The sequence below is a fragment of the Brotaphodocola sp. genome, from assembly GCF_050873365.1.
Taxonomy (GTDB): domain Bacteria; phylum Bacillota; class Clostridia; order Lachnospirales; family Lachnospiraceae; genus Brotaphodocola.
Genome location: NZ_JBNMIQ010000021.1, coordinates 1 through 54070, shown reverse-complemented (window position 1 = coordinate 54070; position 54070 = coordinate 1). Strand labels below are relative to the sequence as shown.

The 54070-nt window shown below is 48.4% G+C and carries 45 protein-coding genes, 2 tRNA genes, 2 pseudogenes and 1 riboswitch; of the genes and pseudogenes, 42 read left to right on the top strand and 7 right to left on the bottom strand.

Annotated elements, in window-relative coordinates; genetic code table 11:
* Nucleotides 1-332 precede the first annotated feature (332 nt).
* The 4 genes from ACR0QT_RS10455 (at nucleotide 333) to ACR0QT_RS10440 (ending at nucleotide 5366) form a co-directional block, all read left to right on the top strand.
* A complete protein-coding gene (locus ACR0QT_RS10455) occupies nucleotides 333-1538 on the top strand; it encodes an LCP family protein (protein WP_432630725.1) in 1206 nt (401 codons plus the stop codon).
* 210 nt (nucleotides 1539-1748) lie between these two features.
* Nucleotides 1749-2543 carry a hypothetical protein gene (locus tag ACR0QT_RS10450; protein ID WP_432630724.1) on the top strand — a complete coding sequence of 265 codons (795 nt, stop codon included), beginning with the start codon at nucleotides 1749-1751 and terminating at the stop codon, nucleotides 2541-2543.
* Between the two features lie 281 nt (nucleotides 2544-2824).
* Nucleotides 2825-4138: an N-acetylmuramoyl-L-alanine amidase family protein gene (locus tag ACR0QT_RS10445; RefSeq protein ID WP_432630723.1), complete on the top strand. Its 1314-nt coding sequence runs from the start codon at nucleotides 2825-2827 to the stop codon at nucleotides 4136-4138.
* A 292-nt stretch (nucleotides 4139-4430) separates the two neighbouring features.
* Entirely contained in the window at nucleotides 4431-5366 is a 936-nt protein-coding gene (locus ACR0QT_RS10440) for an N-acetylmuramoyl-L-alanine amidase family protein (protein WP_432630722.1), read from the top strand.
* A 131-nt stretch (nucleotides 5367-5497) separates the two neighbouring features.
* On the opposite strand, the gene hydF is transcribed toward ACR0QT_RS10440, so the two are convergent.
* The 4 genes from hydF to ACR0QT_RS10420 all read right to left on the bottom strand — a co-directional run bounded on the left by hydF (nucleotide 5498) and on the right by ACR0QT_RS10420 (nucleotide 9924).
* Nucleotides 5498-6820 (bottom strand): [FeFe] hydrogenase H-cluster maturation GTPase HydF, encoded by a 1323-nt coding sequence (gene hydF, locus ACR0QT_RS10435; protein WP_432630721.1) that lies wholly within the window; start codon nucleotides 6818-6820, stop codon nucleotides 5498-5500.
* A 110-nt stretch (nucleotides 6821-6930) separates the two neighbouring features.
* The gene (gene hydG, locus ACR0QT_RS10430; RefSeq protein WP_432630720.1) at nucleotides 6931-8352 is read right to left on the bottom strand and encodes a [FeFe] hydrogenase H-cluster radical SAM maturase HydG; all 1422 of its coding nucleotides are present in this window, start codon (nucleotides 8350-8352) and stop codon (nucleotides 6931-6933) included.
* A 157-nt stretch (nucleotides 8353-8509) separates the two neighbouring features.
* Complete coding sequence (gene hydE / locus ACR0QT_RS10425) at nucleotides 8510-9562, bottom strand: [FeFe] hydrogenase H-cluster radical SAM maturase HydE (protein ID WP_432630726.1); 1053 nt, start codon at nucleotides 9560-9562, stop codon at nucleotides 8510-8512.
* A 59-nt stretch (nucleotides 9563-9621) separates the two neighbouring features.
* On the bottom strand, nucleotides 9622-9924 hold the full coding sequence (locus ACR0QT_RS10420) for a TM1266 family iron-only hydrogenase system putative regulator (protein ID WP_432630719.1): 303 nt from the start codon (nucleotides 9922-9924) through the stop codon (nucleotides 9622-9624).
* A 759-nt stretch (nucleotides 9925-10683) separates the two neighbouring features.
* Between ACR0QT_RS10420 and ACR0QT_RS10415 the strand changes: the two genes are divergently transcribed.
* The 10 genes from ACR0QT_RS10415 (at nucleotide 10684) to ACR0QT_RS10370 (ending at nucleotide 22332) form a co-directional block, all read left to right on the top strand.
* Nucleotides 10684-11457 carry a hypothetical protein gene (locus ACR0QT_RS10415; RefSeq protein ID WP_432630718.1) on the top strand — a complete coding sequence of 258 codons (774 nt, stop codon included), beginning with the start codon at nucleotides 10684-10686 and terminating at the stop codon, nucleotides 11455-11457.
* A 306-nt stretch (nucleotides 11458-11763) separates the two neighbouring features.
* Nucleotides 11764-12369 (top strand): imidazole glycerol phosphate synthase subunit HisH, encoded by a 606-nt coding sequence (gene hisH, locus ACR0QT_RS10410; RefSeq protein ID WP_432630717.1) that lies wholly within the window; start codon nucleotides 11764-11766, stop codon nucleotides 12367-12369.
* A 29-nt stretch (nucleotides 12370-12398) separates the two neighbouring features.
* Nucleotides 12399-13160, top strand: a complete 762-nt coding sequence (gene hisF, locus ACR0QT_RS10405; RefSeq protein WP_432630716.1) for an imidazole glycerol phosphate synthase subunit HisF — start codon at nucleotides 12399-12401, stop codon at nucleotides 13158-13160.
* Between the two features lie 160 nt (nucleotides 13161-13320).
* The gene (locus tag ACR0QT_RS10400) at nucleotides 13321-13995 is read left to right on the top strand and encodes a uracil-DNA glycosylase (protein ID WP_432630715.1); all 675 of its coding nucleotides are present in this window, start codon (nucleotides 13321-13323) and stop codon (nucleotides 13993-13995) included.
* A gap of 83 nt (nucleotides 13996-14078) precedes the next feature.
* Entirely contained in the window at nucleotides 14079-14915 is an 837-nt protein-coding gene (locus ACR0QT_RS10395; protein WP_432630714.1) for an undecaprenyl-diphosphate phosphatase, read from the top strand.
* A 157-nt stretch (nucleotides 14916-15072) separates the two neighbouring features.
* Nucleotides 15073-16353, top strand: a complete 1281-nt coding sequence (locus ACR0QT_RS10390; protein ID WP_432630713.1) for a DUF1576 domain-containing protein — start codon at nucleotides 15073-15075, stop codon at nucleotides 16351-16353.
* Nucleotides 16354-16635: 282 nt separating this feature from the next.
* A complete protein-coding gene (gene galT / locus ACR0QT_RS10385; RefSeq protein ID WP_432630712.1) occupies nucleotides 16636-18141 on the top strand; it encodes a UDP-glucose--hexose-1-phosphate uridylyltransferase in 1506 nt (501 codons plus the stop codon).
* Between the two features lie 265 nt (nucleotides 18142-18406).
* Nucleotides 18407-20062 (top strand): acetolactate synthase large subunit, encoded by a 1656-nt coding sequence (locus tag ACR0QT_RS10380; protein ID WP_432630711.1) that lies wholly within the window; start codon nucleotides 18407-18409, stop codon nucleotides 20060-20062.
* Nucleotides 20063-20291: 229 nt separating this feature from the next.
* Nucleotides 20292-21209 carry a DMT family transporter gene (locus tag ACR0QT_RS10375; RefSeq protein WP_432630710.1) on the top strand — a complete coding sequence of 306 codons (918 nt, stop codon included), beginning with the start codon at nucleotides 20292-20294 and terminating at the stop codon, nucleotides 21207-21209.
* A gap of 94 nt (nucleotides 21210-21303) precedes the next feature.
* Nucleotides 21304-22332 carry a C40 family peptidase gene (locus ACR0QT_RS10370; RefSeq protein WP_432630709.1) on the top strand — a complete coding sequence of 343 codons (1029 nt, stop codon included), beginning with the start codon at nucleotides 21304-21306 and terminating at the stop codon, nucleotides 22330-22332.
* A gap of 403 nt (nucleotides 22333-22735) precedes the next feature.
* Here the strand turns inward: ACR0QT_RS10370 and ACR0QT_RS10365 are convergent, their stop codons facing one another.
* Nucleotides 22736-23965, bottom strand: a complete 1230-nt coding sequence (locus ACR0QT_RS10365) for an argininosuccinate synthase (RefSeq protein WP_432630708.1) — start codon at nucleotides 23963-23965, stop codon at nucleotides 22736-22738.
* A 428-nt stretch (nucleotides 23966-24393) separates the two neighbouring features.
* On the opposite strand from ACR0QT_RS10365, the gene argC reads away from it, so the two are divergent.
* The 5 genes and pseudogenes from argC (at nucleotide 24394) to ACR0QT_RS10340 (ending at nucleotide 29547) form a co-directional block, all read left to right on the top strand.
* Entirely contained in the window at nucleotides 24394-25434 is a 1041-nt protein-coding gene (gene argC, locus ACR0QT_RS10360) for an N-acetyl-gamma-glutamyl-phosphate reductase (RefSeq protein ID WP_432630707.1), read from the top strand.
* 149 nt (nucleotides 25435-25583) lie between these two features.
* Nucleotides 25584-26048 carry a GNAT family N-acetyltransferase gene (locus tag ACR0QT_RS10355; RefSeq protein WP_432630706.1) on the top strand — a complete coding sequence of 155 codons (465 nt, stop codon included), beginning with the start codon at nucleotides 25584-25586 and terminating at the stop codon, nucleotides 26046-26048.
* 83 nt (nucleotides 26049-26131) lie between these two features.
* Complete coding sequence (gene argJ / locus ACR0QT_RS10350; RefSeq protein WP_432630705.1) at nucleotides 26132-27355, top strand: bifunctional glutamate N-acetyltransferase/amino-acid acetyltransferase ArgJ; 1224 nt, start codon at nucleotides 26132-26134, stop codon at nucleotides 27353-27355.
* Nucleotides 27356-27382: 27 nt separating this feature from the next.
* A pseudogene (argB, locus tag ACR0QT_RS10345) lies at nucleotides 27383-28273 on the top strand (acetylglutamate kinase); the annotation flags it as partial.
* A gap of 74 nt (nucleotides 28274-28347) precedes the next feature.
* Entirely contained in the window at nucleotides 28348-29547 is a 1200-nt protein-coding gene (locus tag ACR0QT_RS10340) for an aspartate aminotransferase family protein (RefSeq protein WP_432630704.1), read from the top strand.
* A gap of 100 nt (nucleotides 29548-29647) precedes the next feature.
* Here the strand turns inward: ACR0QT_RS10340 and mscL are convergent.
* Nucleotides 29648-30130 (bottom strand): annotated as a pseudogene (gene mscL, locus ACR0QT_RS10335) (large conductance mechanosensitive channel protein MscL).
* Nucleotides 30131-30307: 177 nt separating this feature from the next.
* Here mscL and ACR0QT_RS10330 point away from each other — a divergent pair.
* From ACR0QT_RS10330 to ACR0QT_RS10315, 4 genes are all read left to right on the top strand, one after another.
* On the top strand, nucleotides 30308-30934 hold the full coding sequence (locus tag ACR0QT_RS10330; RefSeq protein ID WP_432630703.1) for a cyclodeaminase/cyclohydrolase family protein: 627 nt from the start codon (nucleotides 30308-30310) through the stop codon (nucleotides 30932-30934).
* Nucleotides 30935-31049: 115 nt separating this feature from the next.
* Nucleotides 31050-31892: a bifunctional 5,10-methylenetetrahydrofolate dehydrogenase/5,10-methenyltetrahydrofolate cyclohydrolase gene (locus tag ACR0QT_RS10325; RefSeq protein ID WP_432630702.1), complete on the top strand. Its 843-nt coding sequence runs from the start codon at nucleotides 31050-31052 to the stop codon at nucleotides 31890-31892.
* Nucleotides 31893-32135: 243 nt separating this feature from the next.
* Nucleotides 32136-32765, top strand: a complete 630-nt coding sequence (locus ACR0QT_RS10320) for a flavodoxin family protein (RefSeq protein ID WP_432630701.1) — start codon at nucleotides 32136-32138, stop codon at nucleotides 32763-32765.
* A 91-nt stretch (nucleotides 32766-32856) separates the two neighbouring features.
* Nucleotides 32857-33450, top strand: a complete 594-nt coding sequence (locus ACR0QT_RS10315; protein ID WP_432630700.1) for an AAA family ATPase — start codon at nucleotides 32857-32859, stop codon at nucleotides 33448-33450.
* Nucleotides 33451-33626: 176 nt separating this feature from the next.
* Here the strand turns inward: ACR0QT_RS10315 and ACR0QT_RS10310 are convergent, their stop codons facing one another.
* A complete protein-coding gene (locus ACR0QT_RS10310; RefSeq protein WP_432630699.1) occupies nucleotides 33627-34460 on the bottom strand; it encodes a deoxyribonuclease IV in 834 nt (277 codons plus the stop codon).
* A 243-nt stretch (nucleotides 34461-34703) separates the two neighbouring features.
* Between ACR0QT_RS10310 and ACR0QT_RS10305 the strand changes: the two genes are divergently transcribed.
* From ACR0QT_RS10305 to ACR0QT_RS10215, 19 genes are all read left to right on the top strand, one after another.
* Nucleotides 34704-35873 carry an aminotransferase class I/II-fold pyridoxal phosphate-dependent enzyme gene (locus tag ACR0QT_RS10305; protein ID WP_432630698.1) on the top strand — a complete coding sequence of 390 codons (1170 nt, stop codon included), beginning with the start codon at nucleotides 34704-34706 and terminating at the stop codon, nucleotides 35871-35873.
* 42 nt (nucleotides 35874-35915) lie between these two features.
* Nucleotides 35916-36749 (top strand): tRNA pseudouridine(38-40) synthase TruA, encoded by an 834-nt coding sequence (gene truA, locus ACR0QT_RS10300; protein WP_432630697.1) that lies wholly within the window; start codon nucleotides 35916-35918, stop codon nucleotides 36747-36749.
* A 94-nt stretch (nucleotides 36750-36843) separates the two neighbouring features.
* Entirely contained in the window at nucleotides 36844-38046 is a 1203-nt protein-coding gene (locus ACR0QT_RS10295; protein ID WP_432630696.1) for a cation diffusion facilitator family transporter, read from the top strand.
* 106 nt (nucleotides 38047-38152) lie between these two features.
* Nucleotides 38153-38701: an RNA polymerase sigma factor gene (locus ACR0QT_RS10290; RefSeq protein ID WP_432630695.1), complete on the top strand. Its 549-nt coding sequence runs from the start codon at nucleotides 38153-38155 to the stop codon at nucleotides 38699-38701.
* A gap of 5 nt (nucleotides 38702-38706) precedes the next feature.
* Nucleotides 38707-40461, top strand: a complete 1755-nt coding sequence (locus ACR0QT_RS10285) for an anti-sigma-I factor RsgI family protein (RefSeq protein ID WP_432630694.1) — start codon at nucleotides 38707-38709, stop codon at nucleotides 40459-40461.
* Nucleotides 40462-40839: 378 nt separating this feature from the next.
* A tRNA-Gln gene (locus ACR0QT_RS10280) sits at nucleotides 40840-40912 on the top strand.
* A gap of 33 nt (nucleotides 40913-40945) precedes the next feature.
* Nucleotides 40946-41018: transfer RNA gene (locus ACR0QT_RS10275), tRNA-Gln, on the top strand.
* A gap of 575 nt (nucleotides 41019-41593) precedes the next feature.
* Nucleotides 41594-42436: a 5-dehydro-4-deoxy-D-glucuronate isomerase gene (kduI, locus tag ACR0QT_RS10270; RefSeq protein ID WP_432630693.1), complete on the top strand. Its 843-nt coding sequence runs from the start codon at nucleotides 41594-41596 to the stop codon at nucleotides 42434-42436.
* Nucleotides 42437-42495: 59 nt separating this feature from the next.
* Nucleotides 42496-42960, top strand: coding sequence for a YhcH/YjgK/YiaL family protein (locus tag ACR0QT_RS10265; RefSeq protein WP_177976614.1), 465 nt, complete (start codon nucleotides 42496-42498; stop codon nucleotides 42958-42960).
* Nucleotides 42961-43276: 316 nt separating this feature from the next.
* Nucleotides 43277-43996, top strand: a complete 720-nt coding sequence (locus ACR0QT_RS10260) for an acyl-[acyl-carrier-protein] thioesterase (protein WP_432630692.1) — start codon at nucleotides 43277-43279, stop codon at nucleotides 43994-43996.
* A 140-nt stretch (nucleotides 43997-44136) separates the two neighbouring features.
* On the top strand, nucleotides 44137-44970 hold the full coding sequence (locus tag ACR0QT_RS10255) for a CvfB family protein (RefSeq protein WP_432630691.1): 834 nt from the start codon (nucleotides 44137-44139) through the stop codon (nucleotides 44968-44970).
* A 49-nt stretch (nucleotides 44971-45019) separates the two neighbouring features.
* Entirely contained in the window at nucleotides 45020-45604 is a 585-nt protein-coding gene (locus ACR0QT_RS10250) for a class I SAM-dependent methyltransferase (RefSeq protein WP_432630690.1), read from the top strand.
* A gap of 488 nt (nucleotides 45605-46092) precedes the next feature.
* Nucleotides 46093-47205, top strand: coding sequence for an ABC transporter ATP-binding protein (locus tag ACR0QT_RS10245; protein WP_432630689.1), 1113 nt, complete (start codon nucleotides 46093-46095; stop codon nucleotides 47203-47205).
* Between the two features lie 245 nt (nucleotides 47206-47450).
* The gene (locus ACR0QT_RS10240) at nucleotides 47451-48539 is read left to right on the top strand and encodes a PucR family transcriptional regulator (RefSeq protein WP_177976619.1); all 1089 of its coding nucleotides are present in this window, start codon (nucleotides 47451-47453) and stop codon (nucleotides 48537-48539) included.
* A 2-nt stretch (nucleotides 48540-48541) separates the two neighbouring features.
* Nucleotides 48542-49225: a cell division ATP-binding protein FtsE gene (gene ftsE, locus ACR0QT_RS10235; protein ID WP_432630688.1), complete on the top strand. Its 684-nt coding sequence runs from the start codon at nucleotides 48542-48544 to the stop codon at nucleotides 49223-49225.
* The gene (ftsX, locus tag ACR0QT_RS10230) at nucleotides 49222-50130 is read left to right on the top strand and encodes a permease-like cell division protein FtsX (protein ID WP_432630687.1); all 909 of its coding nucleotides are present in this window, start codon (nucleotides 49222-49224) and stop codon (nucleotides 50128-50130) included. Before ftsE ends, ftsX begins: the two co-directional genes overlap by 4 nt.
* A gap of 105 nt (nucleotides 50131-50235) precedes the next feature.
* Nucleotides 50236-51849, top strand: a complete 1614-nt coding sequence (locus ACR0QT_RS10225; protein WP_432630686.1) for a peptidoglycan DD-metalloendopeptidase family protein — start codon at nucleotides 50236-50238, stop codon at nucleotides 51847-51849.
* A gap of 179 nt (nucleotides 51850-52028) precedes the next feature.
* A complete protein-coding gene (locus ACR0QT_RS10220) occupies nucleotides 52029-53432 on the top strand; it encodes a S41 family peptidase (RefSeq protein WP_432630685.1) in 1404 nt (467 codons plus the stop codon).
* A 218-nt stretch (nucleotides 53433-53650) separates the two neighbouring features.
* A riboswitch (cyclic di-GMP riboswitch) is annotated at nucleotides 53651-53735 on the top strand.
* A gap of 146 nt (nucleotides 53736-53881) precedes the next feature.
* A complete protein-coding gene (locus tag ACR0QT_RS10215) occupies nucleotides 53882-54046 on the top strand; it encodes a hypothetical protein (RefSeq protein ID WP_432630684.1) in 165 nt (54 codons plus the stop codon).
* Nucleotides 54047-54070 lie beyond the last annotated feature (24 nt).

The following is a 54070-nucleotide window of genomic DNA, read 5'->3' as shown; positions in this document are numbered from 1 at the left end:
ATCTATAAGGGGTCACCTCCGTAGCATTAAACTTTGGTCGGTAAAATGATTTGGGAGGCTTCTTATAGATGTATTTTATTACAACAAAAAGAATGTTGGAAGTATGTTTTTCAACACACCCCAACATTCAGTATAGAACCTTTCTTCCAAAATAGAAGAAAAAAGGAAAAATAGTATTGGATTTTGTCGAGAAAAGTGATAGACTAATGCTAACCTTTGCCTTGTTTTTCTTGCATTGCAGATCGAGGATGTATCTTTATCCTGGTTGCTAATATGTGCAGAAACAATGGAGATACAGGGGATGAAAACCGGCATTTACGGAAGGGAAAATCATGGATTGGTTAAAGAAAAACAGAGAGGCATTGAGAAACGCGCTGATCGGAATCTGCATGGTGGGAATTACCGTATTTGTCTGGTATAGCGTTGGACTGTATCGGCAGAGGCGGGCAACTGAGGAGATGATCGCGATGAATCGCGCCAATCAGACTCAGATGAGTCAACAGCAGGGCAGTGATGGAAATTCCACTTCCGGTTCTCTGAATTCATCGAATGATGGAAATACGGGAAATCTGGAAAATGGAGCAAGTTCATCGACAGACGCTTCGGGAGTTCCGGGTACTGATTCTGGTTCTGCGAATTCTGAGGAGGCAGAGATGGGAGACTATCTCGTTGATCTCAGTCAGGACACGGTGACCTGGAATGGAAAGACCTACCGCAGAAATACCTACATTCACACGATTCTCTGTCTCGGTATCGACCGTACCGACGATATGGTCGGAACACGAGAGCCGGGAGAAGCAGGACAGAGTGATGGTATTTACCTGATCGCTCAGGATACGGTTCGCAATCAGATCAAGATTTTGATGATTCCGCGAGACACGATGACAAGGATTGTGATCACGGACAAGAACAATCAGGAACTTGGAACGAGAGTGGACCATCTGAATACTGCATATGGATATGGCGATGGTGAGAAACTCAGCTGTGATCTTGCAAAGCGAGCTGTGACGAATCTTCTTCAGGGGATTCCGATTGACCGCTATATGGCGGTGGATATCGTGGTGCTTTCCAAGCTGAATGACGCAGTCGGCGGTGTCACCGTCACGATTCCGACAGATGGCATGGAGAAACGCGATCCGGCATTTGTCAAGGGAGCTCAGGTCACGCTTCACGGAGATCAGGCAGAAGCCTTTATCCGTTATCGTGATATCGAGCGAGACAATTCCGCACTGTTTCGTATGAACCAGCACAAGGAATATATGGAGCAGTTTTTCAAGGCAGTCAAGCAGAAGTCAAAAGAGGACAGTCAGATTGTGACGAACATGTTTGATATGATTCAGGACTATATGCAGACGGATATGCCGAAGGATGAGTACATGAAGATTGCGATCGATGTGCTTGGCAGTGGAAGTCTTGGAGATGACAATTTCCGAATGATTCCGGGTGTCGGCACAGCGACAGATACTTACGATGAATTCCATGCAAACATCCAGCAGATGATTCCGATTCTTTTGCAGATGTTTTACAGGGAAGTATAACTCAGAGTGGATGACCCACTCTGAGTTATACGCTCCGCGAGAATGCGCAGTGATTCTGATTGGAAGATGTCAGCAGAGCTGACCAGAATCACGCGCCAAGTCTCCGTGAGCGTCGACTTGAATAAAACTAGACAAGCAATAATCAGTCCGCTTGCGGTCTGTTATTGAAAATAAATATCCCATTTGTTTATGGGAAGGAAGGTGGAGACAATGAAAAAGAGAGGTCTGAAATTAGCAGCAGTTGTGATGGCTCTGGCAATGGTACCGGCAGTTGCATTTGCAGCAGGTTCTATAGTTACGGACAGAGATAACAGTGACACTACTTCTACCACGGATAATACGTTTTCCGGCGGTACAAGCAGTACTGGTAGTGTAACTCAGGGTAATGGTACTGTAACAAATACCACAACCACAACTACTACAACCACAACCGATAGCACGGTATCTCAGGGTTCCAATGTTATCACAGCTGGAAATGGAGAGACTGTAAGTGCTACGGCAACAAGCACCCAGACAACTGCAACAGGAGAGAGCGTAACCACAGGTTCTGTTTCTGATGTAACGACTGAGAGCGGTTCCAAGATTACCTATGCAGGAAATGCAACCGTAACCGTAGAGGATACAACTGGTGTTGCAACGAACGTTAAGGTTCTGAGCGGTTCTGAGGTTAATACTGCAGATGTTAGTGCTGAGCTGAGCACTCTGCGTCAGGCAGTAACGGCTGGTACTTCTACCGATGCTGCAACTGCTACGGTAAAGGCACAGGGATTCCAGTCCACTGGTATTACTGAGAGCGTATTTATGACCGATGCTACCAGCAATGTAGAGGTTCAGAGAAACACCGAGTACGGATATGTATGTGCTGGTCTGAGAGCTGATGCTCAGGTAAGCGTTGTATTCGTAAACAACAACGGTACTACTCAGGTTCTGAGTGTACGTCGTGTTGGTGATATCCTGTACTTCGTACTGCCGGCATCTGGCCAGATCACCATTTACACCAAATAAGAAATCCCTAGGGATTTTCTGATCCGAAAGGAAGAAGTTCGATGAGAGCTTCTTCCTTTTTTTGTTTTATGACAGGTTCTCGTCGGAAAAGGGTAAGGATATCGTAAGTTGACTATACAATTTTCTTCCACTATAATAAAAGTACAATCAAAAGACTCTTATGAAAGAAAAAAAGAGCTTAAGGGATTGCAAAGAAATTTTGATGATTTCGGGAATTTCATAAAAATTTGTGAGGGAAATGAGAGAATTTCATTTTGATAACAGGAAAGTGGGGGTTGACAATGAGAAAGAATAATTTGCGAGCGTTGTGCATGAGTGCGATGATCGGTGTGGCGGGAGTCACTGGAACCGTCGGAGCAGTGGCGAATGTCGGAATGACGGTTGCATATGCGGCGGATAAGGCAGTGACGAAGGTGACGCTGAGGGTGGATTCCAAGCTGAAGCCGGGAGATACTCTGCCATCGATTTCTTACAACAATTCTGGAGAAAGCACAAGTGCAGGAGACGGAGAGATTGTAGTCAGCAATACATCGGATACCTATTCGATCGTGGATGCTGAGTGGACGACATCGACGAGCAAGGTGATGGAAGTTGGACAACAGCCTCAGATGAAGTTGACATTGAGACCGAATTCTGTTGGCGGAGATCAGTACCAGTTTAAGGGTACTTACCGTTCTAGCAATGTCAGCATCCGCAAAGCAGATTTTGTGAGTGCAAGCAAGAGCGGAGGCGATCTGATTGTCAAGGTCAAGGTTCGTGCGGTGGAGGGAACGTTCTCCGCACCGGACAATGCTTACTGGAAGGACAACAGCAAGGGAACTGCGCGCTGGGATGAGCCGGAGGACGGCGGAACCGGACGCTATGAGGTGGAGCTTCGCAGAGGTTCCTCCAAGGTGTATTCGACGGAGACGAATAATCGCTCCTTCAACTTCTACCCGTATATGACGAAGAAGGGAACCTACACCTTCCGTGTTCGCACGATCGCAAAGACGACAAAGGAAAAAGATTACGGAGACAAGAGTGACTGGGTAGAGTCCGATGAGCTCTATCTCGCAGAGGAAGATGTATCGGATGGAAGCGGTCAGGAGAGCAGTAGCTCCACGATCACCGCTGGAGGTCCGGGAACTTCGAATACTCCGGGTGGAAATACGAATGTCGGCTGGAGACAGTCTGGCGGAAGCTGGTATTTCTACTATCCGGACGGAAGCTACCAGAAGAATGGCTGGAGCGCGATTGGCGGAAGCTGGTATCTGTTCAATAGCAGTGGACAGATGCTCACGGGATGGCAGACGATCAATGGTCAGACCTACTACCTGTCGGACAGCGGAGCAATGCTGACAGGATGGATTCAGTGGGGCGGACGTTGGTATTACTTGAATACGACACCGGATCAGTACCAGGGGGCCCTGGTGAAGGGACGCTGGTGGACTGTGAATGGCAAGGCTTGCTACCTAGGTGCGGACGGTGCGAGAGCGACTGGCTGGACGCAGGTGGATGGAAACTGGTACTACTTCTATCCGGACAGCGGTGCAAGAGCAGAGAACACCTATGTGGATAGCTTTTATGTAGATCAGAATGGTGTCTGGGTACACTAGATACCAGATTGACCAAGGCAGAATCAGAGAATAGAATCGTTGACTGAATGACTGAATGACTGAATGACTGAATGACTGAATGACTGAATGACTGAATGACTGAATGACTGAATGACCGGGAGGGGCTTGTTGAATTTCCTCCCGGTTACTTTTTTCTGAGATTTCCTGATGGGATACCGGGTGGATTCACAGGATTTTCAAATTTTTCTGTTATATTAAATATATTGGATAACTCATGGAATGTATTTACGCTTTAAACGCGAAAAGTCCATTTGATCAGAAAGGAAACGGAATGAAGCGAAGAGCGAACAGTCGGGGAGAGAATAGTCAGAGACAAGATGGAAATCATTCGGGAGCATGGAGGGCAGTGAGACGAACGCTTGCGAGAGTGTGCCTGTGCGGAATCGTGCTTGCGGGGACGGCAGGGGCGAGCATCCTGCCGGTTATGCATGCATATGCGTCGGATAAGGCAGTTGAGACCGTTTATCTCTCCACATCCAAGCATGCGTGGTGGGAGACCGATACGGTTGGAAGATGGAATTCTGTCAGCAAGGCGCACGAGTATCAGGTTAAGCTCTATATTGCAGATGATTTTGATCTGGATACGGATGATGAGGATAGCGGAGTGATTACACTGACTGATTCCAAACTCAATGAGCTGACTCAGGACGCGGAGTGCGTGATGATGAAGCGAACGACGGAGACCAGTTATGATTTCTCCCCTTATATGAAGGATCTTCACACCTATATCTTTGTTGTCAGGGCGGTTCCGAAACTCAGTGAACAGCAGTATGTGAAAGCCGGAGACTGGGTTGCCTCTCCGACCGCAGACTTCAAGGAAAATCAGGTTCAGGGAATCACAGGCGGAAAGTGGCGCAACTATCTTGAGGGAACAAAGTATGAGACCGAAGATGGAGAGTTTCTTACCGAAGGTTGGCAGAGGATTCAGGGTGTCTGGTATCTGTTTGACGAAAATGGATATCGCCTGAGTGGCTGGCAGACCGTAGATGGAGTTCGCTATTATCTCGATGAAGACAAGGGAATGCTTGCGACGGGTTGGTTTGTCTGGGAGGACAACTGGTATTATGCAGATAAGACAGGTGCGATGCAGACGGGATGGATCATGGATCAGCCGGGAAAATATTATTACCTGAATGAAGATGGCACGATGGCGCATGATACAGTCGTGGATGGCTATACGCTTGACAGTAAGGGGCTTCGTCAGTAACAAACAGAAAGAAAAGCGGGTTATTAGGCATATGCGCGTGAACAGGAACAAAAGCGACAGTCTGACGGAAAAAAGTTCGTCGGGCTGTCGCTTTCTTGTATGAGTGGAGAATCGTACCGTATCGTATTATGTTACGGCACGAGTTTTGCAAGCTCCGGGAAGAGTCCGAGACTGCGTTTTAAGATTCCTTTCATAAACGCAATCGTGATGCCATAATTCGTAAATGGAATTCCGGCATCGAGCGCGGATTTTTGCCGGTAGAGAACCTCACGCTCATTGAGCATACAACCACCGCAGTGAATTACCAGTTTAAAGTTTGACAGGTCTTCCGGGAAACCAAGACCGGAGCTTGTCTCGATCTCAAGCGATTTTCCGGTGCAAGCTCGGAGCCAACCGGGAATCTTGACGGTTCCGATGTCCCCGCACTGACGGTGATGGGTGCATCCCTCGGAGATCAGAATCCGATCGCCGTCCTTCAAGGTGGAGATTGCGGAGACTCCGCGAACCGCTGTCTCTAAAAATCCCTTGTAGCGCGCCATAAGAATCGAGTAAGAGGTCAGCGGAATCTCGTTTGGAACAAGCCGACTCACAAGACCGAAAGCCTGACTGTCCGTGATGACCATAGAGGGTTTGATTTCACTTGTCTGAAAGCGGGTAAGCGTCTCCTCAAGCTCGGTTTCCCGACAGACAATAGAGATTGCGCCGGCCTCTAAGACCTCGCGGATCATCATCTGCTGGGGCAGAATCAGGCGTCCCTTTGGCGCAGACTCATCGATCGGAATGACCTGAATCACGAGATCACCGGGATGCAACAGATCGCGGACAAGTGCACGGGCGGGCTTCCCGGTTTGAATCAGCGAGGCGATGCGCTCTTTTAACTCCTGAATGCCGATGTTTTTCTGCGCACTGACACAAAGCATGTTGGCATTAGAAAGGTTGCTACCGGAACGTGTAGTGTCAGAAATCGCGGTGCGAGAAATTGCAGTGCCGGAAATCCCGTTCCCTGAAAGATTCGTAATAGTTGCAGAGAAATCGAGGCTCTGAGGTTCCTGAAATGCAGGAAGATCACATTTATTAAAAACAATGAGAAATGGAATCTCTTTCTCTTTAAACAGATTGAGAAGTTCCAGATCGGCAGTGCCAAGTCCTTCCGTGCCGTCCACGATGAGAACCGCACAGTCGGCGCGGTTTAAGATCTGCCGGGTGCGTTTGATGCGCTGTTCTCCCAGACTTCCCTCATCGTCGAATCCGGGTGTGTCAATAATCACAACCGGACCGAGTGGGAGGAGTTCCATAGATTTCGTTACCGGGTCGGTTGTCGTTCCCTTTGTATCGGAGACGACAGACATTTGCTGACCGGTGATCGCGTTGACAATACTGGATTTTCCGGCATTTCGTCGCCCGAAAAATCCGATATGAATCCGCTCAGCGGATGGAGTTGCATTCAATCCCATAATAGATTCCTCTCATAAATCGAATCATAAATCGAAATGATAAAATGACGAAAGCGGATATCCCCACCGGTATAGCTATTTTGCGGTGGGGATGTTTGCGCGTTGTGCATTTAGAAACGGAAATCGCGGATTCCCTCTTCGATCTTCTTTAAGTGGTCAGCACAGATCTCGCGAACCTTCTCCTTTGGAATATTTGAAAGTTCTGCCTGAATCAGTGCCTCACCGATCTTTTTCGTGTCCTCGGATGCATAGTCCATCAGATACTCTTTCAGCGTCATCAGTGCGTTCGGGTGACAGCAGTTCTGGATCTGTCCGCTCTTACACAGACTCATGAAGCGGTCGCCGGTGCGTCCCTCGCGGTAGCAGGCAGTACAGAACGACGGAATATAGCCAAGCTCCATCAGCCATTTCACAACCTCATCGAGTGTTCTCTGATCGGATACATCGAACTGTTCGGTGTCGGTTGGGCGAACTTCCTCCTGATAACCGCCGACAGAGGTGCGGGAACCACCACTGATCTGAGAGACGCCGAGGCGGATAACTTTCTCGCGGACTTTCTGGCTCTCTCTCGTGGAGATGATCATGCCTGTATAAGGAACGGCAACGCGGATCAGAGCACAGAGCTTTGCGAAGATCTCATCACTGATTCCATTGTCAAATGCGTTCGGATCGATGTCATCGGCATGCTTGATTCGCGGAACACTGATTGTGTGTGGACCGACACCGTGAACGGCCTCGAGGTGTTCTGCGTGCATCAGAAGACCGGCAAACTCATACTTGTACAGTTCCAGACCGAAGAGAACACCGAGACCGACATCATCGATGCCACCTTCCATCGCACGATCCATCGCCTCTGTGTGGTAGCAGTAGTCGTGTTTCGGACCAGTCGGGTGAAGTGCCTCATAGCTCTCTTTGTGATAGGTCTCCTGGAACAGAATGTAAGTGCCGATTCCTGCTTCCTTGAGTTTTCTGTAATTCTCCACGGTTGTAGCTGCAATGTTGACGTTGACTCTGCGGATTGCGCCGTTCTTGTGCTTGATGGAGTAGATTGTGTTGATGCACTCAAGAATGTACTCGATCGGGTTGTGGAGCGGATCTTCGCCGGCCTCGATTGCGAGACGCTTATGTCCCATATCCTGAAGCGCAGTGACCTCAGCGGCAACCTCCTCCTGTGTCAGTTTCTTGCGCGCGATATGGCGGTTCTTGCTGTGGTAAGGGCAGTAAACACAGCCGTTGACGCAGTAGTTGGAGAGGTAGAGCGGGGCGAACATGACAATGCGGTTGCCGTAGAATTTCTTTTTCAGCTCTTCTGCGAGCGTGTAGAGTTCCTCAATTTTTTCCTGATTTTCGCAGGCGAGAAGAACGGAAGCCTCGCGGTGAGTCAGACCCTTGCAGAGCTTTGCCTTCTCGATGATCTGGTCAATCAGCTCGAGATTGTCCTTGTTGGCTTCTGCGTATGCGAGCGTGTCAAGAATTTCCTGATGGTTGATGAATTCCTCTGCTTTCAGAGATTTTGGGTTGTATGCGTACATAATGTTTTCCTTTCTTGCAGGTCAGCGAGATCTCTACTTTTCCCTGATCGAACACGATATTTTTCAGCGTTTTTTGGGGGCTAAAAATTTTCAAAGTCAGAAATCCGGCTTTCCTGTCAGAGCATTTTCGTAATTTTATTTTTTTGATAGGAATCTTTTACTCGACTCCGATTAGACTGTCTCCGCGTGAGGACACAATGTGAAATCCCGCACTTGTGACACGGCGCTCGAGACAGCCACGACATTCGGCAGCCTCCTCACCGGTGCAGATCTTGTTGTCGTAGAGCGCATATTTTTTGCGAACTCCGACTGGTGAGAGATTCGGCATGATGACGTTTGCGCCGGAGCGAAGACCTTCCTCGCGTCCATCTGACTGTGCAGTTCCGAGTGCTGTCGTCGCAGGGAGAAGCACTTTCGGAAGCAGGAGACGGATCACGGAGAGGAGAAACAGCGTCAGCTCAACGCTTCCGGCGGACATCTCTCCGAACGGCGTATCTTTCTGTGGAAGAAACGGACCGATGCCGACCATATGGGGCTGAAACGTCTTGAGAAAGCGCAGATCCTTCACGAGATCCGCGGTTGTCTGATACGGAGATCCGACCATGAAGCCACAGCCGGTCTGGTAACCGATCCGGCGGAGCGTCTCGAGACATTTCATGCGGTTGTCAAAACTCATCTGCTCAGGATGGAGCTTCTCGTAGTGAGACTTCGAGGCAGTTTCATGGCGGAGCAGGTAGCGGTCAGCGCCGGCATCAAACAGTCGCTGATAGCTCTCCTCGCTTCGCTCTCCGAGAGACAGTGTGATCGCACAGTCCGGGTATTCGGCATGGATTGTGGAGACGATTTTCTCCATTCGCTCGTCTGTGAAATAGGGATCTTCTCCGCCCTGAAGTACAAAGGTGCGGAAACCGAGATCATATCCCTGACGGCAACAGGAGAGAATCTCGTCGAAACTCAGGCGGTAGCGGTCAGCATGTGGATTGCTACGGCGAATTCCGCAGTAGAAGCAGTCATTTTTGCAGTAGTTGGTAAACTCAATCAGTCCGCGCAGAAAGACTTCCTCATGATAGTAACGGGCACAGCACTCGGATGCCTCCTTCTTTAAAAATGCGCGGATGCGCCCATCGTCCTCGTTTCGTCCGTCAATCAGGAGACGGAGATCCTCATCGGGAAGATCGTGTTGCTGGACGAGTGTCTCGGCGAGAAGCATTAAATTTTTGGTATTCGAGGTTTTTAAATCCTTTGAGATGTTCATGTTCAATGAGTTCTTCATGATTTGACCCCCGAATAGGCCGTCTTAGAGCTAACTCCGGGCAGTTTTCCGATTTTTCCCGACAGTGCGGAGATCACCGGTTGGGGGGCATCGATCGCGATACTGATGATGCTCAACTGCTTTTGACGATAGGGAATTCCCATGCGTCCGATGATGAAAGCACGATACTCATGCAGAATGTCGTTGAGCGCTTCAACGGAATCTGAATTTTCCACAACGATTCCAATGACGGCGATCCGTGTTTCCTCAGCAGGAGACGGAGCATGTTCTGTGTGCAGTTTTGATTCTGGTGTTTTCATGTGCGACAGAGTCCTCCTGGCATATAAAGATGTTTTTAGGCTACTGTTCACACTACGGGGCATGTGCGCGTGAACAGAAACAATTTTAGAATCCAGGACGCAAAAAAGACTGTAACGATTTGTGGATTGGTAGTGTGAATCCAGATTCGCAGAATTCAAGTCAAAGTTATTTGCTGATATTCGTTGAATGGAAGCACAAAAATATCAAAGATCATAGTTACAGAATGTGAATTTTGAATAGAAAATAAAATAGGTGAACCTTTCTCCTCAAAATAGTTTCATAGTTTTTTGGCGTCAGGATACAAGGACATCGTATCATAGTGAGAAAAAGTTTGCAATAGGGAGTGCGTGAAAGTGGGGGTTAGAGCGATAGGATGTGTGCAGAGATGTTCATTGCTTTTGGGCTTTGATGTTCTTTGATGTTTTCTCTAATGATTTTTTTGTGCTTTTTCGGCTCCTCCAGCGAGAAAAGTCCCGCAAACACGCTTGCGCTCCGAGTTCCAACGCAACGGTGCGTAAGACCGCAAAATACGCGGTCTAAGCACCGGCGTTTCCAACGGGTTTGCGAGGATCTTTCTCGCCGTCGGAGCCTGTCTCCCCTTTTGCGTTGTAAACGTCTTAATGTTTGTTCTCAGTTTGCAAGAGAGAAAAGCCTGTGATAAAATAAGACTCGGACATAAGGAAGGACAACACGATAAGATGGCAGAGAACATAGAATCAATAAAAAATAACATAAATGAAAGTGGAGAGAAAAGCACAATGAAGATAGATGAAATTCAGGAACAGCTTGCGGGGGCAGAAAAAGTGTTAGTCGGACTTGGCGAGGAGTGGAAGTGGAATCGTCAGGGCGAGGATGCAAAAGAACGCCGGGAAGAGCTGGTGAGAGCATACGAGAAGCTGTATCAGATGCTTAAAAATAAAGACTATTTTATTGTGACGCTTGCAACGGATGCGCTGATCTATGAGACTTCGCTTGGAAGCAAGGCAGAGAAAGTGATTTCAACGGATAAAGAGGAAGAGGCAGTTTCCTGTCCGTCGGAGAATGCAGAGACACTTGCGGTGATGGAACGTCTGTTTCCATCCAAGAAGCGTCCGGAAGATACCAGATGGCAGAGGATTGTAGCTCCTTGTGGAAATGAGACGTGGAGACAGTGTTCCGCCGGTTGTACGAAGGACATCTGGGAGCCGGGCGAGGTCCCGAATGATATCTGTCCACACTGCGGAGCACCGCTGACCGGAAATACAGTCGAGGCAAATCCTTATATTGAGGAGGGATACCTGCCACAGTGGAATCGCTATACGCAGTGGCTGACGCACACTTTGAACCGCGAGACTTTGATTTTGGAACTGGGAGCGGGATTTGGCAATCCGGGAGTCATTCGTTTTCCATTTGAGAAGACGGCATTTTTTAACCGCAAATCGCATCTCTGCCGTGTACATGCCCAATTCCCGCAGATCACGCAGGAACTGGCAGATCGCGCAGTTGGAATTAAGGAGAATTCGGTTGAGTGGGTGAATCAGATTAAAAATTAGATATGTTTGTGCGACTTATCCCGCCGGATGAGCCGTAAAATAAAAGTGCACCGTAAAACAAAATGAGCCGTAAAACAAAAATCACAAACTCCACCTTAAATGTATAAACGAAGAAACAAAAGTTGTGAAAATAACTGGTGTGTGTTAAACTGTTGAAGTATCCGTAGTGATTGTGGCGTTTTAACGGGCGCAGAGCGGAGGGAAGATACCGTGGCAAACGTTCTGCAATCGAGAAATGTCACAGTGATAGAAAGATTAAATTTGTCCGCAGGATGTCGGGAAAGAATGTCTGGAGGCAGAGAACAGATGATAGCAATCATTGATTATGATGCAGGAAATTTAAAAAGCGTAGAAAAAGCGCTGACATCATTGGGAGAGAAACCGACTGTGACGCGTGATCCGGATGTGATTCGCAGTGCAGACAAGGTGATTCTTCCGGGAGTCGGAGCATTTGGTGATGCAATGGAGCGCTTGAAACAGTATGGACTCGTGGATGTGATTCGTGAAGTGACGGCAAAGGGCACACCGTTTCTCGGAATCTGCCTGGGACTTCAGCTTCTGTTTGAGCGGAGTGATGAGAGCGAGGGTGTGGAGGGACTTGGAATCCTTCCGGGAGAGATTCTGAGAATCCCGCCGGCAGAGGGACTCAAGATTCCGCATATGGGATGGAATTCTCTTGAAATCCGCCCGGACAGCCGTCTCTTCAAGGGCGTGGAGAACGGATCTTATGTATACTTTGTTCATTCCTACTATCTGAAAGCTAAAAATCCGGAAATAGTTGTGGCGACATCGGAGTACGGCGTTCAGATTCATGCATCGGTGGAGCACGGCAATATCTTTGCCTGCCAGTTCCATCCGGAGAAGAGCAGTCGTGTGGGACTTCAGATTTTGAAGAATTTTATCAGCCTGTAACGGACTTGGCAGAAGGGAGAACGAGATCAATGTTTACAAAGAGAATCATTCCCTGTCTGGACGTAAAAGACGGACGGGTGGTAAAGGGTGTTAATTTTGTAAATCTGCGCGATGCCGGAGATCCGGTTGAGATTGCGGAGGCTTACGATCAGGCAGGAGCGGATGAGCTGGTTTTTCTGGACATTACAGCTTCCTCGGACGGTCGTGATACGGTTGTGGATATGGTGCGCCGTGTCGCAGAGAAAGTATTTATCCCGTTTACGGTTGGCGGAGGAATCCGCACTGTGGAAGATTTCCGAAAACTGCTCAGAGAGGGCGCAGACAAGATTTCTGTGAACTCGGCTGCGATCGATCGTCCGGAACTGATCTCTGAGGCGGCAGAGAAATTTGGACGTCAGTGCGTTGTGGTCGCAATTGATGCGAGACGACGTGCCGATGGAAGCGGATGGAATGTTTACAAACACGGTGGACGGCTTGACACAGGTCTTGATGCCGTTGAGTGGGCGAGAAAGGCAGATGAACTCGGAGCAGGCGAGATTTTGCTGACGAGCATGGACTGCGATGGAACAAAGGCTGGATACGACAACGAGCTCACGGCAATCATTGCGGAGAATGTCTCCGTTCCGGTCATTGCCTCAGGCGGAGCGGGAACGAAGGAGCACTTCTATGACGCTCTGACGAAAGGAAAAGCGGACGCAGCACTTGCTGCCTCTCTGTTCCACTACAAGGAACTGGAGATTCGCGATTTGAAGGAGTATTTGAGCGGACGGGGAATTCCGGTTCGCCTGTAAAGCAAAAAACAGAACGATGTGGGAGAGTTTCGTTTCGCAATAGCAGAAACGAAAGAGCAAAAGAACAGAAGAAACGCGTAAGAAAAAAGTTACCATAAAAAATTGCAGGAAAAAATAAGATACTTGCTGTGCAGGTAGTGCAGGAAAGAAGGACGAAGAAATGGGAGCAATCGCTAACGACTGGCTGGAACCGTTGAGCGGGGAGTTTAAGAAACCATATTATCGAAAGTTATATGATACGGTAAAGCATGAGTATCAGACGAGACAGTGCTTTCCGGATCCAAATGACATCTTCAACGCATTTGAGTTTACCCCACTCTCCGAGGTGAAAGTGGTGATTCTGGGGCAGGACCCGTATCACAATGTCGGTCAGGCTCATGGGCTTTGCTTTTCTGTAAAACCGGATGTGGAGATTCCGCCGTCTCTGGTGAATATCTATCAGGAACTTCACGATGATCTGGGATGTTATATTCCAAATAATGGTTATCTTGTTAAGTGGGCGAAGCAGGGAGTTATGCTGTTGAACACGGTTCTGACCGTGCGTGCACATGCAGCAAATTCTCACCGTGGAATCGGCTGGGAGGAATTCACCGATGCGGCAATCCGTGTGCTCAATGAGCAGGACCGCCCGATGGTATTTATTCTCTGGGGAAGACCGGCGCAGATGAAGAAATCGATGTTGACGAATCCGAAACATCTGATTCTCGAAGCTCCGCATCCGAGTCCGCTTTCTGCATACCGGGGATTTTTCGGCAGTAGACCGTTCAGCAAGACAAATGCCTACCTCGAGGAGCATGGACTCACACCGATTGACTGGCAGATTGAGAATGTCTGATGAAAGAAAAACATGAAAACCATCGACAAAAAGAGTTTGTGTAAACCTGAGTAGGAGAAAAGAAAAAGGAGATTCAACCTATCATGGGACAACTGATTGAAATTTTAAAAGTAATTGTACTGGGAATTGTTGAGGGATTCACAGAGTGGCTCCCGATCAGTAGTACCGGTCACATGATTCTTGTGGATGAGATCATTCACTTAAATGTACCAGAGGATTTTATGAATATGTTCCTCGTTGTGATTCAGCTTGGCGCGATCATGGCAGTCGTCATGTTGTATTTTAAAAAGTTGAATCCGTTTGATCCGAGCAAGAGTGCCGGACAGAAACGGGCAGTTTGGCAGTTGTGGGTAAAGATTGTGATTGCCTGCTTCCCGGCGGCAGTCTGCGGTCTGCTTCTTGATGACTGGATGGAGGCACACCTCTACAATGCTTATGTCGTGGCAACGACGCTGATTGTCTACGGAATTCTTTTTATCATGATTGAGAACCGCAACCACTATACCGAGTTTCCGGTACAGCGCGTGACGCAGATTACATACAAGACGGCATTCCTGATCGGACTGTTTCAGGTTCTGTCTCTCGTTCCGGGAACTTCCAGATCTGGTTCCACGATCCTCGGCGCAATGATTCTCGGATGCTCTCGCGGAGCTGCGGCAGAGTTTTCGTTCTTCCTCGGACTTCCGATTATGCTCGGTGCCAGTGCGTTGAAATTAGTGAAATTTGGTTTCAATTTCACGGGACTTCAGATCTTTTATCTGATTCTTGGTATGGTAGTCGCATTTGGAGTTTCGGTTTATTCGATCCGATTCCTGATGTCCTACATCAAGAATAATGACTTCAAGTTTTTTGGATACTATCGAATTGTACTCGGCGTGATTGTGCTTGCATTCTTCATTGTGCGCGCACTGCTGTCCTAACAATAGCGAACAATAGCAATCAGATGGCAAAATCGGTTACCGTTTGTGCATGACTGTATGGTTGATTGCATGAGCGGTAACGCGGTTCTGCACAGGGGGGATTTGAAAAAATCGTGCAGGATTGCCACAAAAAAGAAAGGTAAAAAGAGAGAAGCGTATGAACATAAGAAGACCTCTGACCAGAAACGAACGGTTTCTGCTTCTGGCTCTGGTTCCTGTCTACTTTATTGTTGCGGGATTTATTTTGCAACCGGCAGGAGAAATTTTTGATGGGGTTTTGGCGATCGTGAGAGAGCCGGATTTCCTGATTACGGATTATTTTGTCATTGGAGGAGTGGGGGCTTCCTTTCTCAATGCGGGTGTTCTTACCCTTTTAAGCATTGCAATCCTCTATGGTCTTGGTATGGAGATGGACGGTCATACAATCACCTCCACATTTCTGATGTTTGGATTTTCCCTGTTTGGAAAAAATCTTTTGAATATCTGGATGATTCTCGCCGGTGTCTGGCTCTATGCAAAGTATCACCGGGTTCCCTTGTCAAAATATATTTATGTGGGATTTTACGGGACGAGTCTGTCTCCGATTATCACAGAGGTGATGCAGATCGGTAATTTCTCACTTCCGCAGAGACTTTTGCTCTGCGTCATCACGGGAATTACAATCGGTTTTGTCCTCCCGCCACTGAGTACCCATATGCACTTCATGCATCGTGGATATTCTCTTTATAACGTTGGATTTGCGGGCGGAATCATCGCGACCGTTATCGTTTCCCTGATGAAGTCGTTTGGAATCACGATGGAATCGCGCCTGATCTGGTATGAAGGCGACAATCTTCCATTTGTCATTTTGCTCTCCGTTCTCTTTCTCGGCATGATCCTTAGCGGATTTCTGTATGGCGGAAATATGGCATTTTTGAGGTATCAGCAGATCCTGCGCTCCTATGGGCTTGGCGGAACGGATTACTATAAGGAGTGGGGCGCACCGGCAACGATGATCAATATGGGCATTAACGGCATGACAGCGATGGGATTTCTGATTGCGACGGGCGTGCATCTGAATGGTCCGACGATCGGAGGAATTTTCACGATTGTCGGCTTCAGCGCGACGGGAAAACATCTGCGAAACATTCTTCCGGTCATGACCGGAGTTGTGTTTGCGAGTGCAGGAAAGGTGTGGTCGATCACTGATCCATCTGCAAGTCTGGCACTTCTGCTCTCGACGACGCTTGCTCCGATCGCCGGGGAGTTTGGCATTTTTGCGGGGATTCTCGCGGGCTTTCTTCACTCATCTGTGGCGCTCAACGTCGGAATCGTGTACGGTGGAATGAATCTTTATAACAATGGATTTGCGGGCGGAATTGTGGCGGCATTTCTCGTTCCGGTCATCCAGTCCGTGCGCTCGAGAAGGGCGCGCGCAAAGTCCGGCTGGTCGCTGTAAATCAGAGTGGATGTTCCACTTTTCGATAGGCTGGAGTATCATAATTTTTTGCGAGTCTCTGTATCCCAAGAAAGATCGAAAAAGACAACTTGGGATACAGAGACTCGTATTTTTTTATGAAAAATCACAAAATAACGTAACTAGACAGCAGATTTTTACATAGAAATTTCTCTTTTTCAGGCGTATACTGAGAACAATTGAAACGGATCTTGCCAATTAAGCAATTGTAAAGTGGGAAGATTTTGTGGCAAGAAATATGTGATGGACTGGGGAGGAATTTGCATGGTTTACGGAGCAATCAAACAACTGGTACAGTATGGTCTGGATACGGGGTTAATCACAGACACAGACGCAATTTATGCGCGCAATCAGATCCTTGATGCTCTTCATATGGAAGAATATGAGGAGCCGGAAAATGATCCTGGCAAGGGAAAACTCGAGGAAATTCTGAAAGAACTGCTTGACTATGCGTGCGAGAATGGGGTGATTGAGGACGGAATCGCAAGCAGAGATCTGTTTGATACGAGACTGATGAATTGCCTGATGCCGAGACCGTCAGAGGTGTCTTCAACATTCTGGAAACTTTATGAGGAGAAAGGACCGGAGAGTGCGACGGAGTATTTTTACAAGCTGAGTCAGGATTCTGACTATATCCGTCGGTATCGCGTGTGCAAGGACCAGAAATGGGTGACTTCCACGCCTTACGGGGATCTCGATATCACGATCAATCTCTCAAAACCGGAGAAAGATCCGAGAGCGATTGCAAAGGCAAAGCTCGCAAAACAGAGCGGATATCCGAAATGCCTTCTGTGCATGGAAAACGAGGGATATGCAGGACGTTTAAATCATCCGGCGCGAAACAATCACCGCATCATTCGCCTGACGATCGGCGGAAAGCGCTGGGGCTTCCAGTATTCCCCTTATGTTTACTACAATGAGCACTGCATCGTGTTCAACGGAGAGCATGTGCCGATGAAGGTCGAGAGAGAATCCTTCGTCAAACTGTTTGATTTCGTTAAGCAGTTCCCGCACTACTTCCTCGGATCGAATGCAGATCTTCCGATCGTCGGCGGTTCGATTCTCAGCCACGATCATTTCCAGGGTGGTCATTACACATTTGCGATGGCGAAAGCTCCGATCGAGAAGCATGTCAAGATGGCGGGATTTGAGGATGTCGAGGCAGGAATCGTCTACTGGCCAATGTCCGTTCTGCGTCTGCGTGGAAAAGATCCGGATCGCCTGATTGACCTCGGAGACAAGGTGCTTCGGACATGGCGCGGGTACACGGACGAGTCTGCGTTTATCTTTGCCGAGACGGACGGAGAACCGCACAACACGATCACGCCGATTGCGAGAAAGAACGGAGCTCTCTATGAGCTGGATCTCGTTCTGAGAAACAACATCACGACCGAGGAGTTCCCGCTTGGCGTTTACCATCCGCACCAGGAGCTTCATCACATCAAGAAGGAGAACATCGGTCTGATCGAGGTTATGGGACTTGCCGTTCTCCCGTCGAGACTGAAAGATGAGCTTGCACTTCTCGCTGATTACATCGTCGAGAAGAAAGATATCCGGAGCAATGAGAGCATTGAAAAACATGCAGACTGGGTCGAGAAATTCCTCCCGAAATATGAATCGATCACGAAAGAAAATGTCGATCAGATCCTGCGCGATGAGGTCGGCCATGTCTTTGCCCGCGTGCTCGAGGATGCCGGTGTGTACAAGTGCACGCAGAAGGGGCGGGAAGATTTCCTGCGTTTCCTGACGACAGTAGGATTTACAGTATAACAACCATGCAGGTGGAAAATGAGTTTTCTACAAGAAAAAGATTGTGAAACTTGCAGGAAAAATGGTGTTGGAAATTGTTGGCGCTTCGATGTATAGTGGGTGATAAATAAAAGCACATTAAAAAATATATCAGAGAGTCAGACGAGAACAGCAAAGAGGCTATTGCAGAATAAGACGGAGTAAATCCGGAAACGAATTCTGCGGTAGCCTCTTTTTCTTTCTCTATTTGATTGATTTGATTTAGTTGGTGAAGGAGGAGATCACAATGGAGGAGAAGAAGAGAAATACCGCAGATCTTCTGGTTGAGTGTCTGGAAGAGGAAGGCGTAGAGTACATATTTGGAATTCCGGGTGAGGAGAATCTGGCGGTGATGAATGCATTAAACGATTCTAAGATCCGCTTCATCACGACGAGACATGAGCAGGGCGCAGCGTTTATGGCGGATGTCTATGGACGACTGACCGGAAAAGCGGGTGTGTGTCTGTCCACGCTTGGACCGGGCGCGACAAACCTCGTAACCGGCGTCGCAGATGCAGACAGTGACGGTGCTCCGCTTGTCGCAATCACCGGTCAGGTGGGAACGGAGCGCATGCACATCACAGGTCATCAGTTCCTTGATCTGACAAAGATGTTTGAGCCGATCACGAAGCGGACAAAGATGGTCGTTCGCCCTGACACAATCGGTGAAATCGTGCGACTCGCATTTAAGTATGCGGAGGGAGAGAAGCCGGGTGCGACTCACATCGATCTTCCGGTCAACGTTGCAAAGATGGCAGTCGATGATTCTGAGAAACCGCTTCACAAGAAGATTGCACCGAAGGAATATGCGGAGCTTGACACGGTTCAAGATGCAGCGGGACTGATTTTCCAGGCGCAGAATCCGGTAATTCTCGCCGGAAGCGGAGTGGTTCGCGGTCATGCCTCAAAGGAGCTCACCGAGTTTGCTTCCAAGCTGAAAATCCCGGTGGTCAACACGATGATGGCAAAGGGCGTAATTCCGTTTGACAATCCGTACTCGATGTGGACGGTCGGAATTCCGCAGAGGGATTACGAGAACAAGATTCTTGAGGAGGCAGATCTCGTCATTGCAGTCGGATACGACATCGTTGAATTTGCCCCGGCAAAATGGAATCCGAAGGGCGAGACAAAGATTGTCCATGTCGATATGCGTCCGGCACACATCAACAAGGTTTATCAGCCGGATGTCGAGGTTGTCGGAGACATCGCAGATTCGCTGAATCAGATTGCGAGAAGAACGGGGCGCCACAAAGAGCCGGAGCAGGCACTTGCAATCCGTGCGAGAATGGTCGCAGAGCATGAGTCATATGCAAATGACAATTCCTTCCCGATGAAACCGCAGAGAATCCTCAACGATGTCCGCAAGGTCATGGGACGCGAGGATATCGTGATCTCCGATACCGGTGCCCACAAGATGTGGATTGCGCGTCATTACAACTGCTATGAGCCGAACACCTGCATCATCTCAAATGGATTTGCGACGATGGGAATCTCTGTTCCGGGAGCAATCGGAGCCAAGCTCGTTCATCCGGACAAGAAAGTGCTTGCAATCAGCGGAGACGGTGGATTCATGATGAACTGTCAGGAACTTGAGACTGCAAGAAGAGAGGGAATCCCGTTTGTAACTCTGATCTTTAACGATTGTAGTTACGGTCTGATCAAGTGGAAGCAGATGGATCAGTACGGAAAGAGCTGTTATGTCGATTTCACGAACCCGGATTTCGTGAAATTTGCGGAGAGCATGGGCGCGATCGGATACCGGATTGAGAAGGCAGAAGATTTGATTCCAACGCTCGAGAAGGCATTTCAGCAGAGTGTTCCGGTCATTATCGACTGCCCGGTAGACTACTCCGAGAACACGAAATTGACCGCTCACTTGAAGCAGTTGATGGAGGAGCTGTAACAATTCTTTTTAGAAATGTTTTATTTGTAAAAGAAAGGGATGTCTTTGCATCCTTTTCTTTTTGTGTTATGATTCAAACGTGCGACAAAATAAATATGCAGGAATGAGTTTTTTTATTCATAAAATTTCTGCAAATACCAATTTGAAAGGAAGGTTGCACGAGGAAAAATAACTGTGAGGGTACGAAACAGTTATGAAGAATAAAAAAGAAAATGGATGGTAAGACAACATGGAAAAAGACAGAAAAAAATCTCTGGTGAGTAGTATGCTCCTGATGCTGACCGCCCTGATCTGGGGCGTGGCGTTCGTGGCGCAGAGTGAGGGAATGAACTATGTGGGCGGATTTACATTCAATGGAAGCCGTTTCCTTGTGGGAGGAATCGTGCTTTTGCCGTATCTTTTATTGACGAAAAAGAAGAAAACTGGAGAGAGTGCACGGGAGAGGGAAGCGCAGAGATCACGCCTGAAAACCGGTGTGATCGGAGGAATCTGCTGTGGATGTTTTCTCTGCCTTGCGAGCAGTCTTCAGCAGTTTGGAATCGCGTACACGACCGTCGGAAAAGCCGGATTTATCACGGCACTTTATATCGTGATTGTCCCGTTACTTGGACTTTTTATGCATCACAAAGTTGGACTCAATATCTGGCTCAGCGTTTTGATTGCCTCCGCAGGCATGTATTTGCTCTGCATCACCGAAGAATTTTCGATCGGTCGCGGAGATCTTCTCGTGTTCCTGTGCGCGATTGGATTTTCGATGCATATTCTGGTCATTGATCACTTCTCTCCGAAGGCAGACGGAGTCGTGATCTCCTGCGTCCAGTTCTTTACGGCAGGGCTTATCTCCGTTGTATTGATGTTTGCATTTGAACAGCCATCATGGAAGGGAATTCTGTCCGCGTGGATGCCGATCCTGTATGCAGGTGTGATGTCGTCCGGCGTCGGATATACGCTTCAGGTAATTGGACAGAAGGATCTCGATCCGACGGTTGCCTCCCTGATTATGAGTCTGGAATCCGTATTTTCCATGCTTGCCGGATGGGTGATTCTCGGACAGAAAATGTCCGCACGCGAACTGTTGGGCTGTGCCCTTGTATTCGGTGCGATCATTCTCGCGCAGATTCCGGTGGAGAAACTGCGAAAGGCGTAAAAATGTGTAGGCGAGATCACAGGATGCCATTATTTGGCGTGTCTAAAAGGCAACGACGATGACGAGCAAAATAAAAAAGTAAGGAGAATAAGTTGTGGGTGTTGCGATTGCATTAAGGGATGCATGGCTGTTTGAACAGGCGGACGACAAGTCTGGACGGGCGGATCAGATTCTGTCCGGTTGGGCAGTCTGGTGCGATGATCCTGAGACACAGAGCACGAAACTGTCTGAGCAAGACGCGATGGACTGGCAGAAGAGTCGATATGTCCATGTCGTGACGCACTATGGATATCAGGGGTGGATGCGTACTTCAGATCTTCGGCCGTGTTCCGAGAAAGAGTGGAGACTGCGCCAAAATCTCGAAGTCTTAGCATTATCGGGAACAGAAGAATTGTTGCAATCATCCGCACCATTTTGCTGGATTGGAGTCCGGGAGGCAGACATTCTCTCAGCCCCTAAAGTTCAGGCAGAAATCCTTGAGACGCTGACGCGCACTTCGATCGTGCAGGTAATAAAGCGTGATGAGGTGGACGGATGGAGCAGAGTCCGCACCGCTTCAGGAACGGAAGGCTACCTTCACACCGTATTTCTCACGGAGCGCCGTGACCATGATCGATTCCTGCTGGAGCGGTCAGAAGGATTCTTTTTTCAGGATTTTTTATCTAGGAGAGCAGAATTGGTGCAGGAAAAGATCAAGTTTCCGGAGATGGAGACAAATCTGCAAGTGTGGGAACAGGAACTTCGCCATGCCTTAACAAACAGTGCACTCCGTTATCTGGGAACGCAGTACCGCTGGGCAGGAAAGAGCTCGCAGGGAGTCGACTGCTCCGGTCTGCTGTTTTTATCGTATATGGAAAATGGAATTCTAATCTATCGAGACGCAAAAATGGTAGATGGATTTCCGATGCGCCCGATTGGGCGAGACGAACTTGCCCCCGGCGATGCAATCTATTTTCCGGGTCATGTCGCAATGTACCTGGGCGATGGAAAATTTATTCACGCCACTGCATACAAAGAGAATGCGGGAGTCTGCATCAACAGCCTGAATCCGACCGATAGTGATTACCGGGAGGATCTAGTAAATTCGATTACGGGATACGGGAGTATATTTGTAAACGAGTGATTTTTATATTTATCTTAATGGTGATTCAACGAAAAAACTGAAATCCGATAGCAAAGATAAATATTGAGAGTGAATGGAGTAACGTGCATGAAGTAAAAGATAAAAGTAGGCGACGGAAGGCGAGAAAGTCCTGCAAACCCGTATGAAGCGTCAGTGCTTAGACCGTGTATTTTACGGTCTTATGCACTGCTACGCTGAATCCGGAGCGAGAGCGCGTTTGCAGGACTTTACTCGCTGGAGGAGCCGGACTAAAGAAGCCAGACTGGAGGAGCCAGACTGGAGAAAACAAAATAGAGAAGCCCAAAAAAGAGCCTTGCTCGGAACGGGATTATTGATGCAATCCATTCCGCACAAAGCTCTTTTCTTATTTTCCCTAAATTTACGAAAGCGAAGAAAGTCGAACTTACTTATTCTCGTTCTTCTTGTTCTCAGCCATCATCATTGCGCGAACCTTTAACGGCAGTCCGAACAGGGTGATGAAGCCAGATGCATCGTGGTGATCGTAGAGATCGCCGGTTGTGAAGGATGCAAGAGACTCATTGTACAGAGAGTACGGAGAAGTGGTTCCAGCCTTCATGATGTTGCCCTTGTACAGTTTGAATTTCACTTCACCGGTTACATACTCCTGGGTCACATCCATGAATGCCTGGATTGCCTCGCGGAGCGGGGTGAACCATTTGCCCTCGTATACGATCTGAGCGAAACGGTTGCCGAGATCCTTCTTCAGATCCATCGTAGCGCGGTCAAGAACGAGCTCCTCGAGCTGTTTGTGAGCTTCCATCAGGATTGTTCCACCAGGAGTCTCATAAACGCCACGGGACTTCATACCTACTACACGGTTCTCTACAATATCAACGATACCGATTCCGTGCTTGCCACCAAGCTCATTGAGCTTGCGAATGATATCGGAAACCTTCATCTTCTCGCCGTTTACGCTGGTCGGGATACCTTTTTCAAAGGTCATTGTCACATACTCGCCCTTATCCGGTGCTTTCTCCGGGGTTACGCCCAGAACCAGCATGTGCTCGTAGTTCGGCTCATTTGCCGGATCCTCCAGCTCAAGACCCTCATGGCTGATGTGCCATAAGTTACGGTCACGGCTGTAACTGTGGCTGTGATCAAACGGAAGATCAATGCCGTGCTGTTTGCAGTAATCGATCTCATCCTCACGGGACTGGAGAGTCCAGATGTCGGTCATTCTCCACGGAGCGATGATCTTTAGATCCGGAGCCAGTGCCTTGATGCTCAGCTCAAAACGAATCTGATCATTTCCCTTACCGGTAGCACCGTGGCAGATTGCAACAGCGCCCTCCTTGCGGGCAATGTCAACCAGACGTTTTGCGATAGCCGGACGCGCCATAGAGGTGCCGAGGAGATATTTGTCCTCATAAACAGCGTCTGCTTTTACGCAGGGCATGATGTAGTTGTCGCAGAAATCGTCGGTAACATCTTCAATATATAATTTGGAGGCGCCGGATAATTTTGCTCTCTCATCCAGACCATCCAGCTCGTTGCCCTGACCGCAGTCTACGCAACAGCAGATAACATCATAGTCGAAATTTTCTTTCAGCCACGGAATAATGGTGGTGGTATCCAGACCGCCGGAATAAGCTAATACAACTTTCTCTTTCATAATCGAAAATCCTCCTCGGTATCGTTGTTTTCATTCGTTTGGACTTCATAAATATACAACACTTTTCGCGATAATGCAAGTGGAAAATTCATTTTATTCAAAAAATACTTGCATAATATGCATTACAGATGTATAATTATGAAACCGCACCGAGCAAGACAATCTCTTTTGCATCTGCCGTTTCCTTTACATTATCGATGTGGGAGCACAGGAACAAAGAAGTACGAAAACGGAGAAAAAGAAGAGATAAAGATAAGAATAGACAGAAACAGCGCGGGAATCCGCTTTGTACAGAAATAAAGAATTTGGAAAAGGGTCTTTTCTTATTAGGAAAAAATAACTATAATGGAACAGAAAAGAACGCGATAACGATTTCTCGCAATATGGAACCGTTACAGAAAATGCATGATTATGAGAGGATGAGGAAAATGATTAAAGTCGGAATTATCGGAGCAACCGGATATGCCGGTGCAGAACTGGTCAGACTGCTTCTGCAAAGAGAAGACGTGGAGATTGTCTGGTATGGTTCCCGAAGCTATGTAGGACAGGATTTTGCCTCTGTGTATAGAAATGTAGTTCATCTGACGGATGAGCCGTGCAAGGATGATGATATGGCAACGCTCGCTGAGATCGCAGATGTGATTTTCACCGCGACTCCGCAGGGCTTCTGCGCATCCCAGGTGACCGAGGAGATTCTCTCCAAGACAAAGATCATCGATCTGAGCGCAGACTTCCGTATTAAAGATGTGAATGTTTATGAGAAATGGTACAAGATCTCTCATGCATCCCCGCAGTTTATCCCGGAGGCAGTCTACGGACTTCCGGAGATCAACCGCGACAAGATCAAGAATGCACGCCTGATCGCAAATCCGGGATGCTACCCGACCTGCTCCTTCCTTTCGGTTTACCCGATGGTAAAGGAAGGTCTTGTAGATCCGAACACGCTGATCATCGATGCAAAGTCCGGCACTTCCGGAGCAGGACGTTCCGCAAAGGTCGACAGCCTCTACTGTGAGGTCAATGAGAGCATGAAGCCGTATGGCGTTGCAACTCACCGCCACACACCGGAGATTGAGGAACAGCTCTCCTACGCTGCCGGAAAGCCGGTGACGATCAGCTTCACCCCGCACCTCGTTCCGATGAACAGAGGAATCCTGGCAACCGCATATGCGACGCTGACAAAGCCGGTGACGACGGAAGAAGTCAAGGCTGTTTACGACAAGTATTATGGAAATGAGTACTTTGTCCGCGTGCTGAAACCGGGTGAGGTTCCGCAGACGCGCTGGGTAGAGGGAAGCAACTTTGCCGATGTGGCATTTAAGATTGATGAGCGCACAAACCGTATCGTGATGATGGGTGCGATTGATAATATGGTAAAGGGAGCAGCCGGACAGGCAATGCAGAATATGAACCTGCTGTTCGGACTTCCGGAGAACACCGGACTCAAGCAGATCCCGGTATTCCCGTAAGCTCCCACAGGATCGTGTGCCGAGCGTTTTCGTTTTAATTAATTTTTGTTTTCATTAATTTCATTAATTTAGTTAATTAAGTTAATTAAGGAAACTGTTCGGCGCCGGAAAGGAAGATTTCGGGAGAACCGGAATACAGGAAGAAATTCATGGCAGGAACGATGAGCATCCTCGTGCGGGAGATGACCCCGGAGGATTATGACAAGGTATATGAACTCTGGAACAGCATCCAGGGATTCGGAATCCGCTCGATCGATGACTCGAGAGAGGGCGTGGAGCGTTTTTTGAAGCGGAATCCGACGACGAGCGTGGTGGCTGTGCAGAACGGCAGAATTGTCGGAGCGATTCTGTGCGGTCACGACGGGCGCACCGGATTTTTCTATCACGTCTGTGTGGCAAGTGATTATCGAAATCGCGGAGTGGGTCACCGGATGGCACACTTTGCGATGCAGGCGCTGAGAGCGGAGGACGTCAACAAGGTAAGTCTCGTTGCCTTCAAGAGCAATGCGCTGGGAAATGAGTTCTGGCACAATGTGGGCTGGCAACGCCGGGACGATATGAATTATTATGATTTTGTTTTAAATGAGGAGAACATCACGAATTTTATCCGTTAGAAAAAAGATAAAAAACGTGTTGTGAGAGATCTTACGAAAGATGTTAATCTGGGATTGAGGTACATCATCAGGGAGGAAACGATATGAAAATCATAGAAGGTGGAGTAACCGCGTCAAAGGGATTTGAGAGTGCATCTACGGAGGCAGGAATCAAATATAAAAACAGAAAAGATATGGCGATGATTTACAGCCAGACACCGTGTAAGGTAGCAGGAACTTTTACGACAAACATCGTGAAGGCTGCCCCGGTTAAGTGGGATCAGAAGATCGTGAAGGAGTCCGCATTTGCACAGGCAGTTGTAATCAATGCAGGAATCGCAAATGCCTGCACAGGCGCAGAGGGACTTGGATACTGCGAGAAGACCGCACAGGCAGTTGCAGAGGTTCTGGCTGTTCCGACCGATGCGGTTCTCGTCGCATCAACCGGTGTCATCGGCATGCAGCTCCCGATTGAAAAACTGGAAAACGGAATCAAGGCGATGGTTCCAAATCTTGACGGAAGCATTGAGAGCGGTACCGAGTCTGCAAAGGCAATCATGACGACCGACACAAAGAAGAAGGAAGTTGCCGTTCAGATTGAGATCGGTGGAAAGACCGTGACCGTCGGCGGCATGTGCAAGGGATCCGGAATGATTCACCCGAATATGTGCACGATGCTCGCATTTGTGACGACGGATATCGCAATCTCCAAGGAGCTTCTTCAGGAGGCTTTGAGCGAGGATATCAAGGACACCTACAACATGATTTCTGTTGACGGCGATACCTCGACGAATGATACCGTGCTTCTGCTTGCAAACGGAATGGCAGGAAATGCGGAGATCACCGAGAAGAACGACGATTACAAGGAGTTCTGCAAGGCACTCAACTACGTCAATGAGACGCTTGCAAAGAAGATGGCAGGAGACGGCGAGGGTTGTACGGCTCTGTTTGAGGTAAAGATTGTCGGCGCTGAGACGAAGGCACAGGCAGTGACGCTTGCAAAGTCCGTCATCACCTCAAGTCTGACGAAGGCAGCGATTTTTGGTCACGATGCAAACTGGGGAAGAATCCTCTGTGCAATGGGATATTCCGGTGCACAGTTTGACCCGGAGAAAGTCGACCTCTATTTTGAGAGCAAGGCAGGAAAGATGCAGATCATCAAGGACGGCGTTGCACTTGATTACAGCGAAGAGGAGGCAACGAAGATCCTCTCCGAGCCGGAGGTGACTGCAACCGCAGATGTGAAGATGGGAGACGCAACCGCGACTGCGTGGGGATGCGATCTGACGTTTGACTATGTAAAAATCAATGCCGATTACCGGTCCTGACCTGAAAGGAGCCCCTTTATCATGAGTATGGAATTTAGTGAAATCAGTGAGATGCAGAAAGCGGAAGTCCTGATCGAGGCACTTCCGTATATTCAGAGATTTAACCGCAAGATCATCGTTGTAAAATACGGCGGAAGCGCAATGGTGGACGAGCATCTGAAACATCAGGTGATTCAGGATGTCGTTCTTCTGAAACTCGTAGGATTTAAGCCGATCATCGTGCACGGCGGTGGCAAGGAGATCAGCAAGTGGGTCGGAAAAGTCGGAATGGAACCGCATTTCGTCAACGGCCTGCGTGTGACGGATGAGCCGACGATGGAGATCGCCGAGATGGTGCTCAACAAGGTCAACAAGAGTCTTGTCCAGCTCGTCAATGAGCTTGGCATCAAGGCAGTCGGCATCAGCGGTAAGGACGGCATGATGCTCAAGTGCAAGAAGAAATATTCCAAGGGCGAGGACATCGGTTTTGTCGGTGACATCACAGAGGTTGACCCGCAGATCATCTATGATCTCCTTGAGAAGGATTTCCTGCCGATCATCTGCCCGATCGGATTTGACGATGAGTTCCAGAGCTACAACATCAATGCGGACGACGCAGCATGTGCAATCGCTCGCGCTGTCAAGGCAGAGAAACTTGCATTCCTGACGGATGTCGAGGGCGTTTACCGCGACTTCGAGGACAAGTCTTCCCTGATTTCCGAGATGACTGTCGATGAGGCACAGGAGTTCGTATCCGGCGGTTCTCTCGGTGGAGGCATGCTCCCGAAACTTCAGAACTGCATCGATGCCATCAACAACGGCGTATCCCGCGTACATATTCTTGACGGAAGAATCGCACACTGCCTGCTTCTTGAGATCTTCACGAACCGAGGAATCGGAACCGCAATTCTGAAACACGGAGCAGAGCGCTACTGCCATGAGGAAGCAGGTCTTCCGAAGACCGGATTTGACCGCAAATTGCAGGAGCAGGAGTGTCAGGGAGGAAAATAAAAATGGATAAGAAACAGTATATTGACCGTGCAGAGCAGGTGCTCTACAAGACTTACAACCGTTTTCCGGTAGTCTTTGATCACGGCGAGGGCGTAAAATTATATGATACCGATGGACAGGAGTACCTTGATTTTGGTGCAGGTATTGCCGTTATGGGACTTGGATACAGCAACGAGACATTCAAGAATGCACTCAAAGACCAGGTTGATAAGCTCTGCCACATCTCCAACCTGTTCTACAATGAACCGGCGATTGAGGCAGGAGAGAAGCTCTTAAAGGTATCCGGAATGGAGAAAGTTTTCTTCACAAACAGCGGAACTGAGGCGATCGAGGGTGCACTCAAGATCGCAAAGAGATATGCATACAACAAGGGAATGGCACCGGATTATGAGATCATTGCGATGCATCATTCCTTCCACGGACGTAGTCTTGGAGCTCTGTCCGTAACCGGAAACGATCACTATCAGGATCCGTTCAAACCGCTGATTCCGAACATCAAGTTCGCAGATTTCAACGATCTTGAGAGCGTGAAGGCACTGTTCAGCGATAAGACCTGCGCCGTTCTGATGGAGACGATTCAGGGCGAGGGCGGTATCTACCCGGCATATCCGGAGTTTATCGAGGGTGTTCGCAAGCTCTGCGATGAGCATGATGCCCTGCTGATGCTCGATGAGATCCAGTGCGGAATGGGACGAAGCGGAGAGATGTTTGCATGGCAGGTATATGGCGTGAAGCCGGATGTCATGACCGTTGCAAAGGCACTCGGAAACGGCGTTCCGATCGGAGCTTTCCTTGCATGCGGAAAGGCTGCAACCGCGATGGTTCCGGGCGATCACGGCACAACTTACGGCGGAAATCCGTTTGTCTGCCGGGCAGCATCGACGGTGCTCGATCTTTTCGAGGAGATGCAGATTCCGGAGCGCGTACAGTCGACCGGAGCATATCTCTGGGAGAAGCTGGAGGAGCTCAAGGAGAAGTATTCCTGCATCAAGGCACACCGTGGTCTTGGACTGATTCAGGGACTGGAATTTGACACCGCAGTTGGACCGATCGTGACCGATGCGCTGTTAAACCAGCATCTCGTTCTGATCAGTGCCGGAGCAAACATTCTTCGTTTTGTTCCACCGCTTGTGATTGAGAAATCCGATGTGGATGAGATGGCAGTTCGCCTTGAGAGAGCGATTCAGGCGGTTGTGAAATAAGACTGAAATGGAATAAGGTTTAGAATAAGGTTTAAATAAAGACAAAAAAGGTGCTGTCGAACATACAGCACCTTTTTGCTTTGATAATCTTGATAACCAGTTATTTTTCTTCTGCGAGTGCTCTGCGCATCTCCTCATTCAGCTCATCGGAGAGAATGGAGGTGCAGTGCGGACAGCGAACAGCGTCGAGATCAATCTTTGTCTTACAGAACGGACAGGTCTTCTCGTGCGGTTCCGGAGCAGGAGCCGGCTTGTGGAGCTTGTTCAGCTGTTTGACCACAAGAAAGATCACAAATGCCATGATCACAAAGTTGATGACTTCGGTGATGAACAGGCCGTAGCTGATCGTGGAAGTCACAGCCTTTGCTTACTCGAGAGTGGCATAGTGCTGACCATTCAGCGCGATGAATTTGTTGGTGAAATCAATGCGACCGGTCAGAAGGCTGAGCGCCGGCATGACGATATTTTCAACAAGCGATTTGACAAGGCTGTTGAAAGCACCGCCGATGATAACGCCGACAGCGAGATCGATCATGTTGCCCTTTAAGGCGAAATCCTTGAATTCACTGAGTAATTTTTTCACAGTAACTCATCCCCCTATCGAAAGTGTTGTGTGATTGTTTCATTTAGTATTAGTATAAAGAATTTTAACGGACAATGCAACCAAACTTTCGGGTTCAATCTTTAAAAGTTTGGTGGGGTATGGTATACTGAGCGAAAAGTAGCGATTCTGAATATTTCAGCTGGAGGATAGAGACATATGATAGAAAAGCAGGAAATTGGAACATGGATAGAAACACTGGCATCAAAAGCGCCGGTACCTGGTGGCGGCGGAGCCTCCGCAGTTGGGGGTGCACTTGCCTCTGCGCTCGGACAGATGGTTTCTAATCTCACGATTGGAAAGAAGCGATATGCTGACGTGGAGCTTGAGGTGAAGGAAATCTGCGAGCATCTTGAGAGAATTCAGAAGGATCTTCTCGATCTTGCTGATCGGGATGCAGAGGTGTTTGCACCGCTTGCACGCGCGTACTCCCTGCCGACGAATACGGAGGAGGAGCGTGCGACAAAAGACTGGGAGATGGAGAAAAATCTGCTTGAGGCAAGTCTGGTTCCGCTTCAGATGATGGGAAAGGCAATCGAGGTTCTGAAAGCTCTCGATGTGCTCGAGGAGAAGGGAAGCAAGATGGCAGTCTCCGATGTTGGCGTGGCATCACAGTTCGCACGCTCCGCAGTGACCGGTGCGGTGATGAACATTTACATCAACACCCGCTCGATGAAGGATCGCGAGAAAGCGGAGGAGTTAAACCGCGAGGCAGATGCACTTTTAAGAGATGGCATTTATCTGGCAGACCAGATTTATGGACGGGTTCAGGAAAAGCTGAGATAAGAATGCGATAAGAAACTGAGACAAGAGACGGGAAAATAAAAAATATAGAGAAGATACAGAAGATATAAAAGAGAAGAAGCAAGAGAGAAAAAGCGAGAGAGGAGAGCGAAACAGAATGGTAACATTAAAGGGCGCAGAGGTTTCTGCAAAGATCAAAGAAGAGGTACAGGAAATTCTGGGAACGCTTTCCGGTGAGGCACCGAAGTTAGCGATCATCCGTGTCGGGGAGAGACCGGATGACATTTCTTATGAAAAAGGCGCAACCAAAAAGATGGGAAATTTTGGACTCCGAGTACAGTCCTATGTATTTCCGGCTGACATCAGCGATGCACAGTTTAAGGCAGAGTTTCAGAAGATCAACGAAGATCCGGATGTGACGGGAATTCTGATGCTTCGCCCACTTCCGAAGCAGATCTGCGAGAAGGATATCGAGAAGATGATTGATCCGGAGAAGGATCTCGATGGAATTTCGCCGGTCAATATTGCGAAGGTCTTTGCGGGAGACCAGAGTGGTTTTGCGCCGTGTACAGCCGAGGCGGTTATGGAAGTTCTCAAGCAGAATCAGATTGAGATTTCCGGAAAGCGCGCCGTTGTGGTTGGACGCAGTATGGTGGTCGGTCGTCCTCTCGCAATGCTTCTCTTAAAAGAAAATGCGACGGTGACAATCTGCCATACCCGCACGAAGGATTTGAAGGAGACTTGCCGGAATGCAGAGATTCTCTGTGCGGCAGCGGGCAAGGCGAAGATGCTTGACGGCGAGTATGTCGGAGATGGAGCAGTTGTGATCGATGTCGGCATCAATGTGGATGAGAATGGAAAACTCTGCGGAGATGTGGATTTTGAGTCTCTTGAGGGTCATGCAAGTATGGCAACTCCGGTTCCGGGCGGTGTCGGTGCGGTGACAACGGCGGTTCTGGCTAAGCATCTGGTGCAGGCGTGGGCGAAGAGAAATAATTGAGTTTGAAGATTTTTATGTGGCGCCGACGGCGAGTAAAGTCATGCAAACTCGTTCTCACTCCGGGTTCGACGTAGCGGTGCATAAGACTGCAAAATACGCAGTCTAAACACCGACGTCTCACACGGGTTTGCATGTACTTTCTCGCCTTACGTCGCAGTTGCACATTAGAGAATCAGAGAAAAAGTAGTTTGATGTAGAAATAGAATAATAATTAGGGGTTTGTAGAAAGGGGTCGAATTTCACATGTCAAAAGTATTATTAATTAACGGAAGCAGTAACGATTATGGATGTACCTACACAGCACTGAAAGAGGTTGCGGATGTGCTTGAGAAGGAGGGCGTTGAGGCGGAGATCATTTCTCTCGGAAAGAATGCGATTCGCGACTGTATCGGTTGCAAGGCTTGCGGAAAACTTGGAAAGTGCGTGTTTGATGACGATATGGTAAATGAGGTCAGACAGAAGGCGAAAGAGGCAGATGGCTTTGTGTTTGGCACACCGGTTTACTACGCACATCCGAGCGGAAGAATTCAGGCATTTCTTGATCGTCTGTTCTATTCAGGCAGTGCGGATCTCGCTTATAAGCCGGCATTTGCAGTGGCATCTGCGAGACGTGCGGGAACGACGGCTTCTCTCGATGTGCTGAACAAGTATTTCACGATCAACCGGATGCCGGTTGTCTCCGGACAGTACTGGAACATGGTTCACGGAAATACTCCGGACGAGGTTCGTCAGGATCTTGAGGGTCTTCAGAACATGCGAGATCTGGCGAGAAATCTGGCATGGCTGATCCGTTGCATCAAGGCAGGCGAGGCAGCTGGATTTACACATCCACAGCCGGAGGAAGTTCGCCAGAAAACAAACTTTATCCGCTAAAATTGGTGGAATTCTTTCCGTAAACGTGATATACTGAGGATACTTTCCCGAGATGGAGAGTGCTTCGTACATGAGAGGAGGCCATGCAATTATGAGCAAAGTGATTACCATCAGCCGAGAGTTTGGAAGTGGCGGACGCGAGATTGGATTCCGACTTTCAGAAAAGCTGGGAATTCCGTTTTACGATAAGGAGATCATTTCTCTGGCTGCACAGGACAGCAATATCGCAGAAAAAGTATTTCATGCGAATGATGAGGTGATTGGAAGAAAGGTACGGGTCGATCAGGAGTACGTTTCGGTCAATCCATTTTCTCCCCTGTATGAGGTGCCGGTCTCGGATCAGATTTTTTTGGCACAGTCCCAGATGATTCGCAAACTGGAGCAGGAAGGACCGTGCATCATCATCGGTCGTTGCTCTGATATCATTGTGGAAGACGGATTCCATGTATTTATCTGCGCGAGCATGAAGAAGCGTCTTGAGCGCATGCAGGCGCTTGAGCCGGAGGAGTCTGCAAAGAAGTTAGAGAGTCGGATGCGTGCGATTGATCGCAAGCGCCGTGATTACTACCAGTATTACAGCGGAAATGAGTGGGGAAATCCGCGCAATTATCACCTCAGCTTAAACAGCGGAAAGCTGGGTGTGGAGACTTGCGTTGAGATCATCGCAAACAGTGTGGACCTGTAAGAGTGGGAAATACGGAACGGTTAGAAAAAAGATAAGAATCGAGTAAAAAGATAGGAGAGAAGCAGTCGGACAAGGTTGAGATCAGAAGTCCGGTTGCTTCTCTTTTTTGCCGGTAAATGTTTTGCCGATTAATATCTGTAATCATCTGTGAAAATGGATAGATGAAGTGAGGTGGTTTATCGGTAATTTTCTTTCAGCATACGGATTTCTTCGGCGTATCCATCAAGATTTGGGTGTGGGGTCTCGAGGTAAAACGGTAGGGTGCGAAGCGCAGGATGATTGATCACGCGGATCAGTGCCTCTTTTCCGATGTGTCCTTCTCCGATGCGGGCATGGCGGTCTTTGTGAGCACCGAGAGGATTCTGGCTGTCATTTAGATGAATGGCTTTGAGGCGGGAGAGACCGATGACGCGGTCAAATTCGGTCAGAACCTCATCAAGGTGATCTTTGATGTCATAGCCTCCGTCCCAGACGTGACAGGTGTCAAGGCAGACACCGAGATGATCGGAGAGCTCGGTGCGGTCGATGATCTCCCGAATCTCCTCAAAGGTTCGTCCGACTTCACTGCCTTTTCCGGACATAGTCTCGAGAAGAATGGTGGTGTGTTGATTGGGGGTGAGGATTTTGTTCAGCATTTCACTGATGTAGGCAATGCCGATCTCAGCGCCCTGCTTGACATGAGAGCCGGGATGAAAGTTGTAACAGTTTCCCGGCGTGAATTCCATCCGTCTCATGTCGTCCGCCATTGTCCGGCAGGCAAAATCGCGGAGCCCTTCGTCCGCCGAGCAGGCGTTGAGCGTGTAGGGGGCATGGGCGAGTATATTGTGGATCTCGTGATCTTTAGCAAAATCGAGAAATGCGGTCACGTCCGCAGGGTCGATGGCTTTTGCATTTCCGCCACGGGGATTTCTGGTGAAAAATTGAAACGTGTTTGCACCGATTTTTACGGCATCTTTTCCCATCGCAAGGTAGCCCTTGGAGGAGGAAAGGTGGCATCCGATTGTAAGCATGATTGAGAAGTCCTTTCTTCAAAAAATATGAAACTTGTTTTTTCTTTTACATTCTTTTACAGTTATTGTTTTTATATTATACCACAAAACTTCTTTCCTGCTTGCTCTTAAAAGAGTGTAATAGTATAATGAGTGATAATGCGGTTGCTGTATCCTATACAGGAACACTTCAGGAGAATTGAGCCGGAAACACAGACCGACCCAACGAAAAATACACATGGAAATTTGATAGGAGAAAAAATTATGAAATTTGCAAAACGGATGGAGCGGTTTGGAGAAGGCATCTTCTCTCAGCTTGCAGAGAAGAAGCAGAAGAAACTTGCAGAGGGAGCAGAGGTTGTGGATTTGAGCATCGGAGCACCGAATATTCCTCCGGCACAGCACATTTTGGACGCTCTCTGTGAGTCAGCGGGAGATAAGAATAACTATATCTATGCGATCAACGACCAGAAGGCACTCTTGGAGGCAGTTTCCGGCTGGTATGAGCGCCGTTATGGGGTCGAGTTAGACCCGCAGACAGAGATCTGTTCTCTGCTCGGCTCTCAGGAGGGACTTGCGCATATCGCACTCTCGATCGTCGATGAGGGAGATCTCGTCCTCGTTCCGGACCCGTGTTATCCGGTCTTTGCAGACGGTCCGCGTCTTGCGGGTGCAGAGCTTTACTACATGCCACAGAAGAAGGAGAATGGTTACATCATCCAGCTGTCTGAGATCCCGGAGAAGGTTGCGCAGAGAGCAAAATTCATGATCGTTTCCTATCCGAACAACCCGACTGCGGTCATGGCACCGGATTCTTTCTACGAAGAATTGATTGCATTTGCGAAAAAATATGATATCATTGTTCTTCATGACAATGCATACAGCGAGCTCGTGTTTGACGGAAAGAACTGCGGAAGTTTCCTTCGCTTCCCGGGCGCAAGAGAGGTTGGCGTTGAGTTCAACTCCCTGTCAAAGACCTATGGACTTGCCGGCGCAAGAATCGGATTCTGTGTGGGAAATAAGGAGGTAGTTTCTCATTTGAAAACTCTCAAGTCCAACATGGATTATGGCATGTTTCTTCCGATCCAGCAGGCGGCAATCGTGGCAATCACCGGGGATCAGTCTTGTGTTGCAGTCACCCGCTCCGCTTATGAGAAGCGCCGTGATGTGCTCTGCGATGGCTTGAATGCGATTGGTTGGAAGATGAGAAAGCCGGAGGCAACGATGTTTGTCTGGGCACCGATTCCGGAAGGATTTACTTCTTCTACGGAGTTTGCGATGGAGCTTGTGGATCGCTGTGGCGTGCTCGTGACACCGGGAAGCGCGTTTGGACCGTCGGGTGAGGGTCATGTGCGTATGGCACTTGTTCAGGATGAGCCGGAATTAAAGAAGGCGATTGAGGCGATTGACAAGAGCGGAATCCTGAAAAAGTAAAAGAAAATAAAAGAATAAGAGTGAAGTGATAAGAAGAAAAGAATGAGACAGAATTATAAAATGATCCTTCAGTATGAGGGAACCCGTTACAACGGATGGCAGAGACAGGGCAATACTGCGGATACCATTCAGGGAAAGATCGAGGCGGTGCTTGGCAGAATGGCGGGAGAGCCGGTTGAGATTCACGGTTCCGGCCGAACCGATGCCGGGGTGCACGCTTCCGGTCAGGTTGCAAATTTTTATCTCCCGGCTGAGCTTGAGATCCCATCGCTTTTGGAGTCTGGAAAGATTTCCGGAAGCGATGGAAAAGGAATGGCTGGAAAAAGAAGTGTCCGGATGAGGAAAACGGATCAGATTCGGGATTATCTCAACGCCTACCTTCCGGAGGACATTGCGGTGCTCTCTGTGGAGGAGGCACCGGAGCGGTTTCACAGCCGTTTAAATGCAGTCAAGAAAGTCTATGCCTATCGGATTGAGACGGGAGCGCGCCGAAATGTCTTTCTTCGCCGGACGATCTATGGACTGGGACAGCCTCTTGATTTGGAGGCGATGGAGCAGGCATCCCTGCTCCTGATCGGAACGCATGATTTTAAGAGTTTTTGCGGAAATAAAAAGATGAAGAAATCGACGGTGCGGACAATCTACTCGATCGATATCCGGCAGGATTTTGGTGCGGGCGGGGTGACGCTTCGCTTTACCGGAAATGGTTTCCTTCAGAATATGGTTCGAATTCTGACCGGAACGCTGATTGAGGTGGGACTGCACAAGCGTTCCTGGCAGTCTATCCGCGAGATTCTTGAGGCACAGGACAGACAGATGGCGGGCTTTACGGCTCCGGCGGAGGGACTCTGCCTCGAACATGTTTTTTATGATTGATTCTTAATGAATTTTTACTGGGATTTTTACTAGGATTTATGATGGGATTCATCGAATGGGATCAATCATGCAAGAAATGATTGAATGAGGAAAAATGACAGAACTGCTTGTTAGATTATTTGTAAAAAATTATGAGAAGACAGACTGTGCCTCCGTTCGCACAGCTTACGGAGTCATGGCGAGTCTGGTTGGAATCTGCTGTAATCTCTTCCTGTTTGCGTCGAAGATGACAGCAGGTTTTTTGACGGGAAGTATCTCCATTATGGCAGATGCCTTCAACAACCTGTCGGATGCGGCATCCTCGATCATCGGCTTTGTCGGGGTGAAGATGGCGCAGAAACCGCCGGATCGCGAGCATCCGTTTGGTCATGGCAGAATTGAGTATATCTCTGCGTTTATTGTTGCGTTTATTGTGGTGCAGGTCGGATTTTCTCTCTTTAAGACTTCGGTTGAAAAGGTGATTCATCCGGAAGATCTGTCGTTCAGCAAGATCTCGATCGCGATTCTGATTCTCTCGATTGGAGTGAAGCTGTGGATGGCAGTTTTTAACCGCACGCTTGGAAATCGAATTCACTCGACGGTGATGCTTGCGACGTCTGCTGACTCGCTCGGGGATGTTGTGGCGACCTCCTCGACGATTTTTTCGATGATGGTCTACGGAATCTGGAAGGTCAACATCGATGGTCTGGTCGGAGTGGTTGTGTCGGTGCTTGTCCTGATTGCGGGAATCAATATCGCAAAGGAGACGCTTGAACCATTGATCGGAGGGGCGATTGATCCGAAGTTGTACAAGAAGATCTCAGATTTTGTGGGAAAGTATCACGGAATTTTGGGGACTCATGATCTGATTGTGCACAACTATGGACCGGACCGGAGCATGGCATCGATTCATGTCGAGGTCGCAGATGATGTGCCGATTGAGACGACGCACACGATTGTGGACAAGATTGAGCGAGATGCGTACCGGGAACTTGGGGTGATGCTCGTGATCCATATGGACCCGGTGGATCTGCACAATACCCGTGCAACAGAACTAAAAGAAAAGACGATTGAAATTATAAACGGGCTGGATTCGAGACTTAGTATTCACGATTTCCGGCTTGTTCAGGGAACGAAGCGACGGAATCTGATCTTTGATCTTGTTGTGCCGAGAGATTACACGGAACAGATGGAAGATGCATTAAAAGAGCAGATCTGTCAGAAAATATCAGAGCAGGATGAAACCGCACATTGCATCATTCAGATGGAGCACAGCTATGAGGAGGAAGACCTTGATCCTCGTGGCGAATCGAGATAAATCGAGACGAGTTCCGGAAGAATGGGAGTCAAATTTGAGATGCGAATGACAAGAAGATGAGAAGAATGAGAGAATCATGCAATAAGACGGCGCTCTCCTGCATTAAATGATTAGAAAGGGAATCCGATTGAGCGACGAAGAACTTTTGACACAGGTCAGCCTCGGGGATAAAGAGGCGTTTCATCAACTCTATCAGAATACAGACAGGGCTGTATACAGTTTTATCCTTTCCATCATCAAGAATCCACAGGATGCGGAGGAAGTTATGCAGGAGACTTACATGAAAGTGTGGACTTCGGCGTCTTCCTACCAGTCGCAGGGAAAACCGCTGGCGTGGATTTTTACGATTGCAAGGAATCTCTGCTATATGAAGTTTCGCGATCAGAAAAAGATTGCGGATGTAGGACTGGATGAACTGGTGGGCGAGGAGACGGGAGAACTCTGTCTTCCGATTGAAAATATGGCAGATGCGATGGTCTTGAAGACCGCATTTAAGATTTTGAAGGAGGAGGAGCGCCAGATTGTGCTTCTCCATGCGGGAGCAGGACTGAAGCATCGAGAGATTGCGCAGGATCTGAAAATGCCACTTCCAACTGTGCTGTCAAAGTATAATCGCGCGGTTCGGAAACTGAAACAATATCTGAGAGAGGAGTGAGGACGGTGAAGCAGGAAGCAGACAGGCAGAAAAAAACAAACAATGCCGGTGCCAGCAGTGATCGCAATCGATCTGGAAGTGCCAGTCGTGCACAAAATGCCACGAGTGCGAGTACTGCAACGTGGACGACCGGGCAGATTGAGAGCCATTTAAGATCCGCTGTCAACGGACTCACGCCAGATATTTTCGATCGCCTTGATTTATCGGTGCCTCAGGACCCTGTCCCGAGAGTGATCACTCCGATTGTTCCGATGGATTTGAGGAATGCTGAGGATTCGTTCGAGTCGGGAGCGGGAAGAACGGGAAGATCCGGGGTAGCTGAGTGGTCATCGGAAAAGACAGCAGGAAAAGCACATGGAAATGGAAAGGTTCTCCGACTTGAGAGGTATCTGCGCCGGAGCGTGGCGACCGTGGCGACGTTTTTGCTGTTGATTACGGCGGGTGGAGGAGCTTGGCAGTATCATGCACGGAATCTGCGCGTGGATTCGATCATCGGAATTGATGTGAATCCGAGTGTGGAACTCTCGATCAATCAGAAGAGCCGGATTCTGAGCGCAGAGGCACTCAATGAGGACGCGAAAGAAATTCTCTCCGATATGGATTTAAAAGGAGTTGATTTAAACGTAGCAGTCAATGCCGTCATCGGTTCTATGGTGACCCACGGTTATCTCGATGACACGGAAAATGCAATCCTTGTGACTGTCAACAATGACAGTATGAGCAAGGCATCGAAATTGCGAAGCAGTGTGGTCGGGGATATTGAGACGACGCTAAAAGAGCATCAGGTTCAGGCGGTGGTCTATGACCAGCAGGCAACACCGGAGGATGATGAGGTCAGCGAGCTTGCGAAAGAGTATGGCATCTCCTATGGAAAGGCGTATTTCTTGAAAGAGTTGATTGCGCAGAACAAGAATCTCAGCATGGAGGATATGGAGCGGTTCTCGACGATGACGATGGAAGAGATTGCCGAGCAGATCAATCAGGAATCGCTCGCACTCGGAGAGAAGGCGGAGCAGGCGCAGGAGACGGATTCGGCACAGACTGCTACCGCTCCGACGGAAGAGACAACGGCAGAGATTGCCTCGACGGAAGAAAGCACAGAGGAGAGCAGTTCAGCGGAGGAAGAGTCCCGAACTGCTGAGGCAGAGCCGACGCAGGCAAGCCAGCCGGTTTCTGTGGCGACTTCCTCGACGGAGACGACGGCAGTGAGTGCGGATGACGAGGATGAGGAGATCATCGACGATGGCGTGGAGATTGACTATGCCGAGTGGGAGGATGACCAGATCTTCGTCTACTTTGCAACGTTTGTGAAGTGGAAGAATCCGACGGTTCTGATTCGCGATGAGGATGGAAATCACTATCCGGCTTATGTCGATGATACCTCGAAAGATGAGTGTGTGATCTCCGTTGAAGGGCTTGAGGGCGGAAAAACGTATACGTTTGTGCTCGGCGGACTGACTCCGCGAGAGGGAAAGCACGCGACAACGGTGACCGGAACCTTTGAGAAGCCGGAGATTGCAGATGATGCAATGGATGACCCGGATGAGGATGATTTAGATGACGACGAGGAGGAAACGGAAAAAGAATCTAAGACATCGCAGTCTGAGCAGTCTAAGGGAGATGGAACTTCGTCCTCAAAGAATTCTGATTCAGAGGATCGGGATGGCGAAGGTTCAAATTCAAAAGAATCAAAGAGCGTGAAGGAATCAGATGATTCTGATGTGAGTGCGAAAGAGGAGACGAATCAGAAATCTAAGTAGAAAGATATTTCTGTAAGGAAAGTTCCTCTAGGTTTTCTCTAGATTTTTGCTAGGAGCGCTCCTCCAGCAGAGAAAGTCATGCAAACTCGCTCTCGCTCCGGGTTCAACGTAGCGGTGCATAAGGTCGCAAAGTACACGACCTAAGCACCGACGTCTCACACGGGTTTGCATGTACTTTCCTGCTTTCGGAGCTTGGCTACAAATCTCAGATGAATGTCTAAGTGTTAGAAAAATAATTGGACAAAGATCAGATTATGAATGTACATTAAAAGATGAGATAAAGGGCTTTTAAAGTTCTGTAAAAATAAAATCGAAAAAAATAAAAAAAACGCTTGACGTTTTTGAAGTTATCATATATAATAATCTTCGTTGCAGTGATGGGCTATCGCCAAATGGTAAGGCAACGGACTCTGACTCCGTCATTTTCAAGGTTCGAATCCTTGTAGCCCAGTTCAAAAACTTCATATTGGTTTTTGTTTATTATTGGGCTATCGCCAAATGGTAAGGCAACGGACTCTGACTCCGTCATTTTCAAGGTTCGAATCCTTGTAGCCCAGCGCTGAGAAAAAGATCTTCAGTTTTTGGACTGAGGATCTTTTTTTTGTGAAAATTTGTATTTTGTAAGATGAAAATGTAGGATACTAAGGGCGCTTACGCATTGACAAAAGTGAAGCATAGCGTAATTTGGGACATCTAAGCGGGAATCCTCGTCCATTGAATAATAGTAAATTTACTGAGTATTTTGCAGAAGCGACACAAGGCGAGAAAGATTCTGCAAACCCGTGTGAGACGTCGGTGTTTAGGTCGCGTACTTTGCGACCTTATGCACCGTTACGTCGAACCCGGAGTGAGAACGAGTTTGCAGAACTTTACTCGCCGGTGGAGCGTATGAGTATATGCATATGTATATACTCTACATATATATTCGCAAGGAAATTTGTAAATAGGATTATGTTGAAAAAACGAAACTTTTCCATTCAAGTTTGATTTTTGTTGAAAGCGCTTACAAAACGCCCTTTATTTTCAGTACTTTGTTCCATTGAATATTAGTTACCGAATCGCTTATAATGGAAAATACAGGCAGAAGCGCGGGGGCGTACTGCCACAAAAGACAAGCATGGAGGATGAGAGAGTGGATATTCGCTATTCTGCAAACCAGAGAGATTTCAAACGTTATACAACAGAAGAGACGAGAAAAGAATTTCTGATCGAAAATTTATATGTACCGAACGAGGTTGTTGCTGTGTATTCTCACGTAGATCGTATGGTAACCCTCGGATGCATGCCGACGACGGAGACCGTTTCCATCGACAAGGGCATTGACATCTGGAAGAACTTCGGAACCCAGTATTTCCTTGAGCGCCGTGAAATTGGTATTTTCAACATCGGCGGAGCTGGAAGCATTACCGCAGATGGCGAGACTTTCAAGATGGGATACAAGGATTGCCTGTACATCACAAAGGGAACCAAAGAAGTATTCTTCGCAAGTGAAGATCCGGAGCATCCGGCTAAGTTCTACATGGTAAGTGCACCGGCACACGAGGCATGCAAGACAACCTTTATTCCGATTGAGAAGGCTGCAAAGAGACCGATCGGCGCAATGGAGACTTCCAACAAGCGTGTGATCAATCAGTTCATCCATCCGGACGTTCTGGAAACCTGCCAGCTGTCTATGGGTATGACTGTTCTTGAGCCGGGCAGTGTATGGAATACGATGCCGGCACACACTCATGAGAGAAGAATGGAGATCTACATGTACTTCGAGATTCCGGAGAACAACGTAGTCTTCCATATGATGGGTGAGGGTCAGGAGACCCGTCACATCGTGATGCAGAATGAGCAGGCAGTCATCAGCCCGTCTTGGAGCATCCATTCCGGAGCAGGTACAAGCAATTACACCTTTATCTGGGCAATGGGCGGAGAGAACCAGGCATTCGATGATATGGATACAATCCCGACCACAGAGCTGAGATAAAAGCGCAGTTCTGGGAGAGACGAGAGAATTAATTAGAAATTTAATAGGAGGAGAGAGACATGATTTTAGATAACGCAAAGAACATTGATTTTTACCGCACTCTGGGTATCGAGGGACGCTATGCAAAGGCAATCGACTTCTTAAAGAGTCATGATCTGGCAACCCTTGAGGATGGAAAGTACGAGATCGACGGAAAGAACGTTTATGCAAATGTGATGAGTTACACCACCCTTCCGTGGGAGGAGGCAAAGTACGAGGCTCATCAGAACTACTCTGACATCCAGTATGTGATCTCTGGCGAGGAAGTGATGACCTACGCACCGGCAGAGGAGTTAAATCCGGCTGGACCGTACAATGCAGAGAAGGATGTTGTGAAGTTTGACAACGCAAATCCGGGACTCAAGGTAACCTGCAAGGCAGGCGACTTCATGATCTTCTTCCCGTGGGATGGTCATAAGCCGAAGGCAGCAGCTGGCGAGCCGTCTATGGTTAAGAAGATTGTTGTAAAGATCTGCGAGAAATAAAATAAAGATAAAAGAAATAAATGTAATACGAAAATGAAGTTCGAGTGAGAGGTCTACGCTGTGAGACCTCTCATTTTTATATGATAGGAAATTGCGTCCTATCATACAAAAAAGCTCTGCAAGAATGTGCACTCGGCGCATTTTTTTTATTGTTTTGCAGATTGCGGGCATGCCAAAATCAGGTAGTGTTTGCGCAATGCGTGAAGAGTAACACTTTTGTTCCTTTTTTTGAGCGGTATTTCTTTGAAAAAACGGTTGTGATTCGCGACGGAATATGCGATAATGTACTGGACTTGACAGAAAGAGGGAAGAAAGCATGTATTCATTTGACAGCCGGGTTCGTTACAGCGAAGTAGACCAGAATCAGGAGCTGACGACGACCGGGATTATCAATTATCTTCAGGACTGTTCGACGTTTCAGTCAGAGGATCTGCATTTAGGCATTGATTATCTGACGGCACATCATAGAGCGTGGTGGCTTTCCTTTTGGCAGATTGTCATTGAACGCTATCCGAGACTGGGAGAGCCGATCACAATCAGCACATGGCCATATGATTTCAAGGGAATCTTCGGATACCGAAATTTCACGATTCGGGATAAAAACGGAGATTATCTTGTAAAGGCAAATTCCCACTGGTTCTTTTTTGATACCGAGAAGGGAACTCCGACGAGAGTGCAGGAGGGAGACATCCGGGGCTATGGAGTTGGCAGTGAGGAAAAGCTGGATATGGAGTATGCGCCGAGACGGATCAAAATTCCGGAGGAGTATCAGGAAGCTGAGCCGGTTGTGGTTGCGCGTCACCATATCGATACGAATCATCATGTTAATAACGCACAGTATGTGGAGATTGCGAGAGAACTGCTTCCGGAAGAGATTCAGATTCGGGAGATTCGGGTGGAGTACCAGAAGTCAGCTGTGCTTGGGGATGTGATTTACCCGAGAATCAGCAAGGATGGGGAGACAACCACGATTGCACTCTGCAACCAGGAAGGCGCACCATATGCCGTAATTTGGTTCAGATGCACTCCCAGGTAGGAATTTTCGGAGCTGAAACTGCCGTGCAATAAGGTGGTAGCAGATTTTTCCGATTCCCCACAGACGGGTAAAGAATCAGCGTTGACAATAAATAAGGAATAGCAAGAGGGTCGTATGGACGACCAGAAAGCGAGAATGCAATGATTGAACTTGGAAAGATACAGACACTTACTGTTCTGCGAGAGAAGGCATTTGGTGTGTATTTAGGACATCAGCAGGACGCAGAGCATGCGGTTCTGCTTCCGCGCAAACAGGTTCCGGAGGGAACAAAGACAGGAGATGAACTGTCTGTGTTTGTGTACAAGGATTCGGAAGACCGTATGATTGCCACGACAGGAACCCCGAAACTTCAGGTGGGTGAGACTGCCGTGCTTGAGGTAAAGGATGTCGCAAAGATTGGTGCATTTCTGGATATGGGACTGGAGAAGGATCTTCTTCTTCCGTTCAAGGAGCAGAATCACCGCGTGGTAAAGGGAGAGAAATGTCTGGTGGCGCTCTACATCGACAAGAGCGGACGTCTGGCAGGAACGATGAACGTGTATCCCTACATGCGTGCAGACTCCGAGTACAAGAAAGATGACCGCGTGACCGGAATTATTTACGAGATCAACGAGAATCTCGGAGCTTTTGTTGCAGTTGAGAACCGCTATTACGGTCTGATTCCAAAGCGGGAGCTGTACGGAGATTTCCATCTCGGAGATACCGTTGAGGCGCGCGTAGTCAAAGTCCGCGAGGACGGAAAGCTGGATTTGAGTCCGAGACAGAAAGCCTATGTGCAGATGGATGAGGACGCAAAGCAGGTTTTGAAGGCGATTGATGAGTTTGACGGTGTGCTTCCGTTCAACGACAAGGCACGGCCGGAGACAATTCTGCGCGAGATGAAGATGAGCAAGAATGCATTTAAGCGCGCAGTCGGACGCCTGTTAAAAGAGGGCAAGATCCGAATTACAGAAAAAACGATTGAAAGAATTTAACTGCGAGAGAGTAGAAGGCAGTTAGAAAAGAATTTAATAGGAGGACGTTTTGGACACGATAGACTACTATAATAAGTATGCATCCAAGATTTTTGAAGATACGGTGGACCGGGATACGGAGGAATTGAGAGAAGAATTTTTGAGCTATTTACAGCCGGGAGATACGATTCTGGATTTGGGCTGTGGTTCAGGAAGAGATAGTCTCGCATTTTACGATCTGGGATACGATGTGACGCCGTTAGATGCATCGGAGGAAATGTGCAAACTTGCAGAGATTCACACAGGACTGGAAGTGTTGCAGATTTCTTATGAAGATATGGAGTTTAATGAGGCTTTTGATGGAGTTTGGGGTTGTGGAGCGCTGATCCATGAGCCGGAGGACGAGCTTGAAGGAATTCTTGACAAGCTCGCTGACGGACTCTGTCAGAAGGGTGTCCTGTTCCTCTCCTTCCTGGAGGGGGATTTTGAGGGAATCCGAAGCGGACGTTATTTCTGTGAGTATACGGAGGAGCAGTTGGAGCGAATTCTGCGCGAGACGGGCAGATTTGAGATCATTCGCCTGTGGCGCACAGAGGAAGAGGGACATGACGGCGGAGAACGTTGGCTGAATCTGCTTGCAAGAAAGATTTCATAATACTTTGTAAGATTTCATAAGGACTCGTGAAGGTTTGAGAAATGTTATCGAAGTTTTTGCAAGAGAAAGAAATAGCCAAAAAAACAGTCGGATTCTCCGCGAATCTGTCTGAATTTTGCCAGTTTGTGCAGATTTAAGACAGGAAATTGTACAAGGAAAGGTGTACGAACTTAGGCAAGATTCACAAGGTTTTCGTGCCGGGACAGGTGTGAGAGCGGTTTTGAAGCAAAGTTTATCGAATTTTTACAGGAAAATCAGGCGGAATTCCGCCTGATTTTGTTATTTACAGCACTTTTTAAATTAGTTAAGCAATTCTGACAAAAAGCGGAAAAGCAATTTGGGTATTCGGCACATGGAAGAAACTGGAGATCTATTGTATGATAGGACCATCAACCAAGGAGCTGTAAAACAGCCGGTTTGCCCGTGCTGATATGGATAAAATGGGGAGATCCGAAGCACACAGGCAGAAATAGCAGGAGGACAATATAATGGCAAGTTTATCACTGAGACATGTAACCAAAGCATATCCGAATGGATTTGTTGCAGTAAAAGATTTTAACCTGGAAATCGCAGACAAGGAGTTCATCATCTTCGTAGGACCGTCTGGATGCGGTAAGTCCACCACCCTTCGTATGATCGCTGGTCTGGAAGATATTTCTTCCGGTGAGCTGTACATCGACGGCAAGCTTGTAAACGATGTAGAGCCGAAGGATCGTGATATCGCAATGGTATTCCAGAACTACGCTCTGTATCCGCATATGACCGTATACGATAACATGGCATTCGGTCTGAAGCTGAGAAAGACTCCGAAGGATCAGATTGATAAACTGGTTCAGGAAGCAGCAAGAATCCTGGATCTGTCCCATCTGCTTGATCGTAAGCCGAAGGCTCTGTCCGGTGGTCAGAGACAGCGAGTTGCAATGGGTCGTGCAATCGTTCGTAACCCGAAAGTATTCCTGATGGATGAGCCGTTATCCAACCTGGATGCAAAGCTGAGAGGTCAGATGCGTATCGAGATCTCCAAACTGCATCAGAGACTGCAGGCAACCATCATCTACGTAACTCATGACCAGACCGAGGCTATGACACTGGGAACCAGAATCGTTGTTATGAAGGACGGCGTGGTTCAGCAGGTAGATTCTCCGCAGAACCTGTACGATAAGCCATGCAACAAGTTCGTTGCTGGATTCATCGGCGCTCCGCAGATGAACCTGATCGATGCAGTTGTTGGCAAGGCCGGTTCTGATGTAACCCTGACCTTTGACAACCACACGATCACTGTACCGGCTGAGAAAGGCAAAGTTCTGGATCAGAAGGGATATGTTGGAAAGACCGTTACCCTTGGTATCCGTCCGGAGGATCTGCATGATGATGAGGCATTCCTTGCTTCCTCTCCGAAGAGCGTGATCGAGGCTACGATCCGTGTATATGAGCTTCTCGGTGCTGAGGTATATCTGTACTTCGATATCAACGAGACCAACTGCACCGCTCGTGTAAAACCGAACACCACCGCAAGACCGGGTGATGTGATCAAACTGGCTCTGGATCTTGAGAAGATTCACGTATTCGACAAAGAGACCGAGCAGGTAATTGTTAACTAGAGTGAAAAGCAAAGATTTCTGAATCTTTTATAAAAAGAGCAGGCAAGTGTGATACTTGCTTGCTTTTTTTATTATTTTGCATTAAGATATAGGCTAAGGAAAGTTTCTTTTTGTCAGGATTCAAGGACAAAAAACAGACTCAGGGCTTCAAAAATGTTTCTGCTTGCGGACAGATCTGTTGCTGATTTTTTTGCGCACGGACACAGGGGCAGGGACGACAAAATATAGAATAAGGAGCGTGTGTTATGATTTCAAATCAGATTCTTCAGAACACGATTGACGGATTAAAAGGCATTACCAGAATTGATCTCTGCATCTGCGATACAGAGGGAAAAGTACTGGCTTCCACATTCCCGGATGCGGAGGAGTATGAGAGCTCCATTCTCTCCTTCGTGGATTCCCCGGCAGACAGCCAGGTGGTACAGGGTTATCAGTTTTTCAAGGTATTTGACGAGCATCAGCTCGAGTACATCCTTCTCGCGCGTGGCGGAAGTGATGACGTATATATGGTAGGAAAGCTGGCTGCTTTCCAGATCCAGAATCTTCTCGTCGCATACAAGGAGCGTTTCGACAAGGACAACTTCATCAAGAACCTTCTTCTTGATAACCTTCTGCTCGTTGATATTTACAACCGTGCAAAGAAACTCCACATCGAGACGAATGTGAAGAGAGTGGTATTCCTGATTGAGACCAAGCACGAGAAGGATGTCAATGCACTTGAGACTGTTCGCAGTCTCTTCGCAGCGAAGACGAAGGATTTCATCACCGCAGTCGATGAGAAGAACATCATTCTCGTGAAGGAAGTCAAGGCTGGTGAGAATTACGACGATCTCGAGAAGACCGCAAACATGATTCTCGACATGCTCAACACCGAGGCAATGACGAAAGTTCATGTCGCTTTCGGTACGATTGTCGGAGACATCAAGGAAGTATCTCGTTCCTACAAAGAGGCGAAGATGGCACTTGATGTCGGAAAGATCTTTTACAGCAGTAAGAACGTTGTCGCTTACAACCGTCTCGGAATCGGCCGTCTGATCTATCAGCTTCCGCTTCCGCTGTGCCGGATGTTCATCAAGGAGATCTTCGAGGGCAAGTCCCCGGATGAGTTTGACGAGGAGACTCTGACCACGATCAACAAGTTTTTCGAGAACAGCCTGAACGTCTCCGAGACCTCCAGACAGCTCTACATCCACAGAAACACTCTGGTATATCGTCTGGACAAACTCCAGAAGAGCACCGGTCTGGATCTGCGTGTGTTTGAGGATGCAATTACGTTCAAGATTGCTCTGATGGTTGTGAAGTATATGAAATATATGGAGAGCCTGGATTATTAATTATGATAGAGATTCAGAATGTATGCAAGACCTATGAAAACGGAACGAGAGCTCTGCGAAACATCAACATTGAGATCGAGGATGGCGAGTTCGTCTTTATCATGGGACGAAGCGGATCGGGAAAGACGACGCTGTTCAAACTTCTGATGAAGGAGGCAGAGCTGACTTCCGGAAAGATTCTTGTAAACGATATGGATCTGCAAAAAATGCCGAGGCGTTACGTTCCGAAGTACCGGAGAAAGCTGGGAGTCGTCTTTCAGGACTTCCGCCTTCTCCGTGATCGGAATGTCTTTGAGAACGTAGCATTTGCACAGCGGGTTGTCGGAGCATCGACGAGAAGCATCCGGCAGTCCGTTCCGGAAATGCTCAAGCTCGTGGGACTTTCTTCCAAATACAAGTCCCTGCCTCAGCAACTCTCGGGAGGAGAACAGCAGAGAGTCGCGATTGCGCGCGCGCTGATCAACCGCCCGGAAGTCCTGCTTGCGGATGAGCCGACCGGAAATCTCGACCACGAGAATGCGATTGAGATTATGAAATTGCTCGAGCAGATCAACCGACTTGGAACGACCGTTGTGGTGATCACGCACAGTCAGGAGATTGTCTCTAAGATGGGAAAGCGCGTCATCAAACTCGAAAAAGGTCAGGTTGTCAGTGACAGCAGAGCAGAGGAGCAGGCAGATTCATGAGAATTAGTACATTTTTTTATTGTCTGAAACAGGGTGTAAAGAATATATGCAGGAACATCTGGTTTTCGCTTGCATCTGTGGCGACGATTTCTGCATGTATTTTTTTATTTTGCCTGTTTTTTTCCATTGTGGCAAATGTTCAGTACATGGTGCACAATGTGGAGAGCACGGTGGGAATCACGGTGCTGTTTGATGAGAGTCTGACGGAGGATCAGATCAAGGAGATCGGGACACAGATCGCGTCGCGCCCGGAGATCCGGTCGATGAAGTTTGTGTCGGCACAGGAGGCGTGGGATTCCTTTAAAAAGCAGTATTTTGAGGGGATGGAGGAGCTTGCCGACGGATTTGAGCAGGACAATCCGCTTGCAGGTTCTTCGTCGTATGAGATTTATTTAAACGACCTGTCCGAACAGCCTCAGGTCGTGGCGTATCTTCAGGGAATCGAGGGCGTTCGCCAGGTGAACTACTCGAACACGGCGGCAGCGGGACTGACGAGTGTCAACAAGATGGTCGGACTTCTGTCTCTGGTGATCATCGGGGTTCTGCTTGCAGTGTCGGTCTTTCTGATCAACAACACGATCTCGGTTGCAGCGGCATTTAGAAAGCAGGAGAGCCAGATTATGCGCCTGATCGGAGCGACGAACTTTATGATCCGCGCTCCGTTTATTGTTGAGGGTGTGCTGATCGGCATGGCGGGAGCAGTGATTCCGCTTGTCGCAATGTTTTTCCTGTATACGAAATCCGTGGTCTATCTGATGGATCGTTTCCGGATTCTCTCAAATATGTTTTACTTTATTCCGGTGCGGGAAATCTATCCGATCATGATTGTCGTGGCGCTTGTGCTCGGAGTCGGAATCGGATTTTTTGGAAGTTTCTTTACGATCCGCAAGTATCTGCGGGTGTAGGGGAAGGATTTGAAGCTATTTGAAATTTGTGCTTGAAAAAAGTAGTGATGATTTATGAAGGTACGGAATCGTTACGGATTTGAAAGATAAAGGCGGTATGCAGATATGCAGATGAAGAGAACGATCATGGGGACGGTGCTTGCAGTTACGCTTGCCCTGTCCGGTATTCAGCCCGCCTATGCGACAAAACAGGAAGTCCGGGTGGAAAAAGAGAAGGCTTCCGTGATGCAGGAGGAAAAGAAAAAGCTGGAGGACTCTCTGAAAAAATTGGAGGGTCTGAAAAATGACACCGCCGCCTATGTCAAGGAGCTTGACGGTCAGATGGAGACGCTGAGCCGGGAACTTGATTCGATCAATGCTCAGATCAACGAGAAGGAGACGGAGATCACAGAGATCGGGGAGGATCTTGAGGTTGCAAAGCAGACGGAAGAAAACCAGTACGGCGACATGAAGATGCGCATCAAATATATGTATGAGCATGGACAGACGAGATTTTTGGATATGCTCTTGCAGTCCGAGGATATGGGACAGTTTTTGAACCGCGCAGAGTACATTCGCGAGATCTCGGATTATGACCGGACGAAACTTCGGGAGTATGCAGAAAATAAGCAGAAGATTGCTGACCATGAGGCGAAACTTGAGTCGGATCACGCAGAGCTTGTCACGCTGAGAGAGCAGAATGAGGCAAAGCAGGAGTCTGTGCAGACGCTTTTGGCGGCGAAGAATGAGGAGCTGAACAATTATCAGGGTCAGATCCAGACCGCTCAGGGTCAGATCAGCCAGTATGAGCAGGACATCAAGGCGCAGGAGAAGAAGATCGAACAGATCGAGGCGGAGATCAAGCGCAAGGAGGAAGAGGCGAGAAAGGCTGCCGAGGAGTCAAGACGCGTCGCAGAAGCGAAGCGAAAGGCGGAAGCCGAGGCAAAACGTCAGGCAGAGGAAGCGAGCCGAAAAGCGGTTGAGGCGAGTCGCAAGGCAGAGGAGGCAAGCCGTCAAGCCGTAGAGGCGAAGAAGGCGGAGGATGCAAAGAAAGCGGCCGAGGCAAGCCGTCAGGCGGCCGAAGCGAGCAAAAAGGCAGTCGAGGCGAGCATTCAGGCGAAAAAGGAAGCCGAGGCGGTGAAGAAGGTGATCGCAAAGCCGGAGGAGGAAGCAAAACCGGCCGCCGAGACGAAGCAGGTCGCACAGGCACAGACGACGGCTCCGGAGACGAAGAAGAGCGCGGAACTCAAGCAGGCGGAGACGAAATCGGCAGAGACGAAGGCGAGTGCGAAGACGCAGACGGCATCCGCGGATTCCTCCTCGAATAAAAGCTCGAGTGGCGGAAATACTAAGTTTATCTGGCCGTGTCCGGCGAGCAGTAAGATCAATTCCAAGTTTGGAAAACGAACTGCACCGACGAAAGGGGCTTCAACTTACCATCAGGGAATCGACATCGGTGCGAGCACGGGAGCCGGAATTGTGGCAGCAGCATCTGGCACGGTTGTGGCGTCGACATACAGCTATTCCGCGGGAAATTATATCATGATCAGTCATGGAAATGGAGTGTACACGGTGTATATGCACTGTTCCCAGCTTCTGGCTTCGGATGGTCAGAGTGTCAAGCAGGGACAGACGATTGCGAAGGTGGGATCTTCCGGATACTCGACGGGATCGCATCTGCATTTTGGAGTGCGGATCAATGGAAGTTATGTGAATCCGCTCAAGTATGTGAGTCCGTAGAACGTCAAATTTTGGGCGTCGACGGTGGGAGAAAGTGGGTTTGCAGGTACTTTCCCACCTTACGGCGCCAGCCCACTAAAAATATGAAATTTCCCATAAGAATGTATAGGTACAAGGGATAACGATACGCGGAGCGTGTTTTAGACAGTCGAAAAGAAAGACAGGTGACAGCAGTGGATATGGAAAAAGAAACGCAGAATCAGGAAGAACACGATACAGGCACTAAGAAGGCGAAAGCTCCGGGGGAGGGCTCACAGAAGGGCGGTTTCTGGAAAGGAGTGCTGACCGGTGCGCTCGTGACTGCATTTGCAGGGCTTGCGGTTGTCGGGGTTGCTTCGGGAATCAATGTGATTGAGCGCTCGGTGAATGGAAGCGGACAGAATTCCACATCCGTTGAGAGCACACAGGCGACTGCACAGAACCGTCTCGACATGAAAGCAGTCGGAGCAAAGCTGAACCTGCTTCAGTCGGTGGTGAATAAGTATTTCCTGTTTGATGAAGATATGGATAAGGTGGAAGCCGGCATTTACAAGGGCATGATGAATGGTCTTGACGATCCGTATTCGACGTATTACACGGCGGAGGAGTATGATTCTCTGACGGAGGAGACGCAGGGTGTCTACTGTGGAATCGGTGTGCTCGTGAGCCAGAACCGGAATACAAATGTGGTGACGATTCTTCGTGTCTTCTCCGGATCACCGGCAGAGGAAGCCGGCATGAAGAAGGGCGATGTTCTGTATAAGGTCGGAGATGTGGATGCAACTTCTACGGATCTCGATGTGCTTGTCAAAGAGCATATAAAAGGTGAGGAAGGCACGTATGTTGATCTCACGGTTCTGCGCGACGGCGAGGAGATTCCGCTTCATGTGGAGCGCCGGATGGTGGAGACGGACACCGTAGAACATCAGATGCTTGAGGACAATACGGGTTATATCCTTGTGAGCCAGTTTGACGTTGTGACCGGCGATCAGTTCGAGAAGGCGGTCGACGATCTCGAGAGTCAGGGGATGGAGCGACTGATTATTGACCTGCGCGACAACCCGGGCGGAGTTGTGGACTCCTGTGTCCAGATGGCAGCCTATGTACTCCCGGAGGATAAACTCGACGGAACGATTTTGACGACCGCGACGAAAGAGGGAGAGTCCGATCGCTACTACTGCAAGGACGGTCAGATCCTGCACGAGTACAACGATGGAAGCACAGACAAGAAGTATCCGAAGCCGGATGACCACGAGATCACAGTTCCGATTGCGGTTCTGATCAACGGACAGTCGGCGAGTGCGTCCGAGGTTTTCTCCGGAGCACTTCAGGATTATGGAGTTGCAAAGCTCGTCGGAACGACCTCATTTGGAAAGGGAATCGTCCAGAGCCTGCTTCCGCTTGATGACGGATCTGCGATCAAGATCACGGTTGCACACTACTACACACCGGCTGGAAATGACCTTCACAAGAAGGGATTGACACCGGATGTTGAGGTTGAGTATGAGACGCCGGATGTCTCTGATTTGAACATTTATGACTCGATTCCGCTTGACCGAGACAATCAGGTTCAGAAGGCGATTGAGGTGCTGAAATCGGAGTGATTTTGATTTGCCAAGATGCATAAAAAGACATAAAGAAACTGTTAAGAAGTGACAAAATGAATATTGCTCGAGAAAAAATACTTGCGAGATTTTTTGATTAATGTTAGAATAACGCTAGCAAAAATAACGGACATCAGTAGTGAGAAAAAATGTCATCGGAGATCAGTTTTTCGTTCTGGTAGACAGACGAGGATTGATCAAAGAAGGACAGGTTAGTATGAATATGAGGGCAAAGCAATCGAAAGGTTGTGACGCAAAGCTATAGGGTCCGAACCGAGCGTGTTCAGACAGCCAGTTGCCGTATTCCATTGTTGTGGATAAAGTTAGATCCGCAATAGTTGGAATACGGCATTTTTATTGCTTTGCGGAGGACGGGAAGACCAGAGATATTTTTATGGATTGCTTTGTGGATCAAGATATAGATAGAAACACAGGGGGGAGCAGTCAAGATGACAGATAAAGAGTTGAGAAAGCTGAGAAGAGTCGAGCTTTTGGAAATTCGGCTCTATGTCAATAGTTGGGGTGGGATTCATGAGAATCCTACTCCATTCCTGACATCAGAGCCATTTTTATATACAGCTCTGATACATCCTGTTTTTGGGCATGCCAAATAAGCCTCCCTCATTTACCGACCAATT

What these genes read in the sequence shown, in the direction of transcription:
- ACR0QT_RS10295 (WP_432630696.1), top strand. Translation starts at nt 36,844, where the DNA reads ATGACAGAACTGCTTGTTAGATTATTTGTAAAAAATTATGAGAAGACA.
- ftsE (WP_432630688.1), top strand. Translation starts at nt 48,542, where the DNA reads ATGATAGAGATTCAGAATGTATGCAAGACCTATGAAAACGGAACGAGA.
- hisH (WP_432630717.1), top strand. Translation starts at nt 11,764, where the DNA reads ATGATAGCAATCATTGATTATGATGCAGGAAATTTAAAAAGCGTAGAA.
- ACR0QT_RS10255 (WP_432630691.1), top strand. Translation starts at nt 44,137, where the DNA reads ATGATTGAACTTGGAAAGATACAGACACTTACTGTTCTGCGAGAGAAG.
- ACR0QT_RS10305 (WP_432630698.1), top strand. Translation starts at nt 34,704, where the DNA reads ATGAAATTTGCAAAACGGATGGAGCGGTTTGGAGAAGGCATCTTCTCT.
- ACR0QT_RS10330 (WP_432630703.1), top strand. Translation starts at nt 30,308, where the DNA reads ATGATAGAAAAGCAGGAAATTGGAACATGGATAGAAACACTGGCATCA.
- ACR0QT_RS10215 (WP_432630684.1), top strand. Translation starts at nt 53,882, where the DNA reads ATGACAGATAAAGAGTTGAGAAAGCTGAGAAGAGTCGAGCTTTTGGAA.
- hisF (WP_432630716.1), top strand. Translation starts at nt 12,399, where the DNA reads ATGTTTACAAAGAGAATCATTCCCTGTCTGGACGTAAAAGACGGACGG.
- truA (WP_432630697.1), top strand. Translation starts at nt 35,916, where the DNA reads ATGAGACAGAATTATAAAATGATCCTTCAGTATGAGGGAACCCGTTAC.
- ACR0QT_RS10260 (WP_432630692.1), top strand. Translation starts at nt 43,277, where the DNA reads ATGTATTCATTTGACAGCCGGGTTCGTTACAGCGAAGTAGACCAGAAT.
- ACR0QT_RS10240 (WP_177976619.1), top strand. Translation starts at nt 47,451, where the DNA reads ATGATTTCAAATCAGATTCTTCAGAACACGATTGACGGATTAAAAGGC.
- ACR0QT_RS10440 (WP_432630722.1), top strand. Translation starts at nt 4,431, where the DNA reads ATGAAGCGAAGAGCGAACAGTCGGGGAGAGAATAGTCAGAGACAAGAT.
- ACR0QT_RS10420 (WP_432630719.1), bottom strand. Translation starts at nt 9,924, where the DNA reads ATGAAAACACCAGAATCAAAACTGCACACAGAACATGCTCCGTCTCCT.
- ACR0QT_RS10415 (WP_432630718.1), top strand. Translation starts at nt 10,684, where the DNA reads ATGAAGATAGATGAAATTCAGGAACAGCTTGCGGGGGCAGAAAAAGTG.
- ACR0QT_RS10365 (WP_432630708.1), bottom strand. Translation starts at nt 23,965, where the DNA reads ATGAAAGAGAAAGTTGTATTAGCTTATTCCGGCGGTCTGGATACCACC.
- ACR0QT_RS10265 (WP_177976614.1), top strand. Translation starts at nt 42,496, where the DNA reads ATGATTTTAGATAACGCAAAGAACATTGATTTTTACCGCACTCTGGGT.
- argJ (WP_432630705.1), top strand. Translation starts at nt 26,132, where the DNA reads ATGAAAATCATAGAAGGTGGAGTAACCGCGTCAAAGGGATTTGAGAGT.
- ACR0QT_RS10400 (WP_432630715.1), top strand. Translation starts at nt 13,321, where the DNA reads ATGGGAGCAATCGCTAACGACTGGCTGGAACCGTTGAGCGGGGAGTTT.
- ACR0QT_RS10325 (WP_432630702.1), top strand. Translation starts at nt 31,050, where the DNA reads ATGGTAACATTAAAGGGCGCAGAGGTTTCTGCAAAGATCAAAGAAGAG.
- ACR0QT_RS10455 (WP_432630725.1), top strand. Translation starts at nt 333, where the DNA reads ATGGATTGGTTAAAGAAAAACAGAGAGGCATTGAGAAACGCGCTGATC.
- hydF (WP_432630721.1), bottom strand. Translation starts at nt 6,820, where the DNA reads ATGGGATTGAATGCAACTCCATCCGCTGAGCGGATTCATATCGGATTT.
- ACR0QT_RS10375 (WP_432630710.1), top strand. Translation starts at nt 20,292, where the DNA reads ATGGAAAAAGACAGAAAAAAATCTCTGGTGAGTAGTATGCTCCTGATG.
- ACR0QT_RS10320 (WP_432630701.1), top strand. Translation starts at nt 32,136, where the DNA reads ATGTCAAAAGTATTATTAATTAACGGAAGCAGTAACGATTATGGATGT.
- argC (WP_432630707.1), top strand. Translation starts at nt 24,394, where the DNA reads ATGATTAAAGTCGGAATTATCGGAGCAACCGGATATGCCGGTGCAGAA.
- hydG (WP_432630720.1), bottom strand. Translation starts at nt 8,352, where the DNA reads ATGTACGCATACAACCCAAAATCTCTGAAAGCAGAGGAATTCATCAAC.
- hydE (WP_432630726.1), bottom strand. Translation starts at nt 9,562, where the DNA reads ATGCTTCTCGCCGAGACACTCGTCCAGCAACACGATCTTCCCGATGAG.
- ACR0QT_RS10390 (WP_432630713.1), top strand. Translation starts at nt 15,073, where the DNA reads ATGAACATAAGAAGACCTCTGACCAGAAACGAACGGTTTCTGCTTCTG.
- ACR0QT_RS10445 (WP_432630723.1), top strand. Translation starts at nt 2,825, where the DNA reads ATGAGAAAGAATAATTTGCGAGCGTTGTGCATGAGTGCGATGATCGGT.
- ACR0QT_RS10245 (WP_432630689.1), top strand. Translation starts at nt 46,093, where the DNA reads ATGGCAAGTTTATCACTGAGACATGTAACCAAAGCATATCCGAATGGA.
- ACR0QT_RS10225 (WP_432630686.1), top strand. Translation starts at nt 50,236, where the DNA reads ATGCAGATGAAGAGAACGATCATGGGGACGGTGCTTGCAGTTACGCTT.
- ACR0QT_RS10380 (WP_432630711.1), top strand. Translation starts at nt 18,407, where the DNA reads ATGGAGGAGAAGAAGAGAAATACCGCAGATCTTCTGGTTGAGTGTCTG.
- ACR0QT_RS10395 (WP_432630714.1), top strand. Translation starts at nt 14,079, where the DNA reads ATGGGACAACTGATTGAAATTTTAAAAGTAATTGTACTGGGAATTGTT.
- ftsX (WP_432630687.1), top strand. Translation starts at nt 49,222, where the DNA reads ATGAGAATTAGTACATTTTTTTATTGTCTGAAACAGGGTGTAAAGAAT.
- ACR0QT_RS10290 (WP_432630695.1), top strand. Translation starts at nt 38,153, where the DNA reads ATGATTAGAAAGGGAATCCGATTGAGCGACGAAGAACTTTTGACACAG.
- ACR0QT_RS10340 (WP_432630704.1), top strand. Translation starts at nt 28,348, where the DNA reads ATGGATAAGAAACAGTATATTGACCGTGCAGAGCAGGTGCTCTACAAG.
- ACR0QT_RS10220 (WP_432630685.1), top strand. Translation starts at nt 52,029, where the DNA reads ATGGAAAAAGAAACGCAGAATCAGGAAGAACACGATACAGGCACTAAG.
- ACR0QT_RS10315 (WP_432630700.1), top strand. Translation starts at nt 32,857, where the DNA reads ATGAGCAAAGTGATTACCATCAGCCGAGAGTTTGGAAGTGGCGGACGC.
- ACR0QT_RS10310 (WP_432630699.1), bottom strand. Translation starts at nt 34,460, where the DNA reads ATGCTTACAATCGGATGCCACCTTTCCTCCTCCAAGGGCTACCTTGCG.
- ACR0QT_RS10450 (WP_432630724.1), top strand. Translation starts at nt 1,749, where the DNA reads ATGAAAAAGAGAGGTCTGAAATTAGCAGCAGTTGTGATGGCTCTGGCA.
- galT (WP_432630712.1), top strand. Translation starts at nt 16,636, where the DNA reads ATGGTTTACGGAGCAATCAAACAACTGGTACAGTATGGTCTGGATACG.
- ACR0QT_RS10355 (WP_432630706.1), top strand. Translation starts at nt 25,584, where the DNA reads ATGGCAGGAACGATGAGCATCCTCGTGCGGGAGATGACCCCGGAGGAT.